At 73.9% G+C, this 57,671-nt stretch carries 34 protein-coding genes and 1 pseudogene (1 of these 35 only partly in view); 10 read left to right on the forward strand and 25 right to left on the reverse strand.

Annotated features, from left to right (window positions below):
- Positions 1 to 333: 333 nt before the first annotated feature.
- Positions 334 to 879 carry a hypothetical protein gene (locus ACIGNX_RS01405; RefSeq protein WP_396535065.1) on the forward strand — a complete coding sequence of 182 codons (546 nt, stop codon included), beginning with the start codon at positions 334 to 336 and terminating at the stop codon, positions 877 to 879.
- 553 nt (positions 880 to 1,432) lie between these two features.
- On the opposite strand, the gene ACIGNX_RS01410 is transcribed toward ACIGNX_RS01405, so the two are convergent.
- Together ACIGNX_RS01410 and ACIGNX_RS01415 are read right to left on the reverse strand one after the other, a co-directional pair.
- Complete coding sequence (locus tag ACIGNX_RS01410; protein WP_396535067.1) at positions 1,433 to 1,588, reverse strand: hypothetical protein; 156 nt, start codon at positions 1,586 to 1,588, stop codon at positions 1,433 to 1,435.
- 531 nt (positions 1,589 to 2,119) lie between these two features.
- Positions 2,120 to 3,979, reverse strand: a complete 1,860-nt coding sequence (locus ACIGNX_RS01415; RefSeq protein WP_396535644.1) for a glycoside hydrolase family 44 protein — start codon at positions 3,977 to 3,979, stop codon at positions 2,120 to 2,122.
- An 825-nt stretch (positions 3,980 to 4,804) separates the two neighbouring features.
- Between ACIGNX_RS01415 and ACIGNX_RS01420 the strand changes: the two genes are divergently transcribed.
- Entirely contained in the window at positions 4,805 to 5,176 is a 372-nt protein-coding gene (locus ACIGNX_RS01420) for a hypothetical protein (RefSeq protein WP_396535069.1), read from the forward strand.
- A gap of 131 nt (positions 5,177 to 5,307) precedes the next feature.
- On the opposite strand, the gene ACIGNX_RS01425 is transcribed toward ACIGNX_RS01420, so the two are convergent.
- From ACIGNX_RS01425 to ACIGNX_RS01455, 7 genes are all read right to left on the reverse strand, one after another.
- Positions 5,308 to 6,363, reverse strand: coding sequence for a MupA/Atu3671 family FMN-dependent luciferase-like monooxygenase (locus ACIGNX_RS01425; RefSeq protein WP_396535071.1), 1,056 nt, complete (start codon positions 6,361 to 6,363; stop codon positions 5,308 to 5,310).
- Positions 6,364 to 6,372: 9 nt separating this feature from the next.
- The gene (locus ACIGNX_RS01430) at positions 6,373 to 7,590 is read right to left on the reverse strand and encodes an MFS transporter (RefSeq protein ID WP_396535073.1); all 1,218 of its coding nucleotides are present in this window, start codon (positions 7,588 to 7,590) and stop codon (positions 6,373 to 6,375) included.
- The gene (locus ACIGNX_RS01435) at positions 7,587 to 9,074 is read right to left on the reverse strand and encodes an amino acid adenylation domain-containing protein (RefSeq protein WP_396535075.1); all 1,488 of its coding nucleotides are present in this window, start codon (positions 9,072 to 9,074) and stop codon (positions 7,587 to 7,589) included. Before ACIGNX_RS01435 ends, ACIGNX_RS01430 begins: the two co-directional genes overlap by 4 nt.
- Positions 9,075 to 9,162: 88 nt before the next feature.
- Complete coding sequence (locus ACIGNX_RS01440) at positions 9,163 to 12,525, reverse strand: thioester reductase domain-containing protein (RefSeq protein ID WP_396535076.1); 3,363 nt, start codon at positions 12,523 to 12,525, stop codon at positions 9,163 to 9,165.
- On the reverse strand, positions 12,522 to 12,839 hold the full coding sequence (locus ACIGNX_RS01445) for a phosphopantetheine-binding protein (protein ID WP_396535078.1): 318 nt from the start codon (positions 12,837 to 12,839) through the stop codon (positions 12,522 to 12,524). The genes ACIGNX_RS01440 and ACIGNX_RS01445 overlap by 4 nt, the downstream gene beginning before the upstream one ends.
- Positions 12,832 to 15,903 carry a condensation domain-containing protein gene (locus tag ACIGNX_RS01450; protein ID WP_396535080.1) on the reverse strand — a complete coding sequence of 1,024 codons (3,072 nt, stop codon included), beginning with the start codon at positions 15,901 to 15,903 and terminating at the stop codon, positions 12,832 to 12,834. The genes ACIGNX_RS01445 and ACIGNX_RS01450 overlap by 8 nt, the downstream gene beginning before the upstream one ends.
- Complete coding sequence (locus ACIGNX_RS01455; protein WP_396535082.1) at positions 15,900 to 17,642, reverse strand: amino acid adenylation domain-containing protein; 1,743 nt, start codon at positions 17,640 to 17,642, stop codon at positions 15,900 to 15,902. Before ACIGNX_RS01455 ends, ACIGNX_RS01450 begins: the two co-directional genes overlap by 4 nt.
- A gap of 404 nt (positions 17,643 to 18,046) precedes the next feature.
- Between ACIGNX_RS01455 and ACIGNX_RS01460 the strand changes: the two genes are divergently transcribed.
- On the forward strand, positions 18,047 to 18,814 hold the full coding sequence (locus ACIGNX_RS01460; RefSeq protein ID WP_396535084.1) for a hypothetical protein: 768 nt from the start codon (positions 18,047 to 18,049) through the stop codon (positions 18,812 to 18,814).
- A 228-nt stretch (positions 18,815 to 19,042) separates the two neighbouring features.
- On the opposite strand, the pseudogene ACIGNX_RS01465 reads toward ACIGNX_RS01460, so the two are convergent.
- The 3 genes and pseudogenes from ACIGNX_RS01465 to ACIGNX_RS01475 all read right to left on the reverse strand — a co-directional run.
- Positions 19,043 to 19,282 (reverse strand): annotated as a pseudogene (locus tag ACIGNX_RS01465) (transposase family protein); the annotation flags it as partial.
- A gap of 6 nt (positions 19,283 to 19,288) precedes the next feature.
- Positions 19,289 to 19,558: a hypothetical protein gene (locus ACIGNX_RS01470; protein WP_396535086.1), complete on the reverse strand. Its 270-nt coding sequence runs from the start codon at positions 19,556 to 19,558 to the stop codon at positions 19,289 to 19,291.
- A 120-nt stretch (positions 19,559 to 19,678) separates the two neighbouring features.
- Positions 19,679 to 20,068, reverse strand: coding sequence for a winged helix-turn-helix transcriptional regulator (locus ACIGNX_RS01475; protein ID WP_396535088.1), 390 nt, complete (start codon positions 20,066 to 20,068; stop codon positions 19,679 to 19,681).
- Between the two features lie 151 nt (positions 20,069 to 20,219).
- On the opposite strand from ACIGNX_RS01475, the gene ACIGNX_RS01480 reads away from it, so the two are divergent.
- From ACIGNX_RS01480 to ACIGNX_RS01500, 5 genes are all read left to right on the forward strand, one after another.
- The gene (locus ACIGNX_RS01480; RefSeq protein WP_396535090.1) at positions 20,220 to 20,897 is read left to right on the forward strand and encodes an alpha/beta fold hydrolase; all 678 of its coding nucleotides are present in this window, start codon (positions 20,220 to 20,222) and stop codon (positions 20,895 to 20,897) included.
- 257 nt (positions 20,898 to 21,154) lie between these two features.
- Positions 21,155 to 21,523 carry an STAS domain-containing protein gene (locus ACIGNX_RS01485; RefSeq protein ID WP_396535092.1) on the forward strand — a complete coding sequence of 123 codons (369 nt, stop codon included), beginning with the start codon at positions 21,155 to 21,157 and terminating at the stop codon, positions 21,521 to 21,523.
- A gap of 117 nt (positions 21,524 to 21,640) precedes the next feature.
- Positions 21,641 to 22,165 carry a hypothetical protein gene (locus ACIGNX_RS01490; protein WP_396535094.1) on the forward strand — a complete coding sequence of 175 codons (525 nt, stop codon included), beginning with the start codon at positions 21,641 to 21,643 and terminating at the stop codon, positions 22,163 to 22,165.
- Positions 22,166 to 22,372: 207 nt separating this feature from the next.
- Positions 22,373 to 23,638, forward strand: coding sequence for a glycosyltransferase (locus tag ACIGNX_RS01495; RefSeq protein WP_396535096.1), 1,266 nt, complete (start codon positions 22,373 to 22,375; stop codon positions 23,636 to 23,638).
- Positions 23,635 to 24,906 (forward strand): glycosyltransferase 87 family protein, encoded by a 1,272-nt coding sequence (locus ACIGNX_RS01500; protein ID WP_396535098.1) that lies wholly within the window; start codon positions 23,635 to 23,637, stop codon positions 24,904 to 24,906. The genes ACIGNX_RS01495 and ACIGNX_RS01500 overlap by 4 nt, the downstream gene beginning before the upstream one ends.
- A gap of 10 nt (positions 24,907 to 24,916) precedes the next feature.
- Here ACIGNX_RS01500 and ACIGNX_RS01505 read toward each other — a convergent pair whose 3' ends face one another.
- Positions 24,917 to 25,774: a DUF4082 domain-containing protein gene (locus ACIGNX_RS01505; RefSeq protein WP_396535100.1), complete on the reverse strand. Its 858-nt coding sequence runs from the start codon at positions 25,772 to 25,774 to the stop codon at positions 24,917 to 24,919.
- A gap of 319 nt (positions 25,775 to 26,093) precedes the next feature.
- Here ACIGNX_RS01505 and ACIGNX_RS01510 point away from each other — a divergent pair, with 319 nt between their 5' ends.
- A complete protein-coding gene (locus ACIGNX_RS01510) occupies positions 26,094 to 27,773 on the forward strand; it encodes a diguanylate cyclase domain-containing protein (protein WP_396535102.1) in 1,680 nt (559 codons plus the stop codon).
- Positions 27,774 to 27,784: 11 nt separating this feature from the next.
- Here ACIGNX_RS01510 and ACIGNX_RS01515 read toward each other — a convergent pair whose 3' ends face one another.
- From ACIGNX_RS01515 to eccD, 12 genes are all read right to left on the reverse strand, one after another.
- A complete protein-coding gene (locus ACIGNX_RS01515; RefSeq protein ID WP_396535104.1) occupies positions 27,785 to 28,882 on the reverse strand; it encodes a hypothetical protein in 1,098 nt (365 codons plus the stop codon).
- Complete coding sequence (locus ACIGNX_RS01520) at positions 28,879 to 30,846, reverse strand: hypothetical protein (RefSeq protein ID WP_396535106.1); 1,968 nt, start codon at positions 30,844 to 30,846, stop codon at positions 28,879 to 28,881. The genes ACIGNX_RS01515 and ACIGNX_RS01520 overlap by 4 nt, the downstream gene beginning before the upstream one ends.
- Complete coding sequence (locus ACIGNX_RS01525; RefSeq protein WP_396535108.1) at positions 30,843 to 31,427, reverse strand: type VII secretion system-associated protein; 585 nt, start codon at positions 31,425 to 31,427, stop codon at positions 30,843 to 30,845. The genes ACIGNX_RS01520 and ACIGNX_RS01525 overlap by 4 nt, the downstream gene beginning before the upstream one ends.
- Before the next feature lie 127 nt (positions 31,428 to 31,554).
- Entirely contained in the window at positions 31,555 to 48,471 is a 16,917-nt protein-coding gene (locus ACIGNX_RS01530) for a hypothetical protein (protein ID WP_396535110.1), read from the reverse strand.
- Positions 48,472 to 48,483: 12 nt separating this feature from the next.
- Entirely contained in the window at positions 48,484 to 48,795 is a 312-nt protein-coding gene (locus tag ACIGNX_RS01535; RefSeq protein WP_396535112.1) for a hypothetical protein, read from the reverse strand.
- Positions 48,788 to 49,213: a YbaB/EbfC family nucleoid-associated protein gene (locus ACIGNX_RS01540; protein WP_396535114.1), complete on the reverse strand. Its 426-nt coding sequence runs from the start codon at positions 49,211 to 49,213 to the stop codon at positions 48,788 to 48,790. The genes ACIGNX_RS01535 and ACIGNX_RS01540 overlap by 8 nt, the downstream gene beginning before the upstream one ends.
- Positions 49,214 to 49,232: 19 nt before the next feature.
- The gene (locus ACIGNX_RS01545; RefSeq protein WP_396535116.1) at positions 49,233 to 51,833 is read right to left on the reverse strand and encodes a hypothetical protein; all 2,601 of its coding nucleotides are present in this window, start codon (positions 51,831 to 51,833) and stop codon (positions 49,233 to 49,235) included.
- Between the two features lie 29 nt (positions 51,834 to 51,862).
- Complete coding sequence (locus ACIGNX_RS01550; RefSeq protein ID WP_396535118.1) at positions 51,863 to 52,273, reverse strand: hypothetical protein; 411 nt, start codon at positions 52,271 to 52,273, stop codon at positions 51,863 to 51,865.
- A 14-nt stretch (positions 52,274 to 52,287) separates the two neighbouring features.
- On the reverse strand, positions 52,288 to 52,581 hold the full coding sequence (locus ACIGNX_RS01555; protein WP_396535120.1) for a WXG100 family type VII secretion target: 294 nt from the start codon (positions 52,579 to 52,581) through the stop codon (positions 52,288 to 52,290).
- A gap of 19 nt (positions 52,582 to 52,600) precedes the next feature.
- Positions 52,601 to 52,924 carry a hypothetical protein gene (locus ACIGNX_RS01560; protein WP_396535122.1) on the reverse strand — a complete coding sequence of 108 codons (324 nt, stop codon included), beginning with the start codon at positions 52,922 to 52,924 and terminating at the stop codon, positions 52,601 to 52,603.
- A 97-nt stretch (positions 52,925 to 53,021) separates the two neighbouring features.
- Positions 53,022 to 54,467, reverse strand: a complete 1,446-nt coding sequence (gene eccB, locus ACIGNX_RS01565; RefSeq protein WP_396535124.1) for a type VII secretion protein EccB — start codon at positions 54,465 to 54,467, stop codon at positions 53,022 to 53,024.
- A 19-nt stretch (positions 54,468 to 54,486) separates the two neighbouring features.
- Complete coding sequence (gene eccD, locus ACIGNX_RS01570; protein WP_396535126.1) at positions 54,487 to 55,842, reverse strand: type VII secretion integral membrane protein EccD; 1,356 nt, start codon at positions 55,840 to 55,842, stop codon at positions 54,487 to 54,489.
- A gap of 182 nt (positions 55,843 to 56,024) precedes the next feature.
- On the opposite strand from eccD, the gene eccCa reads away from it, so the two are divergent.
- Positions 56,025 to 57,671, forward strand: the start of a protein-coding gene (eccCa, locus tag ACIGNX_RS01575) for a type VII secretion protein EccCa (RefSeq protein ID WP_396535128.1). 2,307 nt of this gene lie beyond the right edge of the window; only the first 1,647 of its 3,954 coding nucleotides appear in the window; the start codon lies at positions 56,025 to 56,027; its stop codon lies beyond the right edge, outside the window.

Here is a 57,671-nt window from a genome sequence, read left to right on the forward strand (position 1 = left end):
ATGCCCCGTCGGGCGACGTCGCCGCGCGCCTCGACCGCACACCCGCGAGTCCTTCGAGCGCCTGCCCCGCGCATGCCTCCGACCCGCGCGATCGCGGTTCCCGCAGGCACAGGACCGAACTCGGCCCACTGCCGCCCCATCCCCTGACGACTACCGGCGCACCTCCCGACAGACCCATGTACATGCCCGCAACCCCAGGGCAGAGTAAGCGTCCCGAGGACCGGTCCAGCCCGCGCGGCCCGGACCGCACCGCGGTCATCACCCCGAGCGGTCACCCCGCTCCAGCGGGCACGATCCGCCGTCGCACGCCCACGTCCTGGTGGAAGGACCCCCATGTCACGCACGCGCACAGCAGGTTCCCTCGCCCTCGCCGCGGCCGGTCTCGCCGCGGCGGTCGCGCTTCCAGCGGGGTCGGCCCAGGCCGCGCCGACGGAGGCGGCAGCCACCGTGGTCTGCACCGGCGGGCAGGACCAGCGCTACTCGCCTCCGCTCGGTCCGCTGCCGCAGACCACCACCGTGCACGTGGCGGAGGAGCTGACCTGCCTGGGAGGACCGTTCCTCACCGGAACCGCCACCGCCTCCTTCACGCAGCAGGCCAGTTGCCTGATCCCACCGCCCGCGGGCACGATCCCGCCGCCCAACGTCATCACCTACCACTGGAGCAACGGCCAGACCAGCACCATCACCTACACCCTCACCACCGTCGCCCGGGTCGGCAACCAGAACATCGTGACCACGGCCGGCACCGTCACCTCCGGGTACGCGCAGGGCTCGGTGGCCCAACGCGAAGTGGTGACCCTCGACCTCGACGTCCTGGGCTGCCTCGCCTCGAACATCGACCAGCAGCGCGGCAGCGAGACCCTCACCATCCTCCTGTGATCCCGGGACGAGCACCCGCAGGCGACACCTGGCGGCCGTCGGTGGCACGTCGACCCCTCGGCGTTCCGCCGGCGAGTGCGGCCACGGATCAACTCACCGTGCCGCGCGGTCGGGTGCCGCGACCTCTTCCGGGGTGCGACCCTGTCGTGCTGCGGCGAGGAGGGTTGCCGCGAGCACGGCGGCGGCTCGGGCGATTCGGAATGTCGTCGGCGAGGTGACCGCGTAGCCGCGTTCGACCCCGAGCACGGCCTTGAAGGCCGCCCTCGCCACGCCCCGGTCCGAAGGCAGGTCGGCGAGCCCCACAGGACCAGGGGGCCACCATCGGGTTCGCGGTGACGACCCGTAGCAGGCCGCGGCCCAGCATTTCCAGCGGCCACACCACCAGCAGCGCGACCAGCACCGCCAAGCGGAGGCACAGGCAGGCGAGCATCAGGAAGGGGAACAGCGAGAGGAGGACGTTCCTCTCGGGGGCCAGGCCGCCCGCGGTGATCACCGGCAGCACGGTGACCGTCACGGCGGCGGGCAGGAACCAGATGAACAGCGGCTTCGGGTGTCAGTCCTGAACGAGCGCGGCCGCGCCCCTGGCACGCACGAAGATCGCCGTCACGATGATCAGAACACCGGAGGTGCCGAACATCTCGCCCGTGTGCTCGCAGTCTCCGAACTGCCCGAACGTGGCAGCGGTGCAGGTCGAGCACGCCTGCGCCATCCCGTACCGCCGCACCTCCCGCCTGCGGGGACCGCCCGGCGTTCGGCGAGCGAGCGACCTGCGGGCGGACCGACCACCGCAGCCGCGCCGAACACAACGCCACGATCGCCGCCTATGTCCGCCGACGCGACAGCGACACCCGCCCCGGGACCGGCTTCACGGCCGACTCACCCGTGCGCACCTGGTTGCACCACCCACCAAGACACCCACATCATCCCGACCGGACAATCGACAGCCCGAACCGCGGGCCGTGGCATTCCTGCCGCGTTCGACACCGTCAGGGGCGCCCGTCGCGGCCTTCCGGCGAAGTCGGGGAGGAAGATCGGATCTTCGCTCCGACGTACCGGCCGGCCAGATGCCCACACACGCGCTCGTCCGCGGGCTGCCACCTCGGGCCACGTCACCACCGACCTCCGTGATCGACGCCCTCGGCGCCCACCACGTAGCTCGGCACCACCGTCGTTGTCCGACGTGTCACGCGAGGTGGCGCCCTGGGGGCTGTGCCGACCCGACGCCACCGCGCCGGCTCGCTCAGGTGGGGCGGCAGGTCAGTGTCGGCGCGGTGCCCCCACCGGTGGCCAGGAATCCGAAGGTGGTGGTGTTGCCGGCTCGGAGCGAGCCGTTCCACCCGACGTTCGTGGCGGTCACCTCGGTGGCGTGCTGCTCCAGGGTGGTGTTCCACGAGGTGACGACCTGCCGGTCGGTGGGCCACGTCCAGTTGACCCGCCACCCGGTGATGGGCGTGCGGCGGTCGTTGGTGACCGTCACGGTGGCGACGTGCCCGGTGCCCCAGTCGCCGTTGACCTGCAGGCGCGCCGTGCACCCGGCCGCCGGGAGCACCAGCACCGTGATCGAGTTCGCCGGGTACGTCGCGTCGACCCGACCTTCGGTCACCGGGAGGTCGTCGCCGCGCGCGATGGCACCCAGGTCGGCCGGGCCGTAGGTGAACCGCTGCGCCGCACCGGTGCCGTCGAACCCGGCCACCGACAGCGGTGACGCCAGGTCCTCGGCGGTCTTGTTCACGACCACGACGGTCAGCGCCCTGTCGGAGGAGCGCTCCGCCGCGTAGACCGCCAGCCGGCCCTGGTCGCCGGAGGTGGCGGACACGCTGACGTCGCCGAACCGGCCACCCGCGCCGTCGTAGTCGCGGTACACCCGGAACGCGTAGGCGCCCGGATCGGTCGGCTTCGGCTCACCCCACATCGTGGCGAGGTCCAGCCCTTCGCGCCCGAAGATGCCCAGGACGTCGGCCTGGGTCAGCGCGCCGTTGATGTCGTCCAGCGCACCCCAGTTGTACTCGGTGATGGCCGTCTTGGTGCCCGGGTAGTACTGGTCGACCCACGACTTCATGGTGCGGATGAACTGCAACGGCGGCGCGTTGACCCCGCCGGGGCCGATCCACGACTCCTCGACGTACGTCGGGTCCCACAACGACCGGGTGGACCGCAGCCGCAGGGCGTTGGCCTCCGGGTCCTTGCCGCCCGGGATCTGGGGGTAGAAGTGCTGGTCGAAGTAGTCGAGGTAGCGCGTGCCGCCGTGGGCGTCGCCGTAGTCCTTCATGTTCTTCAGGTACCACTGGGAGAGGTTGAGCCCGCCGTGCGCGGCCGAGTCGGCACCCGGCGCGCAACCGTCCACACCGGACGCGACCCACTCGCAGTACCCCCAGCCGGAGGGGCCGAGGGTCTTCGCGCTCGGGTCCGCGGCCTTGATCGCCGCCGCGGTCGCGGTGCCCTTGCCGCCCAGCTCGTCCATCGAGACCGGTTCGGGGTGCACGTCCCGGTGCGTGCTCGACCACAGCACCGGCTCGTTGTCGAGCTCGTAGATCGGGACACCGCCCTGGGCGGCCGTGCCGAACCGGTCCACCAGGTGCGCCACCATCTCGCCGGCGAACCCGGGGCCCGCGGGGATCGAGCTGTCGGTGGGCACGCCGGTGAGATCCTGCCCGTTCAGCCGGCCGTTGCCGCAGTTGGCGTCCCAGACGTCGAACCCGTCCTGTTGCGGGAACCGCGTCGCCGGGAAACCGCAGTTGAAGGGGTGCTGCGCCGGCGAGTCCTTGGCCACCCAGCCGACCATGGGCACGGCCACGACCGGCTTGATCCCGCGGTCGAGGTTGGATTCGACCATTCCTTCGACGGAGTGCTGCTCGTCGGCGACGATGTTCTCGAAGTACCAGTCGCTACCGGTGTTGTAGGTGTGGTTCTTGAAGTTGTAGCGGCTGGTGGCGTTGCCGCCCCACCGCGCCACCGACTGGCCGATCTCGGCGTTGAACGCCGGGTCGCCGCCGTTCAAGCCGTAGATGTCGGGGCTGATGGCGTGCCGGGCGGCGGACACGTCCACCGACAGGGCGGGTCCGGAGGTCGCCGCTTCGGCGCTGCCGGCCGTCTGCGCCATGACCGTCACCGGGACCAGGGTCACCGCCAACGCCGCGGCCGTGAGCGATCGCGATCCTCGCTGTCGTCGGTTGCTCGGCACAGCTTCCTCCACCCGTTCGGTCAGGACGTGGCGATGGTCCGGGGTTCGTCGGTGCCCGTTCGGCTCGTCGGCCACCCGGAACGTGCCCGGCCGCGACAACCCGTCGATGACGGTGGCGAGGACATGCCGGTACTCCTCCCAGTGGGCGACGCTGCGCGCCGGGATGGTGCTGACACCTGCCTACCACTCCGGGAGCGTTCCCAGAAGAGCTGTGGCGCGCGGTGGCTCGGGAAGCGGGAGCGGTGGTTCGTGCACGGCGCGTCGAAGCGGTTCGACTGCCCGTGGACCATACGGGACCTGCGACGGGCGGCGCAACGACGAAGTCCTCGTGACGGGACCGGACGGGTGGTCGAGGAGGCGTACCGCGCGAACTCGGGCTGCGGCGGACGGACGGCGCGGAGGCTGGCACCTGCCCGTCCTCACCTCCTCGCCCGGTGCCGGTCGCCGGCCCGTGGTCGTTAGTGGAAGGCACGTCTGGGTGGCCGACAGCCGAGTGCTGCCGATGTCCTCCGGCGGGCGGTGGCGGTTGATCGACGGTTTGGTGGAAGGACGATATTCCCCAAGTGGGCGGAACCGCCTTCTCGATGACCGACGCTCTCGAACTTCTGCGAAGGGTGCCAAACCTCCGGAGGAGCCCCCGCCTCCCGGCGCGAGTGCGGTGGAACTGGCCAGGCTGGAAAACCGGCTCGGATTTTCCATCCCCACGCCAACTGGCGGACTGGCTGTCCGTGTGCAACGGCTCCTATGCGGGTCCGGGGGGTCTACGGCATCGGCGTCGCCAGTTCGGACCTCGACATCCTGTGGAACCTCGATCAGAACCCGCAGTGGCTTGAGAATCGTTGGGTGCCAGTGGCCGGAGACGGTCTGGGCGACCAGTGCTTGGTCGTCTGTGGTGACTCGCACTTGCCCGGCGGGGCGATCATCTTCATCGATGTCGCCGAAGATCCAAATGCAGCTTCCTACCTTGTGGCGTCGAATCTCCTCCGCTTCCTCCGTTTCTTGTTCGAGAAGGAGCTCGGCGTCAAGGGATGGCCGTTCGACGAAGGGTTCGTGATCTCCGCGGACCCCGAGATCGGCGAGATGGGCGACCGGAGTCTGCTGCCTTGGAACAGGTGATGCAGGACGGCGTCGCGCAGCCCGACGTACCGGGTGCCCGTGAAGCCGCGGCGCACCAGGTCGGCGTGATGTGTCGCTACCGGACCCGGTAGCGACACATCATCGACCCCATCGGAGCCGGAGCGGCCCGGTCATCGCTCCGCGTGGCCGGTCGGCGCGAGGCTGACCGAGCGCCGCAGGACGTCGAGCGCGGGCAGCGCGTCGAGCACGGCGTCGGTGGGCAGCCCGAAATCGATCAGGCAGGCGACTTCGTCGACGTCCGCGTCGCGGATGGCCTCCACCACCTCGGCGCACTTGGCGATCCCACCGAGCAGCGCTCCGCCGTCGTAGTAGCGCTCGAACGCCCGCTCCACCAGGAAGTCCAGGTCGCCGGCCGGCAGGGCGGCCGGGTCGACGCGACGAGCGCCGGACACCCCCGATCCCAGCAGCAGCCCCAGGGAGCTGCGGATGTAGGACGACAGCGGCCCGCGCACCGCATCGCGGACCCGGTCGTCGTCCTCGCCGAGGAAGGTGTGCACCATCAGCACGACGTGGCCGCGGCCATCGGGTCGGGCCGCGCGGTACTGCGCGATCTTCTCCCGCAACTGGGCGAGGTCCTGGCCGATCAGGTGGGTCAGCAGCCCGCAGCCCGCGGCGCCGGCCGCGCGGAAGGTCTCGGCACTGCCCGCGCTGGTCAGCCACACGGGCAGTTCGGGTTGCACCGGAGGCGGGTACACCGCCAGTTCCCGCGGTTGTCCCGTGCCGTCGGGGAACGTCAGCCGTTCGCCCCGCCACAGCCGGCGCACCGCGTCGACGGCGTCCAGCGTCGCACGTCGCCGATCGGCGTAGTTCTCCGGGCGCAGCGCGAAGTCGGCGGCGTGCCAGCCGGAGGCGAAGGACAGGCCGACCCGTCCACCGGAGAGGTTGTCCACCACCGACCACTCCTCGGCGATGCGGGCGGGGTGGTGCAGCGGGGCGACGACGCTGCCGGCCCGGACGCCGACGCGCGACGTCACGGCCGCCACGGCCGCTCCGGTCACGGACGGGTTGGGGTACAGCCCCCCGAAGGGGTGGAAGTGCCGCTCGGGGGTCCACACGGCGGTGAACCCGTTCTCGTCGGCGAACCGCGCGCCGTCCAGCAGCAGCCGGTAGCGGTCCCGCTCGGTGGCGCCGCTGTCGTTGGCGAAGTAGAACAGGCTGAAGTCCACGGCGTCTCCTTACGCGGCAACCGGACGTCTGGTGCGCTCGGCCCACCGCGCGACCCCGGGTGCGGCCAGTCCCGCGCCGGCCAGTACCGCGCCGAACGCCAACCACCCCCACCAGCCGCCGGCCAGGACCAGGGTGGTGGCCACCACGGGGGTGACGACCTGGCCGAGCTGTCCCGACATGCCGAACAGCCCCTGGTACTGACCCTGGGCGTGCCGCGGGGCCAAGCCGAAGGACAGCGACCAGGACCCCGCGCTGTAGAACAGCTCGCCGATGACGTGCACCAGTGCGCCGACCAGCAGCACCGCCACGGCCACCCACGTCGGTCCGCCCCGCGCCAGGGCGAACACCGCGCAGCACGCCGCCAGCGCCAGGCCGGACCGGCGGAACGCCCGCGCGCCACCGGGGACGTCCTCGGCGGTGCGTCCCACGCGCACCTGGAGCAGCACCACGACCACCGTGTTGACCAGGAGCACGACCGAGTAGACCCACGTGGGCGCCCCGGTGCGCTCGGCGATCCACACCGGGAGCGCCACGGTGAGGATGCCGGTGTTCATCACCAGCACCGCGTTGAGCACCGACACCACCGCGAAGGGGCGGTCCCGCAGCACCTCCCAGCGCGGTCCGTCCTCCGGGCGCTGCGCGGGTGGCACGTGCGGCAGCGTCAGGTAGGCGATGCCCGCGACCACCAGCAGCAGGCCCGCGCCGACGAGCAGGCCGACGTAGACCGGGCGGGAGTCGAAGTGCAGTGCCACCCCTCCGGCCACCGCGCCGAGCGACACGCCGATGTTGGCCATCACCCGGAGATAGGACCAGGCCGTGACCCGCTCACCCGGTGGGACGACACCGGCGATCAGCGCGCCGCGCGCCGCGTCGGTCGCCGCTTCGGCGGCGAGGACGAGGCTCGCCGCGACGACGAGTCCGGCGAACCCGGTGACGAAGGCGTACCCGCAGATCAGCAGCCCTTGCAGGACCATGAACGCCACCGTGGTCAGCCGCGGTCCGAGCAGGTCGGCGGCGTGGCCTGCGGGTACGCCGACGACCATGCCGACGGCCGCGCCGATGGTCAACGCCACCCCGACCTGCCCGGCGGGCACCTGCACCGCGCGGATGAAGTACAGCACGCCGACCGACAGCAGCACACCGTTGCCGATCGTCTTGGCCAGGTTGCTCAGGCACAGCACCCGCACCACCCCGGGAGGGGGGACGACGTTCGCCCACAGGCTCACCGCGCGCTCCTCACCGCATCGCCCGCGAGCGCCCGCAGGGCAGCGCGGTCGACCTTGCCGTTGTCGTTGAGCGGCAGGGACTCCAGGTGGCGCAGGCGACGCGGCACCATGTGCACCGGCAGTTCGCGGCGCAACCACCGGGCGAAGTCCCGTTCGGGCCGGGGGGTGCCGGTGTAGAAACCGACCAGCTGGGCGTCCGCACCCTCGTCGTCGGTGACCACGACCGCGTGGTCGACGTCGTCGTGGCGTCGCATCGCCGCCTCCACCTCGCCCGGCTCGACCCGGTACCCGCGCAGTTTGACCTGGTCGTCCAACCGGCCCAGGTGCACCAGTCCGGTCGGTTCCCGGCGCACCCGGTCACCGGTGCGGTAGTAGTGCGCCGGGGTGATCGGGCCCGCGGGACCGGCGAACCGGCCGGCGTTGTCGGCGGGGTCGAGGTAGCCGTCGAACCGCTGCGACCCGCGCACGCACAGCTCGCCCTCGGAGGCCGGTTCGCCGTGCTCGTCGAGCACGACGTGGTCGAGGAACGGGTAGACCGGTCCGATGGGGACCGTGCCGTTGGTCGTCTCGGGCCAGTCGGCCGGGTCGACGGGCAACGTGTAGTCCGTGCAGGCGATGGTCAGCTCCGTCGGCCCGTACACGTTGTGCAGCAACGAGTCCGGTGCCGTCGCCCGCCAGGCGAGCGCCTGGTCGCGAGTCAGCTGCTCGCCGATGAAGACGCTGTGCCGCACGGTTCGCGCTCGCCCCACGGGGAGGTTGCCCAGCTGGGCGGCGACGGAGACCACGGAGGGCACCGAGAACCAGTGGGTGATGCCGCGGTCCACCAGGTAGTCCACCGGTGTCAGCAGCTCCGCGCGCTGGGGCACGACCAGGGTCGCCCCTGCCGACCAGGTGGCGAACAGGTCGAACACCGACGGGTCGAAGGTCAGGTCGAAGGTGTGGGAGGTGCGGCAGCCCGGCCCGAGCTGGAAGCGGGCCACGTTGTGCTCCAGGTAGGGCAGCACGTTGCGGTGGCGGATCGGCACGCCTTTGGGGCGACCGGTGGAACCGGAGGTGAACAGGATGTAGGCGACGTCGTCGTCCACGGCCGCGTGCGGCGGAGGAGAACCTTGTGGCAGCTCGAAGAGCTGCTCGTCGCTGAGCAGCAGGTGCTCGACCCCTTCGACCGGGCCGCCGACCACGATGTCCACTTCGGACAGTTCGCACATGGCGCGGTTGCGGGCGGCGGGGTAGGCGTGGTGCAGCGGGACCACGGCCGCGCCGGTTCGCAGCGCCGCGAGGTACCCGGCGAACGACAGCAGGTCCCGGGTGGCGAACAGCCCGACGCGGACCGGTGGCCGGCCCAGGTGCGCCACCAGCCGCCCCGCGACCGCGTCGGCCAGCTCGGCCAACCGCCGGTAGGACACGTGCCTGCCCCCGACTTCGACCGCCACCGCGTGGGGGTTCCTCCGCGCGGTGGCGGCGAACAGCTCGTAGAGCGTCACCTCGCACCTCCTTCGGGGCGACCGCCCGCGCCGCGACGGCGTCGAGCACGGGGTGGTCCGGCCGTGGTCCGGTCAACCGCCTTCTCCGTCAGGACCACGACCCGACCCCCTCGCTGATCCGGTCGGCGACCAGTTCGCCGACCGGTGTCCGCTTGCGCACCAGGTGGGCCAGCGCGGCGCGCAACGCGTCGCCGCTGGGCAGGGCCGACCCGCCTCGCTCACGCAGCCACGGCAGCCAGCCGGAGACCTCCAGGTCCCCCTGCTCGACCTGGTGGCCCTCCAGTTCGTAGAGCGCGGTGCTGGCCAGCACCGCGTGACCGGTCTCCAGCGCCCGCTGGGACAGCGCGGCGTGCCACTGCCGGGGCGTGGTCGGTTCCGTCGGCGTGCCGGCCTGTCCCAGCAGCGCGAACAGTCCGCGCAGGCTGATCACCGTCGGGTCGAACAGGTGGTAGGCGCGTCCGACGGAGCCCGGTGCCCGGAACAGGTCGACGATCGCGGCGGCGACCAGGTCGACCGGCGCCACCGGCAGGCCGCGGTCATCCGCGGGGTGGAGGCCGAGTGCGACACCTCCGGCGAGCAGGTGCCAGATCACGTCCCGGTCGTTGCACGCGCCCGTGCCGGTGGCGGCCAGCACGTACCCGGGTCGGAACACCCGGACCCGCATGCCGTCGCGCTCGGCGCGTTCCAGCAGGCGTTCACCGACCCACTTGCCGACGCCGTAACCGCCTTGGAGCGGGTCGAGCGGTTGCGAGCGGGTCTCGGCCACCCTGCCGCCTGCGCCCGCCGCCTGGCCGGTCGCGGCGATCGTCGACACGAAGGTGAGGTCGGGGACGCCGGTGGCGCGCATCCAGGCGACGAGGTCGCGCAGCGGCAGGACGTTGTCCTCGCGCAACACCCGGTACGGTTCGGTGAACACCACCCGGGCCGCGCAGTGCAGCACGTGCCCGACCCGGTCGGCCAAGCCGTGCCGGTCGGCCACCTCGGCGATGTCGCGCAGGTCGCCGGGGACCACGCGCACCCGGGCCGGGTCGGGCGCGGGCAGCTCGTACCGGTCGGCCGCCGCGCGGATCCTGTGCCAGGCGGCCGCTTCGTCCTCGGCGCGGACCAGGCAGTGCACCGCGGAATCGGTCGCGTCGAGCAGCGCGCGCAGGAGGAACGCGCCCAGGAAGCCGGTGGCGCCGGTGAGCAGCACGTCGTCGCCGGGCGCGTGCCGCCCCGACAACGGCCCCAGCGGCAGCTCCAGGTCGGCGTCGACCAGTGCCCCGTCGGTCGGCGCCCCACCGGCCCGCCCGCCGCGCGCGCCGGCGTTGCTTCCTGGCTGTCCGCCCAGCCCGTCGCGCACGATGGCGGCGAGCCCGCGCACCGTGGTGCGGCTGCCGCCGACGCGGTCGACGTTGATCGTGACGTCGAACCGGCGCTCGACCTCCAGGGCCATCTGCACCGACAGCAGCGAGTCGCCGCCCAGCTCGCCGAACTCGTCGTCCAACCCGATCGAGGGCAGCCCGAACAGCTCGCGCCACAGCGCGGTCAGGCTTTCCTCGATGCTGTCGCCCAGCGGCTCGGGCACGGCCGGTGGTGCCGCGGGCGCCCGCACGGGGTCGGGACGCAGCGCCTGGTCGTCCAACGCCCAGTAGGCGTGGCGGGTGAACGGGTAGGTGGGCAACGCGGCGCGGCGGTCGGACCCGTCGGCCAGCCGGTTCCAGTCGACCGGCACGCCGTGCGACCACGCCTCGGCGGCCAGCCGCTCCACGTCCGCCGACCCCACCACGACCGGGTGCCGGTCGCCGGGGGAGCCGGTGGTGGTCACCGCGCCGGGTAGCGCGGCCAGCAGTCGGCGCACCGGTTCCGGATCGGTGTCCCCGGTGACGATGATCGCGGCCTGCCGGGTCGCGGCACCCCTGTTCGTGACGGCGTCCGGCGGGTGGGGCAGCCGCAGCGCCGCCGACCACTGATCGGGCGCGACGGTCACCACGCGCCGTTCGTCGAACCCGGCCCGGCCGACCTTGAGCGTGTGCGCCAGGTCGCGGGGCTCCACCCCGCCCGCGTCGATCGCGTCGGCCAGCCGCAGGCACAGCGCGTCCAGCTCGGCGCGGGTGCGCGCGGACACCACGAGCACCGGCCGGGGGTTGGCGGCGCCCGCTCGTGCGGGGAGGGCCGGTGGTGCGGCCAGCACGGCGGCCGCGTTCGTGCCCCCGACACCCATGGAGTTCACCAGCACGTGCCGGTCGGGGTCGGCGGTCCGGGACGCTTCGACCGGCACGTGCAGCGGGCCCTCGGCCAGCATGCCCGGGTCCCGGGCCGCGGAGAACATCGGGTGCGGCGGCAGCGATCCGGTCCGCGCCACGTGCACGGCCTTGATGAACCCGGCGATCCCGGCGGTGGGGCCGGTGTGACCGATGTTGACCTTCACCGAGCCGAGGGCGCAGGGCTCGTGCCCGCGCGCGGAGGGGCGCAGGCCGTCCAGCAGGCCGCGCAGCTCGACGTGGTCGCCCAGGGGCGTGCCGGACCCGTGCGCTTCGACGTAGCGCAGCTGGTCGCCCCCCACCCCGGCGACCCGCAGCGCGCCGGCGACCACGGCGGCCACCCCGGTCGGGCTCGGCGCGGTGTACCCGGTCCGGCCCGCGCCGTCGTTGCCCACGGCCGTGCCGCGCACGACCGCCAGCACCGGGTCGCGGTCGGCCAGCGCGTCGTCCAGCCTGCGCAGGGCCACGACGCCGACCCCGGAACCGAACGAGGTGCCCGAGGAACCGGCGTCGAACGAGCGGCAGTACCCGTCGGCGGACAGCAGGCCACCGGGCCGGTACCGGTACCCGCCCAGCGGTTCCAGCACGGTCGCGCCTCCCGCCAGCGCGATGTCGCACTCGCCCGACAGCAGGCTCAGGACGGCGTAGTGCACCGCGTACAGCGACGAGGAGCAGGCCGTCTGCACGCCCACGGCGGGTCCGGTGAGCCCGAGCTTGTGGGCGACCCGCGAGGGCGTGAAGTCCGGCTGCCCGCCCATGGTCAGGTCCAGGTCGTCGATCGCGGCGGCCAACCCCTCGCGACGGACCTTGGCGGCCAGCAACGCCGCGGAGTACGTGCCGGCGGCGGTGCCGGCGAACACGCCGACCACCGGGCCGGCGGGTGAGGGCGGGTGGCCCGCGGACTCCAGGGCCTCCCAGGACGCTTCGAGGAAGATCCGCTGCTGGGGGTCCATCACCTCGGCGTCGCGCGGTGAGTACCCGAAGAACTCGGCGGCGAAGTCGGCCACGCCGGGGAGGGTCGTGGCGACGGGGACGAAGTCCGGGGCGCGCAACTGCTCCCCGGTCACGCCGGCCGCGGCCAGCCGCTCCGGTGGCAGGTCGCGCATCGACACCGCGCCAGCGTCGATGTTGCGCCAGAACTCCGCCGGTGTCCAGGCGTCGGGGAACCGCAGGCCGACGCCGACGACCGCGATGTCGGTGGAGCTCACGACACCACCTCGTCGCGTCTGGTCCGACCCAGCAGGGCACTGCGGCGGTCCGCGCCCGCGACGGGGACCTCCGCGTCCCCGGTGGAGGACAGCAGCGCCGCCTGGGCGCGGATGGTGCCGTGCGCGAACAGGTCCGACACCCGCAACTCGCGGGTGGTGAGGACGTCAAGCTCCTCCCACAGCATGACCAGCAGCAGCGAGTTTCCCCCCGCGGCCAGGAAATCGACGTCCAGGCCGACGTCGTCGACGTCGAGGACGTCCCGCCACGCCTGCCGGACCTGCTCCAGCAGGTCGGCCTCGTCGTGATCACTCACTGCTTTCCCCTCCCAGTGGTGGTGCGGCCGGATCGGCGGCCAGGTCCGCGGCGCACGCGGCGAGGTCGGCTGCCAGCCGTCCCGCCGCGACCCGGTCGAGCGCGGCGAGCGCGTGGCCCACCACCAGTTCCCACTCGAGCCCGTGGTCGACCGCGGTGACCTCCAGTTCGAACTTCACGTGGTCCGGCACCGGCGGCACCCACGCCGCGGGCACCCCCAGGTCCGGTGGCGCGTCGGTGCCGACTTGCGCGCTCAGGTACACCGGTGTGACCGGCGGCCGGCTCAGGTCGCGGGTCGGGGCCAGGGCGGCGACGAGTTCGTCGAAGGGCACGTCGGCGTGCCGGTAGGCCGACGCGCCCGCGGCGCGCACCCGTGCCAGCAGTTCCCACCAGTCCGCCGCGTTCCGCAGGTCCACCCGCAGCAGCAGGGTGTTGACGAACATGCCCACCACGTCGGCGGCGTCGAGGTCGTCGCGGCCCAACCACGGGAACGCGAACAGGAACTCCCGCTGCGACCCGCGCCGGGCCAGCGCGACTCCCAGCAGGGCGGCCGTGACCAGGAACGGGGAGCAGCCGGCCCGTGCGCCCACCTCACGCACCGCCTCGGTGGTCCGCGGCGACAGGCGGACCGCGGTGTGGTCGGCCTCGGTGCGCTGGACCTGCCCGCGCGGGCGTCGGCCGGGCAGTTCGACGTCGGTGGGCGCGTCCCGCAGCAGCGCCACCACCGGCGCGGCGTCGGCGCGGCGCTCGGGCAGGGATGCCGGGTGCACCGCCGGCGGCAGCGGATCGCCCCGGTAGGCGGCGGCCAGTTGCTCCAGCAGGACCCGGCGCGACCACCCGTCGCACACGGCGTGGTGGACGACCAGCACGTACCTGGTCCGGTCGGGCAGCACGGCGACGTGCGCGCGGACCGGGGCATCGGAGGCCAGGTCGAAAGGGGTCCCGCACAGCTCGGGGACGACGTCGGCCGAGGTGCCCGTCGTGGTGGTGGCGGCGGGGCCGTCCGTGCGGCACCGCACCTGCCGGGCCTTGCGGTCCAGGACGAACCTGGTGCGCAGCGCCGGGTGCCGCGCCAGCACCGCGTCGGAGGCCCGGCGCAGCCGGTCGGCGTCCACCGGTCCCAGGAAGTCCACCACGGTGGGCACGAGGTAGGCCGACCGCAGCGTCGGCACGCGGTCCAGGAACCAGAACCGCTGCTGCACCGACGACGCGGGGTGCTCCACCACCGGCCCCGCGGGGGGATCGGACGCAGCGGTCGGATCGGACGCGGCGGTCGGATCAGGCGCGGCGGGGGGATCGGACGCGGCGGGCGCGGCCACCGGAGCCGGTGCCAGCCGCCGGGCGAGTCCCGCGACCGTGGGGTCGCCCAGGAAGTCGCGCGGTGCGACGGAGACGCCGTGGCGCCGTCGCGCTTCGGCCAACATCGTCACCGCCAACAGGGAGTGGCCGCCGACGGCGAAGAAGTCGGTGTGCGGTGTCAACTCGCGCACCCGCGGCAGAACGGCGCCGAACAGCGCCGCGGCCCGCGCCTCGGCCTCGGTCAGCGCGTCGCCCGCCGTCGCCGGGAGCACCTGTTCGGGCGCACCGGGCGCGCGGGCGACCCGCACCTCCACCGGCAGCGCCGTGACCGGCAGCGCCCGGCGCAACGGCGCCAGCAGTTCGTCCCGGGCGCGGACGCGGTCGTCGGCGACCAGCCGGGCCACCACACCGCCGGGTGTCCGTTCGACCGAGGCGGCAGCGACACCGGGGTGGCCCAGCAGCGCGTCCCGCACGACGTCGAGGTCCGTCACCGGCGCGGCGTCCCCGACCAGCTCGCCCACCGGCACGTCCGGGTCGGCCGTGACCACGGCCAGCACGCCCAGCAGCCGGTCGGCCAACCGGGAGGCCAACCCGGCGGGGTAGCGGTCCGTGGCGACCTCGACGGTTCCGAGCGGTCCGCCGCCCCCGTAGCGACCGTCCTCGACGGTCAGCAGCAGGTCGAACTTCGCCGCGCCGGTGTGCGGGAACCTCAACGACCGCCAGGGCGCGTCACCCGCGGGGGCCGGCGCGTTCTGGAAGGCGAAGGCGGTCGTCGGCAACCGGTCGCGGTCCACCAGCAGGTCCACCGGGATGCGCTGGTTGGTCAGCGTGCCGAACACCTCCCGGCGGCCGTGCGCCACCAGGTCGCCGAAGGTCCACGCGGGGTCCACCTCGGACAGCAGCGGCACGGTGTTGACGAAGAAACCGACCAGCGGTTCGAGGTCCGCGGCGGGCCGGTTGGCGACCACCGCGGCCACGGTGAACCGCCTCGCGGCCGACCACGCGGCCAGCACCGACTGGTAGCAGGCGAGGAAGATGCCGAACGGCGTCGTGCGCAGCTTGCGGGCCAGCACGGCCACGTCGTGCCACAGCGCCTCGGGGATGTCGAAGACGTGCTCCGCCGCGGGGCGGATCGGCTCCGGCGCGACCGCGCGCCGGTCGGGCAGCACCAGGTCGGCGGTCGCCCCGGCGAGGATCCCGGCGCGGGCGGACACGACCTCGGCGGGCGGAGCGACCTCCCGCTCGGCGAAGTCGGCGTAGGTGGGCACCGGCGGCGGCGCGAGCGGGCGCGAGCCGGTGTAGTGCGCGGCGAGGTCGTCCAACAGCACCGCCGCGGACCAGCCGTCCACCGCTATGTGGTGCACCACGAGCAGGACGGTGTCGCCGTCCCGCGCACCCCGCCACACCGCGCAACGCAGCACCGGTCCGGTTTCCAGGTCGAACGGCGCACGGGCGTACGCCTCCACCTCGTCGGCCCGCTGTCGCTCCTCGCCGGGACCGCCTCGCCCGTCGACGACGTCGACGGGCACGACGTGAGCCGGTCCGACGACCTGCTCGGGCGCGTCGCCGCTCCACCGGTAGGTGGTGCGCAACGCCTCGTGCCGGGCGACCACCGCGGCGAGCGCGTCGGCCAGGCGGTCCGGGTCGACGTGACCGCGCCAGCGCAGCAGCATCGGCACGTTGTAGGTCGGCGCTCCTGGCGCGGCCTGGTCGATCAGCCACAGCCGCCGCTGCGCCGCCGACAGCGGCGCCACGCGGCCGCTCACCGGGATTCCCGCCGGCGGACGTGCGCCACCAGGTCGGTCAACGAGTCGGCCAGCAGCACGTCCCCCGGCTCCAGGGGCACGTCCAGCCGGTCGTGCACCCGCGCGGCGACCTGGACGGCCAGGATGGAGTTCCCGCCGCGTTCCAGGAAGTTGTCCGAGCCCGACACCGACGCCACTCCCAGCACGTCCCGCCAGATGGCGCTCACCGCGTCGGCCGTCCCGTCGGCCGCCTCGGGGGAGTCGTGCTCGTCGAGCAGTGACAGCAGCCGCGTCCGATCCGCTTTCCCCGTGAGCCCCAACGGCACGGAGTCCAGCACGACCCAGCGCGACGGCACCATGTAGGAGGGCAGGACCGGGGTCAGGCGGGTGCGCAGCACGGCCGGGTCCGCGGCGCGGTCGGCCGGACCGGGCAGCACGAACGCCACCAGCGCCGCCGCGGGACCGTCTCCCACCTTCTCCACGAACGCGGCGTCGACCAACCCGGTCGCCAGCACGGCCCGCTCGACCTCCTCCAGTTCGATCCGGAACCCGCGCACCTTGACCTGCCGGTCCCGCCTGCCCACCATCTCCAGCGCGCCGCCGGCGATCTCGCGCACGAGGTCGCCGGTGCGGTACTCGACGCCGTGCGGTCCCCGGACGAAGCGCTCGGCGGTCAACCCGGGCAGCCCCACGTAGCCGAGCGCGACACCCGGTCCGCCCACGAGCAGCTCGCCGACCTGCCCCGCGGGCACGTCCCGCAACCCGTCGTCCACCACCCGCACCGCCGTTGCCTGCAACGGGAAGCCGATCGGCACCTGGTCCACGTCGGCGAGGGAGCGCGGGTCGCAGTCGAAGTAGGTGGCGAACGTCGTGGTCTCCGTCGGGCCGTAACCGTTGACCAGCCGACCCGGCGGGCCGGCGGCCAGCACCGACCTGGTGGTGGCCAGGTCCATCTGCTCCCCGCCCACCACCAGGGTTCGCAGATCCCGGAACGCCGAGGGCCGCTCGCGCGCGACCGCGTGGAAGAGCGATGTGGTCAGGAACGCCGTGGTGACGCCCTCCTCGCGCAGCGTCGCGACCCAGTCGGGCACGGCCACCTCGGCGGCACCGGGCACGACGACCAGCGCGGCGCCCGCCACGAGGGTGTTCCACACCTCGAACGTCGTGGCGTCGAAGGCGGGATTGGCCATCAGGGCGACGCGGTCGTGCCGGTCGATCGCGCAGAAGCGGGGGTTGACCGCCAATCGCACCACCGCCCGGTGCGGGACCAGGACGCCCTTGGGGCGCCCGGTGGAACCAGAGGTGTAGCAGGCGTAAACCGGGTCGTCGCCACCCGCGGGGACGTCGGCCGCGCCCGGGGAGTCCACTTCCGACATCCCGATGCGGGACGCGCCGACGTCCGGCCCGTCGCCCAGCACCCACCGCGCGCCCGCGTCCCGCACCACGCCGGCCAGCCTGTCCGGCGGGGAGAGCCGGTCCAGCGCCAGGTAGGCCGCGCCCGCGCGCACCACACCGACCAGGGCCACCACCAGGTCCGGCGACCGCGGCAGGTCCACGCCGACGAGTTCGCCGCGCCCGACTCCGCGGGACAGCAGCCCCGCGGCCACCCGCCCGGCACGTTCCCACAGCCGTCGGTAGCTCAACTCCACGCCGGCCGCGCGGTCGCGCACCGCCAGGGCGTCCGGGAATTCGGCCACCCGCCGCGCGAGCAGGTCCCCGAGACCGGCGGAATTCGATTCCGCCGTGTGTGCAGCACTCATCCCTCGGTACTTCCCCCCCGGCAGAAATACGAATTGAATGCAGGTGCCCGACCCGGCATGAACGGCGAACACGTCGTCTTGGTGCTGTTTCCGGCGCACCTGGCAGTGGCGACCCGACGTGCGGTCAGGGCGCACCGAGTGTAGGCAGAGCGCGACGGAGGAAAACATCGGCCGATCGGCGCAATGGTTGTCCCGCCGGGAAGGGCGCATTACCGGCTATTCTTAACCGCAGCGAATATTGCACCAATCAGCCGAGTGTCCCAAAATGTGGTCGGCACCCCGTCGGATGTTTCCTCGTGTACGGTGTGCATTCGACTGCGTTCGAAGGGTGCTTCCGAGTGAACATGCCGCGCCTGTCCTCACCGTTGTTCCGCTCGGCCGTACGACAACTGCTGGTACCGGGTATGGGCACCGAGGAGGCGGGTCCGCTGCTGGCTGCCCTGATCCGGTTCGCCCGTCCGCAACGGGTGTTGGAAGTCGGCATGGGGTACACCACGCCGCTGCTGGCCGCCGCGCTGGCCGATGTGCGCGACGAAGCGGCGGAGGAAGCGTCCGCGTTGGTGCGCAAGACGCGCAGCCACCTGGCGGACGGGTCCCTGGACGAGGCCTGGTTGCTGGCCGACCCGCCGCTGGTCGACCCCGCCTACCACCTCGTCGAGCGGGTCCCGCACCTGGTGGCGGTGGACGACCTGTCGATCGCGGAGTCCTCCGCCGACCGGGTCGCCGCCGTGCTGCGCGAATGGGGCCTGGACGAGCTGGTGACCGTGGTCGACTCCGACGTGCGGAGGGCTCGGGAGCGGTTGCCCGTCGGCTTCGCCCCGATCGACCTCGCGTGGGTCGACGCCTGGGAATGCCTGTACTTCTTCGACCACTTCTGGGACTTGATCAACCCGGCCGGCGGACTGGTGGTGTTCCACTACCTGGTGGGCTACCCCGAGGGGGAGGCGGTTCTGCGCTACTTGAAGCGCTGGCAGCAGACCCACCACGACACCGTCGAGGTGATGAACCTGGTCGAACCGCACAAAATGGCGCAGAACAGCCTCACCGTGCTGCGCCGCACCACCGGAACCGCAGGCGGCGAACGCACCCACGAGGGTGGTGAAGTGGTCTTCACTGAATCGCTACATGCTGCGGCGCGTTCCCTGCGGGACCGGCTCCCGATCGCGGACTGAACCACCGCAGGCCCGTCGGTTCGACGAAGTTCGGCGGTGACACCGGTTCCGCGGGGGGCTTCGTCCAGTGGGGCGAGCTGTTGCGTGGAATTCCGACTGGACGGGAATACTGGTCTCAATGGGTCATTGACCTTTTTATCGCGTCGGGGGCGGTTCATGGCGACATGAATCCCTATGCGCAGGGGCAGATCCTCCGGTGGTTCTGCTTCCACCGAGTCTTTTCCAACCTCATCCGGCGTTGAGGTGGAGTGTGAGGACGGCTCTGGTCGGGTCGGTGATGCGGGTGGTGGAGCAGCGGAGTCTGCGCAGTAGCCGCCAGTTCTTGAGGGTGGAGACGGCGCGTTCGCCCGGGGCGCGGATGCGGGCGTGGGAGCGGTTGACCGCCTGCTGCCCTGGTGACGAGTTGTGCCACTTGCCTCGGTAGGGGACGCGGACCGGGCCGGTCGAACGAGTTCCGCTCCCGGTCCACCGCGGTCACTCCCGATCCGTTGGCCGTCCCTCGCGGGCAGGCTCTTCCAACACCGACTTCAGCGCGCTCGGCCCGCGGGCGGACTGGGATTGCACCGTTCCCTCGCTGATCCGCGGTACCGCAGCCGTTTCGGCCACCGCGGGACCGCCGTAGTACCGCAGATCCAGGACCGAACACCTCGCCCGGCGGTCACGGCGCTCGGCTTCGTCGATCGCCAACCGCGTCAGCACCTTCCTCGCACACGCGTCGACCCCGTCGGCGTCGATGCGGTGCACTCGCCTGCCCTTGACCCTCACCGCTGTGCACAGCCGTCGCCGGGCACCGGTTGCACGGCACGGCGACGACGTCGCCCGGACCACCCCATCAGACCGCCGGGTGCAGGTGCCGCGAACCGCTCAGGTCGGGTTGCGGTCCGGTCGTGAGTCGTACTCCGCGCGGGCTTGGTCGATCAGGGCGAGGTGTTCGGTGCTCCACTCCAGGAGGGGCAGGGTGGCCGCGCGCAGGGTTGTGCCCATGAGGGTGAGTTCGTAGCTCACGTGGGGCGGCATGACGTTGCGCACGGTCCTGGTCAGGATGCCGTCGCGTTCCAGGCCGCGCAGGGTGACGGTGAGCATGCGCTGGCTGATGCCGTCGATGTCGCGCTTGAGCTCGGTGAAGCGGCGCGGCCCTTGGCTCAGGTGGCGCACGACCAGCAGCGACCACTTGTCGCCGACGAGATCGAGCACCTCGCGGGTCCGGCACGCGTCGGCCGGGGTCTGCGGCGGCTCGTTCGCTGCGGCGGTCATCGTTACCTCCAGGGAACCGGCGCACCGAAATGTGCCTTGTTGCCCGACCCTCACCTCGCGCACCAGAATCAATTCCGGTTCTCAAACGATACCAAGGCACGAAAGGTAACCGCCAGGGCGGGCGTGCCGTCGTGCCCGGAGGGGGAAGATCATGTCGACGTTCCTGCTGGTGCACGGCGCTTGGCACAGCGGCAGGTGCTGGGACCGGGTGGTGCCGCTGCTGGAGGCGGCGGGCCATCGCGTGTTCGCTCCGTCCTTGACCGGCTACGGCGACAAGGCGCACCTGCTCGGCCCGGAGGTGGGGCTGGACACGCACGTGGAGGACGTCGTCGGGCTGATCGACGCCGAGGCGCTCACCGACGTGGTTCTCGTCGGGCACAGCTACGCGGGGCTGGTCGTCTCCGGGGTGGCCAACCGGGTGCCGGAGCGGGTGGCGCACCTGGTCTACCTCGACGCGATGGTCCCCGAGCACGACGAGACCGCGATCGACGTCCAGCCGGTGACCCGCTCCCTGATCGACCTCGCGGCGGCGTCGGGCGTCGCCTGGCGCATCCCCCCGCTGCCGGAGCAGCCGCCACCCCTGGGCCTGTTCGGCGTCACCGACCCGACCGACAAGGCGTGGCTGCGCACGATCCTGTCCGACCACCCCGTGCGCTGCCTGCAACAACCCGTCCACCTGGACAACCCGGCCACCGCCGCGATCCCGCGCACGCACATCCACTGCGTCGCCGCCACGCCCGCGGGCATCACCCGACGCCCCGTCCCGCCACCCAGCCGAACGGCTCCCCGTCCCGGGTGCGGGAACTGCCCACCGGCCACGACTGCATGATCACCACGCCCGCCGACCTCGGCGACCTGCTGCTCGAACTCGACCGGTAGCCGAGGGTCGCCCGGGGACGCCGGCCGGTGCGCCCGCCGCGGGGAGATCCGCCGGGCGTGTGGTGGGTCACCCGGCGGTGACGGCAGGAATTCCCGGACGTGACGGCCGGTTGACGCCAATGCGCTCGTACCGGGTTGAACAGCCAGCCCATCGCCATTGGACCGGGTCGTTCGGGAAGGTTGTCGGTGGGTCGGGACGGATCGGCTGTGGACGCGTCGGTGTCCGCCGACGTGTGGGGTGGCGTGCCGGTGCTGCACGTCGCGGGTGAGATCGACATGACGACGGCGCCCGGTGTGCGCGACGAACTGCTCAGGTGGCTGGAAACCGCCGTGCCGGCGGCCGTGCTGGACCTGACCGGGGTGGTGTTCCTGGCGTCCAACGGCCTGGCGTTGTTGGCCGAGGCCGCGCAGCACGCCGACGAGCGCGGTGTGGCGCTCGCCATCGCCGCGGGTCAACGCGCCGTGCTCATGCCGTTGGACATCACCGGGATGCACGAGGTGTTCACGGTGCGCCCCGACGTCGACCACGCCGTGCGGGCGCTGCGCGGCCTTTCCCCGGGTCCGATCGGCGGGTAGCTCTCCGGTGACCGACCGGGCAGGCAACGCGTCCCGGCCGGGCACAAGCGGGCCGAGCGCCTCCCCAGGGGCTTGACCGCGTGGTCAGCTTGGGAGGCCCTTCCCGAGGAGGTCCACGTGGTTACCCCAGCACACCGAGCCGCACCGACGGCCCCGGTCCGCCCGCTGCCACGAGGAGCGGCCGAGGTCGCCGCGTGGTACCGCAACCACCTCGGGTGGACGGTTCACGTCGTCGACGCGGGCGTCCACCTGGTGCTGACCGCCGGGCTGGTCGCGTTCGAGGTGCCCGCCCACCAAGCCCCGGCCGTCCTGGCGCGGTTGACCGGACTCGGCGCCGCCGGACCCGCCCTGCGCACCGGCACCGACCGCGTGGCCTTCCTCTGCGACGTCAACGACGCCGTGTTCACCCAGGCCGACATGCCCGTCGGGATCAGGCACCTGCGGGCGCCGACGTCGTTGCCCCTGCCCTCGCCGAGGCCGTCGTACGCCTGGTTCGTCGCACCCGATCCCGACCACCGGTGGTTGCCCTCCGCGACCGCCGTCCTGCACGCCGTGCGCGGCGCGGTGGCGGCGGCCGCTCGCGCGGTGGCGCACCAGGAGGTTCCCGTCCACCGCCTCTGGCAGGTCCGCGCGCGGAAGTAGTCGGGGCGACCGGCGAGATGACACCGATCGGCGGTGAGGCGTCCGCGGAGGCGCACGGCCGATCGCCTCCACGCCGTCGATCGGGAATTCCCGGTACCGCCGAAAACAGTATGATCTTACTGGGACCACCGCGCGTTCCGCATTCTCGAATAAATTTCATGCCGCACCCCGCGTTACCGTTGACGCCGGGGTTCGTGGAGGTGCGGGATGACGGATGGCGTCGTGGACAAGTCGACGCCGCTCGCGTCGATGACCGTGGACATCGCAATTCCGGTTTTCAACGAGGAGCGCGCGTTGCCGAGTTGCGTCGCGGCGCTGCACCACTTCCTCTCCGAGCGGATGCCGTTCGACTGGACCATCACGATCGTGGACAACGCCAGCACCGACGGCACCCTGCTGGTCGCCACCGAGCTGGCCGAGCGGTGGTCCCGGGTCCGGGTCATGTACCTGGCCCAACGGGGCAAGGGCCACGCGGTGCGCGCGGCCTGGTCGAGCAGCGACGCGGACGTGGTCGCCTACATGGACGTCGACCTGTCCACCGGGCTCGACGCGGCGGTGCCGCTGGTCGCCGCACTGGCCATCGGCCATTCGGACATCGCCATCGGGTCGCGGTTGGCGCCCGGCGCGCGGGCCGTTCGGGGCGTCAAGCGGGAACTGGTGTCGCGCGGCTACAACGTGCTCCTGCGGCTCACCCACGGAGCGCGGTTCCGCGACGCGCAATGCGGTTTCAAGGCGGCCCGGGCCGACGTGGTGCGCCCGTTGCTCCAGAGGGTCGAGGACAACTCCTGGTTCTTCGACACCGAACTGCTCCTCTTAGCCGAGCACAACGGCCTCAGGGTGCTGGAAATACCGGTCGACTGGGTGGAGGACCTCGACAGCCGCGTCAACGTCACCGGCACCGCCGCGACGAACGTGCGCGGCTTGATCAGAATGGCCCGGACGCGGTTGTCCGGCGGCGCGGAAATAGCCGGGCTGCCGATCCGGTCGGAGCCCAGACCCGTCCACCCCGACGCGGCGCTGCCGGGCCGGGGCGCGGTGCGGCTGCGCAACCTGGTGCTGTTCTCGACCATCGGCTTCATGGCCACCATGACCACGCTGGTGCTCTACACCGTCTTCCGCACCTGGTGGCCGCCTCTGGTCGCGAACCCGGTCGCCATGACGTTGAGCCTGCTGTTCAACACCGAGGCCAACCGGCGGCTGACGTTCCGCGACCGACCCCGGCGCTCGCCCGCGCTGGTCCACGTGCAGTCCCTGCTGGTGTTCCTGCTGTACTGCGGGTTCACCTCCGGCGCGCTGCTCGTCCTCGACGTCGCCGTCGACCACCCGTCGAGGCTGGCCGAACTCGTGGTGCTGCTCGCCTCGTCGGCCCTCGGCACGCTCGGCCGGTTCGCCCTGCTCAACACGTGGGTCTTCCGGGCGCACCCGGCGGTCCACCTGCCCGTGCCCCGCTCTCCGGAGGAGTGGACGACGTGACCCACCCAGGATTGCCCGTCCGCTCCGCACCGGCGCCGGCGCACCGCCCGCCGCCCCGGGTGGTCGTCGCGGCGGTCGCCCTCGCCGCGCTCGTGACGGCCGCCCTCGCCGCGACCATCCCGATCGGCGGCTCGATCTGGATGCTGGAGGTCGACTTCAAGGTCTACGACCTCACCGGGTCGGCCGTGCTGCACGGCGTGTCGCCCTACGACATCGCGGCCGACAACGGGTTCCAGTTCATCTACCCGCCGTTCGCGGCGCTGCTGCTGATCCCGCTCGCGCTGACCGGCGTGCACGTCGGGTTCGTCCTCTGGACGTTCCTGTCGGTGCTCGCGCTCGAAGCGGCGGCCTGGCTGGCGATGGGGCTGGTCGAGGAGTCGCCGGACCGCCGGGCGAAGTACGCGCTCCTGGCCACCGCCGTCGCGCTGCCGTCGGGTGCGCTGGTGATGCACCTCAACGTCGGCCAGATCACGGTGTTCCTGATGCTGCTGGTCCTGTTCGACCTGACCCGCCGGCCGGGGCGCGCGCAGGGCGTCGCCATCGGGATCGCGGCCGGCATCAAGCTGACCCCGCTCATCTTCATCGCCTACCTCCTGCTCACCCGGCGGTTCCGCGCCGCCGCCGTGGCCACCGCGTCGTTCCTCGCCACCGTGCTCATCGGCTTCCTGGTGATGCCGGGAGCGTCGGTGGCGTGGTGGGGCGGGCTCGTGCTGGACACCGACCGGATGAAGGCCACGGGCGCGGCCGCGCCGTTCAACCAGTCGCTGCACGGCGTGCTCGACCAACTGCCCGGACCGCTGTCCGCGCAGGGGCTGTGGGTGGCGCTGGCCCTCCTGGTGGGCGTCGCCGGGCTGGCGGTCGCGGCGTGGGCCCACCGGCGCGGCCTGGAGGCGGCGGGGGTGCTGGCGTGCGCGGTGACCGGGCTGCTGATCTCGCCGCTGTCCTGGCCGCAGCACTGGGTGTGGCTGGTCCCGGGGTTCGCGCTGTGGATGTGGTGGGCGAGGCGTCGGCGCAGCGCGGCGCACGCGGCGGGGGTGGTGTCGCTGTGGTTGGTCACGGCCGCCGCGGGCGTGCTGACCTACGTCGTCGTGGTCGCCGCGCCGGACCTGGCCGTGGCGTTCGACTCCGTGCCGGGCAGCAAGGCGGCCATCGTGCTGCTGCACGCCCTGCAACTGCTGGCCGGCCTCGCCTTCCTCGGCGTGCTGGCCGCCGTCCTGCGGCGGGCCGACCGGCCGGCCGGACCGCGGCTGACCGCGCGGTCCGGCTGACGCCGCCGGTTCAGCCGCTGAAGACCGGGGTGATGCCGTAACTGCTGTCGTGCCACGAGTCCGTCGGGAAGCCGCCGTCATAGTTGTACACACCGGCCGCCACCGGCAGGCGGAACGGGGCCGAGACGACCTCCCCGCTGAACTGCCACTGCGCCGAGCGGTACGGCAGCCCGGCCGTCCAGTACGAGACGACGTAGCGCTCACCGGGCACCACCCGGGCGTCCTGGGGCAGCGAGACCTCCCGGCCGAACGCCGGCACGCTCGTCACGTCGGCCAGCACGGCACCGGTCGAGGTCCACAGGCGCACCCGCACCGGGGTCGCCGGCGCGCCGGGTCGCTGGACCTCCACCCGGGAGATGCGGCCGGGGAGGTCCACTTCGAAGGTCAGGCCCAGCTCCACCGGCTGCGGGTCGTCGTCCGCGGTCGCGTACACGTTGGCGATGAACGGTTTGCAGCCCGTCGTGCACAGCAGCGGCCGCGCGGTCGACGGGCCGCCGACGTGGACGACCGTCGTCATCGGCGGGCCGGTGTCGTCGCCCAGGTGCGCCCGCGTGGTGATCGAGAGGTCGCCCTCCACGGTCGGGGTGTAGGTGTACTGCCAGTTCAGCGAGGGCCGCGGCAGGTCCACGTAGTCCCACGTCGCGCCGCCGTCGAAGGAGATCTCCGCCCACTCCGAGTAGCCCGTCTCCCCGTACTGCGAGCTGCCGCTGATCAGCAGCGGGACGCCGACCTGCACGTGCGCTCCGGGCGTGGGCGTGAAGAGGTTGACGAGAGGGGTGTACGGGCCGGCCGCGGCGGTGCCGGCCGAGCCGACCACGCTCCCCGCGACGAGTGACGCGGCGACCAGGGCACGGGCTAATCGGGGCATCGGGGTTCCCTCCGGGAAGTAGGCGCCAAGCACGTGATCGCCCGCCACGACCACTCCGCTACGCGTTCCGCGCGCGATTGCTGCGGTCGCCGGGATCGCCGGTCCCCGCGGCCCACGGGCGCGCGGTCCGTTCGGACGCGGAGCGGCACGGCCCGAGCGGGCCTCGTGTCGTGCCGAACGCCGGATTGAGATGAACGCCGGATTGAGACGAACGGGTGAACTTGCTTTCACCACCGCGGCTTCACGGCACTCGTTGTGCAGGAGCCGGGGCACGGTCCTAATTTCGAATCCTGGTGATCATCGAGGCGGATTGAGGCCCATGCTCGACAACACCCGCTTATCCGGAGCGGCCGGTTCCGGAGCGGTCGGTTCCGGCGCCGCGGACGGCGCAGGCCCGGTAACCCCCGTCCAGGAGTACTTCGACCGCTCGTCCCTGGGCTTCGCGGTCTTCGACGACGCGGGCGTCGTCCGCCACGCGAACGCGGCCCTGTGCGCGCTGCTCGGCCGGCCCGCCGGGGCGGTGACCGGCACCCGGCTGGGGGAGCTGTTCACCACCACCGCCGACCTGGGCGCGGACCACCTGCGCGTCGACGCCCGCGCGGTCCGGGCGGGAGGCGACGAGGTCGAGGTGGTGCTGGACGTGGCACCGGTGGGCGGAGGTCTGCGGGCGGCGGTCGTGGTGGACGTCGGCGAGGTCGTGGCGCTGCGCGGGGCGTTGATCCGGCAGAGCCTCAGCGACCTCGTGACGGGGCTGCCCAACCGGGTCCAGTTCCTGCGGTGGCTGGAACGCTGCACGGGCGAGGTGGGGTTGGTGCACCTCGACGTCGACGGCTTCCACGTGGTGAACGACGCGCTCGGCCACGACGCGGGCGACCGGTTGCTCAAGTCGGTGGCCGGGCGGCTGCTGGACACCTGTTCCGCGCGCGGCCGGGTCGCCCGCACCGGGCCCGACGAGTTCACCGTCCTGGTGACCGACCCGACCGGCGCCGCCGAGCTGGTGGGCGTCGTCGAGGAGTTGGACGCGTCGCTGGCCGAACCGCTCTACCTCGGGGACACGGGTGTCGGCGTGACGGTCAGCGCGGGCGTCAGCGTGCAGCGCTGCGCCGGCCGCACGGCCGCGGACCTCATGCGCACCGCGGAGGTGGCGGCCCGCTGGAGCAAGCAGGACGGCCGCGCCCGCTGGACGCTCTACGACCCGCGGCGCGACGCCGACGAACGGCGGCGCTTCGCCTTGGCCGCCGCGGTCGCCGGCGCGCTGGAGGACGGCGAGATCGACGTCCGGTTCGCCCCGGTGTTCTCCCTGCCGGACCACGAGGTGATCGCGCTCCAGGCGTCGCTGCACTGGGAGCGCCCGGGGTTCGAGGGCTTCGACCAGGGGTGGTTCCCGGAGCTGTCGGAGACGACCGGCAGCGCGGCCCGCCTCGGGCACGAGGTGCTGGCCGGCGCCTGCGCGCACGCGAGCCGGTGGCGGGCGGAGTTCGGCGACCGCACGCCCCCGGTCGCCGTGCGGCTGTCCGCGGGCCAGTGCCGCCGCCCCGAGCTGTTCGCCGCCGTCCGCGACGTCCTGGCCGGGACCGGGCTGCCCGCCGACCGGCTGTGGCTGGTGGTGGCGGACGACGTGCTGCTGTCGCTGGACGCCGACCAGGTGGAGGAGCTGGACATCCTCACGTCGGCGGGCGTGTCGGTCCTGCGCGAGCAGCGGGGAGGCGGCCGCTTCGACGCCTTCGGGAGCACCGGCGTGCCCACCAGCGGCCTCAAGGTCGACGGCAGCGTCGTGCGCGGGCTGGACGACACGGCCGAACCGGTCGTCCGCTCCGCCGTCGTCGGCATGCTCTCCTGGGCGGTGCGCAACCTCGACAGCGACCTGTTCGCCGACGACGTGCGCACCGAGTCCGAGGCCCGCGGGCTGGCCGGCCTGGGCGTCACCGCGGCGCAGGGGCCCTACTTCGGCGACCCGCTGCACCCCGACGACGTGAGCGCCCTGCTCCGCCGCGCTTGAGCGGGCGGCGGTCAGGTGCAGTACAGCTTGGTCAGCGCCGCCACGTGCATGGCTCCCGCCGCGCCCCGACCGCGGTCGTGCAGGACGACCTTCAGGGTGCCGCCGGACACCGGGTAGCCGCCGACGGACACCCACTTGCCCAGGAACTTCGCCTGGACGAACTGCGGCTGGCCGACCTGCCTCGTGCCGTCGTGGATCGTGTAGAGGGTGGCCTCGTCACCGTTGCCCACGTGCGACTTGTCGTTGGGGATCAGGACGTAGACGTCGCAGCGCTTGACGCCCGTGCCCACGTCGAAGGACCAGCTCGCGCCGTGGCTGCCGTCCCGGCCCGGGTCGCCGGACTTGCCCAGCCACAGCGAGCGCCCGCACCCCTCGCCCGACGCCTGGTAGCCGGCCGCCTCGAACCTGGTGTACGCCGGGGCGTTGCCGCACGCCGGGCCGGTCCACACCTCGCCGGTCGGGCGGGGTGGCGCGGCCTGTTGCTGAGCCTGTTGCTGAGCCTGCTGGTCGGCCGCCGGGGGCGCCGGCGCGGGGACCGCCGCCGCGTTGCCGTTCGGCGCGGGTTGTTGCCCCGCGGGCTGCCCCGCCGCGGGGTCCCGCGGTGCGGGCTGGTCGGCCGGGGCCTGCGGGGTCGGGGCGTCGGGCTGGGGGACCGCCGCCACGGCGCTCGTGGGGATCTCGGGCAGGGTCTCGTCCGCCTGGGGCACCATGCCCGGCTGGTTGGTGGGGCCGTCGTGCACGGCCGGGGTGCCGTCCAGCGTCAGGGGTTCCGGGTCGCCGCCCTTGGACAGCAGGGGGATCGCCACGGCCGCCAGCACGAGGACGAGGCCGACCATCGCCGCGGCCGCCGCCATGGGGCGGGACACGCGGTTCCGCGGTTCCGCTTCCGCTTCCGGCTCGGTGGCCGGGACGGGGACGGCGGGGGCGGCGGTGACGGCGGTGACGGGTTCCGCCTCCACCGGTCGCTCGGGCGCGCCGATCACCCCGTTCTCGCCGACGTGCCGCTCGGTGCGCACGGTCGGCTCCTGCGGCTCCACGTCGCCGATCACCGGCTGGACGACGACCCACTCGGCCTGCTGCGTCGCCGCTTTGCCGACGGCTCCGGTCACTGCTCCTCCTCCGCGTCCGGGCCGATCCCACCCCGGCACCAGGTGGGCCACGGTCGGTTGGATCGGGGGGCGATGTGTTTGGTCAGGGCGGCCCGCAGGCGCTCCGCCTCGGCCTCGCCGGGCGGCACGGGGTCCGCGCCCGAGTCGGTCGGCGGGAGTTCCGCCAGCAGCACGGCCGGGACGTCGGCGGTGGTGTCCACGTCCAGGACCGCGAACCGGCCGCCCGGCGGGAACACGACGCGACCCGGGTCGTCCACCAGGGCACCCACGTCGCGGGCGGTGCTCGACCAGATCAGGTACTCGGCCGGCGCGCCCGCGCCCGGCCGGGTGGTCGCGCTGACCGGGGCCGGCTCGACCAGGACGTCACCGGGCCGGTGCCGGGTCGGGGCCGACGCGGGCGCGGCCCGGTGCACGGGGCCGTGGTGGGACGGGAGCCGCCGCAGCGCGGACGCCGCGCCCACGGCGAGGGGCAGCAGCGTGCCGGGGTCGCCGCGCAGGGCCCGGTCGAGGTCCGCGGTCCGCTCCGTCAGGTACGCGTGCAGGGCGGCCAGGTCCGTCCGGGCCGGACCGGGCTCCGCCAGCGGGCCGACCGCGTCCACGTGGGCCTCGTACCGGTCGCCCAGGACGGCGGAAAGGCGTTCGTCGGCCGTGCCGTGGTACGGGGAGGCGACCGCTTCGGGCAGGCGCAGGGGGACGCGGCGGTGCGCGGCCAGTTGCGCGGCGGCACCTCGGCCGGCCGCCGTGGGCGTGCCCAGGACCGACAGCCGCGTGCGGCGCAGGACGGCGGGTTCCAACTGGTCCAGCAGTGCGGGCAGGACGGTCCACACCCCGTCCGGCAGGGTTTCGCCCGGCTCGCCGACGGCGAAGGTCATCTCGCTCGGGTCGACCGGCGCGCCCAGCGGCAGGGGCCGGCCGCGGGCGGACTCCTGCCGCAGCCACAGGCCACCGCGGGTCATGGTCAGCAGCCAGTCGTCGCCCACCCGGAACGCGCCGGGGGCCTCGTCGGGCACCAGGTCGGGGATCGGGGCCCGCCAGCGGTGGGGGACGCCCGCCGCGCCGCCCGCCATGCCGCACCGGATCTCCAGCAGGTACGGCGACCACGACGGCGCGCCCGCGTCGTCCAGGAGCACGACCTCGGGCTTCTCGTCGCGCACCAGCGGAACGCCGTTGACCACCGTCACGTCCCGGCCCAGCGCGTCGGCGACCACCAGGCCCAGCGCCACCGCGTCCTGCGCGGACGCGCAGACCAGCCGCGCCGAGGCGCGCACCGGCGCGGGCAGCGTGACGAGGTAGGCGGCCACCTCCTCGCCGCGCACCACCGGCCCGCCGGGCGTGCCGACGAACACCGTGGGGCGGTCCGGGTCCGGTGGCGTGCCCAACCACGAGGGGTCGGGCGGGGCGGCGGCCGACCGCAGCACCACGCCCGCCGGCACCGGCTGCGTCACCAGCGACCCGTGCACCGAGGGCCCGTCGTCACCGGGCAGCGGCTGCCAGGCCGGGGCCGGGTGGCGGGGGCCCAGCGCGCGGGGCGGGCCGCCGGGCGCGCACCGCCACCACGTGCCGGCGACACCGGGGCCGGCTCCCCGCGCGAACAGGGTCGTCCCGGCGACCACCACGCCGCCCGACGGCACCAGCAGCTCCACGCCGGTGCGCTCCGTGAGGTCCTGCCACCACGACGACGACGCGACCGGGAACACCTCGTGCGGCACCACGCGCACCACCCGCGTGCCGCGCCGGGCCAGGTCGACCACCAGTTCGGCGACCCGGCCGAGCACCTCCCCGCCCGCCGCGCCGGCAGCGTCGACCACGATCGACACCGGGTCGGCGGGCAGCGCGACGGCCAGCCGGTTGGCCGCGACGCCCCGGTGGCGCTCGGCGCGCACCAGGTACGCCGCGGCGACGCGGTCCACCACGACGGCGTGCTCGGCGCGCGACCGCCTGAGCGGGCGCAGGGACATGGTCATGCCGCCTCCGTTCGGACCGGCGTCCGGCGCAGGTCGTCGACCGGCACCAGGACGACGGCCGGGCCGGTGGGGTTGAGGTAGAGGTCGTGGCCCTCGGGCAGCCGGGGCAGCAGCTCCACGACCGGGATCACCTCGTGGCGCAGCGGACCCGCGGCGTCGAGGTGGACCGCAGAGCTGTAGACCGGGACCACGGCGGCACCGTCCGGGGTGGACGCCGTCACGATCCGGTCGTCGGCGGTCAGCAGCACCGCGACGACCGCCTCCGCCAGCTCCCGGTACAGGGTCGCCGCGTCGCCGTAGCCGGTGGCGGCGAGCTGCGCGGCCTCGTCCACCGCGTCGGTCGGCTCGGCCCAGCCGCGGGCCGCGGGGGAGGGGCGGTAGTCGTCGTTGTCGCGCCAGTCCGCGACCTCGCCGCCCTCGTCGGACCACCAGTGCCCGACCAGCGCCCACTCGGGGGGCGCGCCCGGACCCGACCACGCCGGGTCCACCAGGCCCAGCCACTGCCCGGGTGCGCGGCTCGCCGCCTCGCGGACCTCCTCGGGCACGGGTGACCGCAGTCGGATGGCCGTGTCGTCGCTCATGCGCTCCTCCTCGGGGACCACGGCAGCCATTGACGTGTCGATCGGGTCGGTGCCGACGCTATTGGCGCGGCGCGGTCCACCGCGGACGGCCAAACGATCGCTGCCCCTGAAGCGCGTCAGATGTGCCCTAACTTGCCGACGACCCGCCGCCCAGGGCCAGCTCCACCTGCTCGGCCAGGCTGAGCGCGGCCCGCGGTGGGGCGCCGCCGGTCGGGCTGCCGACCGCGGGCACCGGCACGCCGGACCTGGTCCACCGGTTGCCGGGCCTGGTGATCACCGCGTTCTCGGTGCCGTCGCCGGACGCCAGGATGGTGACCACGGTCGTCGCCGCGTACAGCGGGTTGCGGTAGCCGTGGGCGAGCAGGCCGTTGTGCAGGCTGGACGCGGTGGTGCCGTAGTGGTGCAGGCCGTTGCGCTCCACGAAGTCCCGGACGGCCGGGTCGGGCCGGTTCGACTCGCAGGCCAGCAGCACCAGCGGCCGTTCGGGGTGCTCGGCCATCAGCGCGCGGAACACCGGGTTGGCGTGCAGGAGCTTGGCGAGGTGCGCTCCGCCGGTCTGGACGGTGCGGCCGTTGTCGAGGTGCAGGTCGACGGTGTCGTTGCCGGCGTGGATGACGACGTAGAGCGGCGGTTCCGGTTCGTCGGCCCAGGGTGCGCGGTGGGAGGCCAGCTCGCCCCGGCGCCAGGCGTCCACGACCGGCGTCCCCGGGTCGGTCAGCTCCAGGACCGTCCGGTCGGCGGTGCCGTCGGCGACCTCCGCCCAGTCCGTCACCAGTTGCTGCTCGCGCTCGGGGATGAAGCTGAGCACGTCGGTGGCCGCGCCGCGACCGCGCTCGAACACCTCGTGCTCCACGTCGGACGCGCGCACCGCGACGGTCCGGTTGCCGCGGGTGGCCTCGATCACGCCGGGGGTGCTCGGGTCCGGGCCGGCGCCGAAGCCCATGCGCCGCAGCAGGGAGCCGGGCAGGGACAGCGATGTCGGGTCGCGCCGCTCGTCGGGGTGGGACCGCCGGGCCTCCTGCTGGGCGATCACGTGGTCCAGGTCGGCGAGCACCTCCGTGAAGCGGTCGGTGGTGCGCGGCGCGGGGTCGGGGTTTTCCCGCATGCCCCCGACGCCGTGCGGGCGCTCCTTGAACGACTGCTCGAAAGCCTCTCGCAGGGCCTGCTCGACGCGGTCGGGGTCGTTGCCCCACGCCCGCAGGTCCGCGCGGGCCTGGTTCAGGTCGAGTTCGGCGCGCGTCAGGTCCAGGCGCGCCCGTTCCAGCTGGTCGGGGGCGTTCGACGAGCCCTCGCCGCGCACGCGGGCCTCGGCGCGGTTCACCGCGCCGGTCGCGGAGTGGAACTCGTGCCGGGCCTTGAGGTAGTCGCCCCACGCGGCGGTCCTGGTGCCGGGGAAGCCCTCGCGCTGCTTGTCCGGGTTGGGGGTGGGGTGGTCGCCGGCGTCGGCGCGCAGGATCTCGTCGGTGCGGTCGTGGCCCAGGACCAGCCGCTCGGGCGAAGCGTGCTCGCCGTCCACGCGGGCCTGCGCGCGGGCGACCCGGTCGAGGGCGTTGTCGGCCTCGACGTCCAGCCTGGCCAGTGCCCCGGGGTCCTCCACCTGGGCGGTGAAGCGGGCCTCGACCGCGCGGTCGAAGGCGTGGCGGGCGTCGTCCAGTTCGCGCTCGGCGGTGGAGCGGAGGTCGGCGTCCGAATCGGTGTCGGTCTCGTCGTCGGACTCGTAGTCGGGGACGTCCTCGCGCTTGGGGCGCTCGGGGAACACCACGTCGGAGGTCAGGTCGAGGTCCTGGCCGCGGTGCAGGGCGGTGGCGATCTGGTCCAGCGAGAAACCACCCTGGAACAGCTCGGCCATCTCCGGCAGCACCACGGGTTGGAAGCCCTGCTCCAGCAGCAGCCGGGGCAGCAGCAGGTGCACGTTGAGCCTGCGGTTGCCGTCCTGGAACGCGTGGATGATGTGCGAGGCGCGCACCACCCGGGCGATGGCGCGCAGCCGCTCGTGGTCGGTTCGCGCGTCCGCGGTGTCGCGGTAGTAGGTGTCCAGCACGGTGTCGATGAGCGCCGGCGCCTCGCCCGCGGTGTAGTTGGTCATGATGACCTTGTTGCGGGTGGAGGTCGGGTCCAGGTACGCCACCGGTTTCGACTGCGGGCCCTGCCTGTTCGCGGCGTCGGCGAAGTAGCGCTTGGGGTCCACCAGCAGCGGGCGCTCGCCCACGGTGTCGGCGAGCACGTCCGGGTGCGGCTCCTCGGCGCGCAGCGGGAAACCGGTCTGCTTGAGCAGGCCGCTGGAGCCGGTCGTGCCGGACCAGTCGAACCGCTTGTTCAAGTTCGCGGTCACCAGCTCGTGCATCCGCTTGTAGCTGGCGGAGTCCAGGCGGGCGACCGACATGTCCGGCGGGTTGAGGACCTCCTCGTACGCCTGGACCATGCTCGCCTGGAAACCGGGCGAGACCTGGGTGTCGTACAGGTGGCCGGGGTCGTCGGGGAGCTTGCGCCGCGCCTCGGCGTGGTGGTTGGGGTCGAGGTAGAGCCGCCACCACTGGTCGCGCGGCAGCACTTCCTCGAGCCTGCGCGGTCGGGGGTTCGGGGTCGGGTCGGCTCCCTGCGCGAGGACTCCCGGTGACCGGGGCTCCGGTGACCGGGCCTCCTGTGACCAGGGCTCTTGGGGCTGGGGCTCTTGGGGCTGGGCCTCCTGTGACTGGGGCTCCTGTGACTGGGCCTCCTGGGGCTGGGGCTCCCGTGACCGGGCCTCCCGGGGCTGGGTGTCCGGGGGCTGGGTGTCCTGCGGTGGGGCTTCACGGGTCTGTGGCCACGGGGATCGCGGCTCCCGCGGTGAGGGCTCCGGAGGCCGGGTCTCCTGGGGTCGGGTCTCCTGGGGCCGCGCTTCCTGGGTGCTCGGTGCGGACGGGCCGCCCAGCCTGGTCCAGCGCCCGCCCTTGACCGCGCCGACGTAGTTGTCCTCCCGGGCCAGCAGGTGGGCGGCCACCGGGGTGGTCGCCGAGTACACCGGGTTGCGGCCGCCGAGCGCGAGCAGGCCGTTGTGCAGGCTCGCCGCGGCGGTGCCGTAGTGCTCCAGGCCGTGCTGCTCGACCAACCCCTGGTCGGCGGAGCGCGGTCGGTTCAGCTCGCACGCGACGAGCACCAGCGGCCGGTCCGGCTGGGCTCGGGCGATCCGGCGGAACGGTTCGGTGGCCAGCAGCAGCTTGGCGAAGGACGCGCCGTCGAGGTCCACCGAGCCGCCGTCGCGCAGCGGCACCCGCACCCCCTTGCGGTCGGCGTGGGCCATGACGAACAGCGGCGGGTGCGGCTCGTCGGCCCACGGCGCGCGTTCGACGCGCAGCGCTCCCGCCTTGATCGCCTTCTCGGGCGTCCCGTGCTTCTCCGGCATCGCCAGGACCTGGTGGTCGGCGGTGCGGTGGGAGGCCGCGGCCCACGGCGTCACCACCGAGCCCTGCTCCTTGTCGGACACGAACGACAGCACGTCGGTACCCGCGCCGTTGCCGCGCTCCAGGAAGTGCGCCGGCACGTCGCCCGCGCGCACCCGCACGGGCCGTCCCAGCGGGGTGGCGCCCTCCAGCACGTCGCGGTCGCGCGGGTCGAGCTGGTGCGAGCCGGGATCGTTCCCGAGGAGAGAGGTGCTCCTGGGGAAGGTCTGCCCCCTCGACCGGGACGCCCGCGACTCCGGGACGGGGGTGCCGGGCGGTTCCGGGTTGGCGGGGCGCGGCGGCGGATCGGGCCTCCGGCCGGGGCGCACCATCTCGGCGGTGAGGGGGTAGGTGCCGTCGGACGCGCGGCTCGGTCGCGAGGGGGTCGGCCGGCCGGTCGGGTGCGGGTCGGTGTGCTGCGCGGACCGGGGTGTCCCGGTGGTCGGGTGGCCGGGTGGCCGGTGCGTCGGCGCGGTGGTGGTGAGCGGAGGTCGGGCCGGCCCGGTGATGGGCGGACGGGTGTTGTCGGAGGGGTGGCCGGGTGGTTGGTGCGCGGGCAGGTCGATCCGGGCGGGGAGCGTGTGCTCCGGTCGGGCCGTCCCGCCGGTCGACGGGCGGGTGTCGCGGGAGGGGTGGCCGGGTGGCGTGGGACCGGTGTGGCCCGGTCGGGGCGTCCCGGTGAGCGGCGGGTGGGTGCTGTCGGAGGGGTGGCCGGGCAGGGGGGACGTCGGCCCGTTGGTCGCGGGGGAGCCCGTCGCGCGGACCGGTCGGACCAGGTCCGCGGTCAACGGGTAGGTGCCGTCGGACGAGCGGCCCGGGCGGGGGGAGACCGGGTGGCCGGCCAGCGCGGCCGGGTCCACGTGGCGGTCGCGGGCGGTGCGGTAGAGGTCCTTGGGGTCGTCCAAGCCCATCTCGCGGGCCAGGTCCAGGGTGTCGGTCGGGACGCGGCCGATGTCCTCGGCCAACCGCACCAGGTTGGCGGGGTTGTGCACGCCGAGCTGCCGGGCGGTGTCGAGCAGGGCGTTCGGGTCGAACCAGTCCTGGCCGCTCAGCCGGTTCACCTTCGCGGGCGACACGCCCAGCCGCCAGGCCGCCTCCTTGACCTCCCGGCCGTTCGTCGGGGGCCAGGCCAGCGAGGCCGGCCTGCCGAACGGTCCCTGGTGGTCCACCAGCGGCCCGGTGTGCAGGTCGACGCCGGTGGCCGCGTTGACCAGGCCGCGCACGAAGCTGACGCAGTTGTACGCCGACAGCACGTAGCTGCGCCGCCGGTTGTCCTCCAGGTAGTCCAGCGCCCGGGACAGCTCGTCGGCGTTGATCCGGTAGCCGAACGAGCCCGCGTCCTGCGTCGGCCCGTGGGGTTCGCCCCACTTGGGCGTCGACTCGAAGTCCTCGGCCAGCACCCGGCCCGGCGCGAGGAAGTAGCCGACCCTCGGCTTGCCCGCCACCGGCCAGAAGCCCAGGCCGAGCACCTCGTCGCTGCCGGGCGGCTTGAGCCCGACCCAGGCGTGGCCGACCTCGCCGCCCAGGACCAGCTTCACCGGGTCCCGGGAGCGTTCGTGCCAGAAGACGGTCAACTCGGTGTCGCGGGCGGCGCGGTCGTCGGCGTGCCGGGCGTGGTCGGTGACCGGCTTGAGGTAGTCCTCCATCGACTGGCCGGGCTCGCGCAGCCGGAACCGCACTGCACCCTTGTCGGTGGGCACCTCCACCACGCGCGGCCGGGGATCGGGGGTGGTGCCCGGTTCGGAATCCGCGTCGGACCGGGGAGCGGTGTCGGGTTCGGGGCTCGAATCCGATGTGGACGGTGGTGGCGAGGGGGCGTGGTCCGGTTCCGCCGTGCCGTCCAGGCGCACCCACCTGCCGCCGTCGGTCACGGCCAGGTACGCCTCGGGCACCCCGCGCTCATTGGGGTAGGTGTGGAACACCACGTCCCTGGTCGCCACGTACAGCGGGTTGGTGTGGCCCAGGCCGGCCAGGCCGTTGCGCAGGCTGCTCGCGGCCGAGCCGTAGTGGGCCAGCCCCAGCTCCTCGACCTCCCCCTCGCTGATCCGCACCGGGTGGTGGGTGTCGCAGGAGATGAGCACGATCGGCCGGGTGGTGTCCTCCCCGAGGGCGCGCCGGAAGTCCGGGTCGTTGTGCAGCAGCTTGGCCAGGTGCGCCCCGCTGACCTTGATCTCCGTGCCGTTGCGCAGGGTCAGCTCGAACGCGCCGTAGCTGCCGTGCACCGTGACGAACAGCGGTTCCTTGGAGTGCTGCGCCCACCCGGCCCTCGTCCCGTCCAGGGCCCGCGGTCCGAACCGCTCCTTGGTGTGGTCCAGGCGCTCGAACCCGGGCGGGAGCGTGCGCGCCCGGTCGTGGCCGGTCGGGGCGTCCAGCCAGTGCTCCATGCTCTTGACCAGGTCGGGCGCGAGCACCACGGCGTGCGGCTTGCCGTAGTCGAACAGGGCGTTGGAGACGACCTGGTCGGTCTTCACCCGGACCGGCAGGTTCTCCAGCGGCCCCTCCAGGACCTTGCCCTCCAGCACGTCGCCGGCACGCGGGTCGAGGCTGCTGAAGACGTGGGGCAGCGCCTTCCAGGACGACGGTCCGCCCAGGAGCGCCGCGCGCTGCTCCGCGCCGTCCAGCCGGGGGCGCACCGCCTCCGCCACGTCCCGGTGGTCCGAACCCCGGTCGAGCAGGGCGAAGTCGTCGCGGAAGTCCGTCAGCCGCGCGGGGTCCACGCCCAGGTCGCGGGCGACCCGGTAGAGGTCCTTCGGGTCGTGCAGGCCCAGCTCCTGCGCGAAGGACGGCAGGGACTTGGGCAGGTGGTCGATCCGCTTGGCGAGCTTGAGCAGGTTCGCCGGGTTGCGCACGCCCAGCTCGTTGGCCAGTGACAGCACCTCGTTGGGGTCGAACCGGTCCAGGGTGTCGGCCAGGTCCTTGCGGGTGGGCTGCCACACGTTGAGCGCCCACGCGGTGCGCAGGCGGTCCAGCGCCGAGCCGCCGGTCCACTTCAGCCGCCGGTCCGGCGCGTCGCGCCAGTTGAGCGTGCGGTCCAGCGAGTCCGGGCGGTCGATCACGCCGCCGTCGAGGTCCCGGCCGGTGGCGGCGCGCACGAAGCCGCGGGCGAAGCTGACGCAGTTGTAGTCGAGCAGCCGGTAGTCGGCGTCGGTCTTGCTCAGCGCGTACTCGTAGGCGCGGTCCAGCTCTTTGGCGCTGATGTGGAAGGTGCGCATGCGCACGGCCTTGCCCTCCGGCCCCAGCGGCGGCTCGGGCAGCAGGGCCCCGGGCTGCTTGGCGAACGCCGACAGCGGGCCGACGTCCCCGTCGGGCCAGAACCCGAAGCCGATCACCTCGTCGTGGTGGGGCAGCTTCACGCCGACCCAGGCGTGGCCGACGCCGCCCGCCAGGTAGCTCACCGGGTTGGCCGACCCGGGGTACCAGTTCACGAACAGCTGGACGTCGCGCTTCGGGTCGCCCGTGTACAGCGCGGTGTGCTCGCGGATGGGCTTGGTGTGGGCGAAGAACCCCTTGGGTTGGCCGGCCGAGGACCCCACGGTCACCTCGGACGGGATCGACGTGCCGTCGACCGACTCCGACGACCCGCCGACCGACTCCGGTCGCGCGTCGGGGCCCACCTCCTCCAGGGAGCCTCGGTGCTGCGCCACTTCCGAGGCGGGGACGCGCTGCATCTCCGTGGGCGGCGCGGACGTCAGCCGCGGCGGGGCGGGCCTGGTGGCCGGGGTCGTGGTCCCCGTGGCGGTCCCCGCGAGGGGCGGGCCGATGCGGCTGGACGTCATGACGTCGCGCAGTTCCAGCGCGATCGGGGTGAACGCCTTGGCGTTGTCCTCGGCGGAGCCGCTCAACAGGTCCTCGTACCGGACCTCGCGGATCGTGCCCTGGCTGTGGATCACGTGGTCGAGGGCCCACACGTCCCGGGGCAGCAGCCGGGGGTCCTCCTTCGAGCGCAGGCCCATGCCCATGATGCCGATGTCGTCGTGCGGGAGGGCGGTGGCGGACTTCCCGGGGGCCAGCAGCACGCGGCCGGGGTCGGGGAACCGGTCGCCCAGGCCGGTGTAGTGGAAGGTCTCGTGGAGGGCTTCCCTCAGCTCCGCGGACTCCGCCGGGTCGGCCTCCGGCGGCGGCACCTTCCAGTGGGTCTGGTCGACGCCGTGCGGGTGGTCGTGGGGCAGCACGGTGATCGACTCGTCGCCGACGCCCAGTTCCGGCGGGTACATCTTCTCGTGCGTGTCCACGAAGTCGGCCCACACGTAGAGCTGGTGGCCGTTGGACGGCAGGCGCAGTCCCTGGTCGTTGACCGTCTGGTCCAGCTTCGCGGTGTAGTCGGCTTTGAACCGCTCGAACTGCTGCGGCGAGACCTGCGGGTGGCGCACCAGGTGCAGGGGCACGCGGACCACGTCCACGGCCCGGTCCCCGACCAGGACGGTGGCGACGTCGTTGCGCACCAGGCCCTTGACGTACCGCAGGGTGATCTTCGGCCGGTCCGGCCACGGGTGCGGCTTCGCGACCGGCGGCTCCTCGGTGGTCGACGCCTCCTTCGGTTGCGGGAAGGCGATCTTCCCGACCAGGTCGTGCAGCACCTCGACCGGGACGGGGTCGTCCTCGCGCGTGTACCAGGGCGCGGTGCGCTCCGGGTTGTTCCGCCACCGCTCGTCGTCGGCCGGGTTGTACTTCGGCCGCGGCGACTCCGACTCGGCTCCCGACTCCGCAGCCGGGGCGTGCGGCCGGCCGGGGTGCTGCCGCGGGACCTGCCCGGGCGGCTCCGGGAGCCGGTCGCCCGAGGGCGGCGCGGGGCGGACCCGGGGGAGCGGCGTGGCGGGAGGCGGGCCGGTCAGGGTGGCCTGCGGGTCGGCCAGGTAGGCGTCGAAGGCGTCCTGCGCGGTCTCCAGCCTGGTGACCCACTCGTCGCGGGCGACGTCGACGGCCTGGCCCTTGGTCGTCGCGTCGGCGCGGGCGGTGGCGACCTCGCCCTGCAACCGGGTGTACTCGGCGTGCGCGGCGGCGTGCCGGGTGCGCGCGTCCTGCAGCGCCTGGTGGACGGTGTCGACCCGGGCCTGCGCCTGCGCCGCCTCGTTCTCGCGGTCGCGCTGCTGCTGCTCGGCGTCGTGCACGCGCTGCTGCTGGGCGGTCAGGGCCTGCTGCGCGGCGGTGCGGTCGTTCTCCGCGGCCGTGAGCCGCTGCTCGGCGGTCGCGCGCTGGTTGGTCAGGGTGGCGACGCGGGAGACGGTGGCGCGGCGCTGCGCGTCGGCACCCTGGACGCCGCGGGCCGCGTGCTGCTCGGCGATGTTGCGCGCGGCGGTGGCCGGGACGAGCTGCTGGTCGATCCGGTTCAGCTGCTGCCGCGCGCTGTCGACCCGCTGGTCTGCCCGGTCCAGGTCGGCCTGGCGGTTGGCCAGCTCGGCGCGCTCCCGCCCGGTGACCGCCGCGGCGTCCCGGGCCACCTGGTCGGCGGCGGCGTGCCGCGCCACCTCGTGGTTCCACGCCTGGTGGTCGGCGTTGACCTGCTGCTGCTCGTCGTCGGCCCGGTCCAGCGCCCGCTGCTCCTCGGCCAGCAGGTCGTCGAGCAGGTAGCGGGCCTGTTCCGCCTCGGTGGTGGCGGTGTGCCACTGCTCGGCGGCGGTGTTCAGCTCGTCGTAGCGCTGGTGGACGTCGGCGGGCACGGGCGCGCCGAGCAGGTCGCCCACCTCCTGCGCGGTCAGCCGCAGGGTGGTGGAGCCGGGCAGGTCCACGTCGACCACGCCGGTGCCGATCACCTTGCCCTTGTCGTCGGTCAGCGTGGCCACGTGGCGCAGTTGCAGGTCGAACTCCACCGGCGCGGTGCGGGTGCCGACCTTGGCCGTGCGCGCGGTCGAGGTGCCGGCCGCCAGGTCGACCGACTCGCTCTGCTCCAGGTCGACCGGCGGGTTGAGGTCACCGCCGACGCCGCCGGACGCACCGGGTGCCTTCTTGTGGCCGCCGCTGACGGACGGCGCGGTGCCGCTGAGGTCGGTGACCTCGGTGCGGGTCACCGACGTGGCGGCGGTGCGCGAGGTGGAGTTGCCGAGGTCCATCTCGACGCCGTCGGTCAGCGTCGAGGGCCGCGGACCGCTCAGCTTGGCGTAGGTGCGCAGGTCGACGTGCTCGTTGCGGTGGGCGAGCAGCGTCATCCGGTCCAGGCCCACGCCGGGGCGCTTGCCGGTGAGCATGGTGTTCAGGTGGGCGCGGATCATCTCGTTGCTGCCCGCGGCCTGCGCCGACAGCCACGTCGCCGACCCGGTGACGACGTCCTCGCCGGCGCCGGCGTCCCGCAGCGCCCGCTCCAGGCCCGCCCGCACCTCGCCCGAGCCGCGGAACGCCTCGACGTGCGAGGCGCCCTTCGGCACGACCCCGCCCTGCCGCCACTGGTCGACCCGCGCGGGTTCGGCCTCCCGCGCGGGCCGGGACGTGGAGGAACCGGGCACCCACCGGTTGGGCTGCGGCTTGACCCGCAGGTCGCCCGCGTGGGTGGCGAACTCCAGCTCGCGGGGCGCGCCGGCGTCGCCCACCCCGACCCGGGCCAGCTCCTGCGTGCCGCGCCGCACCACCAGCTCGACCCGCGCCCCGGTCTTCACCAGCGCGGTGGGGCCGACCGTGCCGGTGGTCGAGGACCACTCGGTGGTGCGGCTGTCGGCGGTGGTCAGGGACTTGGTGGCGGTGGTCGTGCCGCCCACGCCCGCGCCGACGCCCACCTGCTGCTCGTCCGGGTGCGGCATCGGCACCAGGCCGGAACCCGTGCCGCCGACGCCGATGGCCGCGGAGGTGCTCCTGGTTCCCGACGAGGTGTCCTTGACCGAGCCGGACAGCCCGCTCTCCGCCCCGGACCCGTCGTGCCGCAGGTCGACCACGCGGGCCGGCACGACGTTGGTGGCCTCGATGGTGACCTGGTAGGCGTCCTTGGTGAAGACGCCGGTGTCGTAGAGCAGGAGCGGCACGCCGCCGTCGTAGAGGCTGTCGACCAGCTTGGCGACGCCCTCCTCGTCCAGCTCGCCCATCCGGTCCAGGTTGGCCATCGCGTCCTCGAGCAGCTGCTCGGGCAGCACCCGCGACCCCAGCTCGCCCAGCGCCGTGCGCGCCCGGGGCACCAGGTCCAGCACCGAGTAGGCGTCGCGCACCGCGGCCAGGCCCAGCGCCGACGGCAGGCCGCGGGCGACGGTCGGGGGCGGGGCGGGCAGCTTCGGCGGCGGGGCGGGAACGTGCGGGGGAGCGGGCAGCAGGCCCATCGCGCGGGCCTGCGCCTCGTCGACCTGGACGAACACCCCGCCGTCCAGGTGCAGCACGGCCCCGGCCACGCCGACACCGGTGTCCGGCCCGGCCACGGCGTCCACCAGCGCGTTGCGGTTGCGCGACTCGGCGACCAGCGTGACGTCGGCGTCGTACTGCACCAGGTACTGCCGGCTGGTGTCGGAGGCGAGCAGGACGCGTTCGGAGGTCGCGGACTGGGTGGACTCCCGCGTGTTCGACCAGCCCTTGCCGAACAGCTTGCCCGCGAGTGACGGCGTGCCGGTGGCCTTCGGGTGGTCCGTGGCGCGCGCGGGCGTCGACAGGCCGCCGGTCACGTCCACGCCGCCGCCGGTGGTGCGGGAGGAGGCGGACTTGTAGGTGGCCGCGCCACCGCTGTGCACGGCGCTGCCGGGCAGCGGGCCCACCAGGCGCGGCCGGCTCAGCTCGACGGTCGTGGCGATGCCGCCGACCCGGTCGGCCAGGCGTCGGTCGTGGGTCAACCCGTCGAGCCAGTCCCCGCGCGAGGCGGCCTTGCCCAGTCGGGCCAGCAGCCCCTCGCCGGTGAAGTGGTGGTCGATGCGCTGCCGGGACCTCGAACCCTCCAGCACCAGCGCCGGGTCACCGCCCGAGGCCCGTTGCAGCACGTCCAGGGCCGCCTGGTGCACCTCCTTGGTGTGCGCGAACGCCACCGGGTAGCGCCACTTCGGCGGGTTGCGGGGCTGGTCGAGCAGCTCCTTGGCGCGCGGCGGGTGGTCCAGCCACACCGGCGGGGACGCCGGGCCGGGCCGGAAGGCGTCCAGGCTGGTGGTGCTCGCCGCGCCCTCGGGGACCAGCGCGGTGAACGTGGCGTCGATCGGCTCCAGGATGCCGGGGCCGGGGTGCTCGCCCGGGCGCGCGGTCCGCGCCACCTCCTGCGCCTGCGGCAGCCCCGGCGTGCCGAACGGGGACGCCTTGCGCGCCCAGTGCCGCACCCGCTCCAGGTGGGTGATGCGCACGTCGAAGGTGGACGGGTGGGTGAACGCCTGCGAGTCCGGCGGGCCCTCGAACTCGGACGCGCCGCTCAGCGCCGCACCGCCGGTGTTCCTGACGCCCCACCTGCGGGTGTACTTCACCGCCCCGGTCACGGTGGGCGCGACCGTGTGGTCGTTGACCGGCTTGGGCACGCCCACCCGGCCCTCGACACCGAGGGTGAACGACTGCTGGGCCGCGCTGGAGCCGACCAGGCTGGCAGAGCCGCCCGCGCCGGCGCGCACGCCCATGCCGGGCGCGTCCCCGCTGTGCGTGCCGGTCCGGAAGGGCGCGCGGACCAGCACCCGCACGTACTCCTTGGTCAGCGCGCCGCTCTTGGTCAGCACGACCGGGATGCCCGGTCCGGCCAGCGTGGTGCGGCTGTTGTCGATGCGCTCGCGGCTCAGCTCGGTGCGCAGCCTGCGGTGGTTGTCCAGCACGTCCTTCAGCTCGCGGCTGCCCATCGACTTCAGCTTCGGGTCGTCCAGCGCGGGCAGGAAGCCCTCCAGGCCGGGCTGGGTGCGCAGCGCGCCCTCGATCTGCTCGACCAACCGGTCGGCTTCGACGAACGTGCCGACCTGCGAGGTGCCCGTGGCGTGGCCCGAGGACAGGTAGGGCGGCTCGTGCCAGGTCTTCGGCGTCCGCGGCGTCGCGGTGTGCGGCGGGGCGTCCAGGCCGAGCGCCGCGGCCTCCTCGGCGTTCAGCCAGGCGTGGACGGTGGCGGGCACGACCGTGGTGGCGGACTCGCCCGCGACCCGGTAGGTGATGTCGGCCTCGATCTCGTACAGCCCGGCCTTGCCCTTGACCTCCAGCCCGAGCTTGGTGGAGGTGGAACCGCCGGAGGGCGCGCTGTCGGAGGTGCGCGCGGAGTAGCCGCCGACGCCCATGACCGAGCCGCCGACCGGGAGGGCGTTGGTGCCGTAGCCCGCGCCGCCGCCCACGTCGAAGCCGGTGGTGCTGGTGGAGATGGTCTCGGTGCCGGTGCTGCTCTTGCCGGACAGCTTCAGCTTCATCGACTCGTCGCTGCCGCCGCCGACCAGCTTCGCGCCGCGCACGGTGGCCTGCTTGGTCAGCGCGCCCAGCCGCCCGCCCGAGGCGTCGGTCAGGTCGTCGGACGGCACCGGGCCGTGCAGCATCGACTTGAAGGTGGCGCGGTGGTGCTCGGCGCCGGTGAACTCCTTGAGCACCGCCCGGCCCGGCGCGCCCACCTTGGTCACCGACGGGTGGAACCGCGCGCGCAACTCGCGCTCCGCGTTGCGGGTGGGCACGACGGCCTCGGGCACCAGGGTGCGCGCCGTGCGGGCCCAGCCGTCGGGGGGTCGCTTGGTGGTGTTGACCGGGTTCGGCGTCTCGGTCAGGGTGTCGGGGACGCGCAGGACCAGGTCGCCCTGGACGTGCTGGGGCGTGCCCACCGGGTGCTCGCCCTCGTCCACGGCGGTGATGACGAACCGCATCGGCAGGTCCCACTCCTGGCTGTCCGAGCCGCTGCGCACGGTCCGCTGGGTCTGCGTCCCGAACTCCTGGATGTGCTTGCGGGCCGGGGTGGCGAACGCGAGGCGGCCGTTGAGCTGGAACTGCGGGCCGACCAGGGCACCGATCGGGCCGGTGAAGCCCACCGCGCCGGGGCGGGTGTCGGTGTGGGAGGTGTCCGCGGAGCGGGGGTCGGCGGTGGTCAGCTCCGTGCGGACGGACGTGCCGTCCGGGTCGGCGCGCAGGACGTCGGTGGTGGAGGCGGGGTGCAGTGGCTCCAGGCGGACGGTGAACTCGTGGACCTGCTTGGCGAACGGGTTGTGGCCGGGGCGGCGGGTGGTGACCGGGTAGGACTTGCCGGGGCCGAGGAACGCCTCGGGGTTGGTCCGGGCCTCCTCCACGACCTGGCTCCAGATCGGGGCCGCGCTCGCGCCGGGGACCAGGCGGTCGGCGGCTCCGGGGATGTGCTCGGCGTTGGTGACGCCGACCGGGCGGGCGCTGCCGAGGGCCTTGCCCTGCTCGATGTAGGAGGGCAGGTGCCGGCCGGTGGCGTCGAGGTTGCCCAGCGGGGTCACCGGCAGGCGCGGGGGTGCCGGGCGGGTGGTGGGCTGCCAGTCGGTGTCGTCGGTCGCGGTGTGGTCGGTGGTGTGATCGGTGGCGGTGCTGGTGGTGGTGTTGTCGCCGGTGGTGTCGGTTGCGGAGTGGTCGGTGGTGTCGGCAGTGGTGTCGTCGGCGGTGGTGCGATCGGTGATGGTGTGGTCGGCGGGAGTGGTGCGGTTGGCGGTGGTGTGGTCGGTGATGGTGCGGTCGCCGGTGTGGTCGGCGGGAGTGGTGTGGTCGGTGGTGCCGTGGTCGGCAGGGGTGTGGTCGGCGTGCTGGTCCGCGGGTCGGGTCGGGGGCTGCTCGTTCGAGAGGTCGCTCTCGGCGCTCTCGGTCCTGGGACGCGGGGGCGGCAGGTCGTCGGACGACGTTCCGGTGGCGGGTGGGTGGTCCACCGGCGCGGGGGTGTCCTCGCCGCTCCCGGTGCGGCGCGGCGGGAACAGGGCGTCCAGGTCGTCGGTCCGGGGTGGGGGTTCCGGGCGGTCGGTGGTGTCGTCGCCAGGCGGTCGGGGGCGGGTCGCTCGCCCCGGTGCCACCTCGTCGGCCAGGCGGCGGAGCTGGTCGGCGCGCAGTTGGCCGATCCGGCCGAGCAGCTCGTCGGTGCGCACCGGGTCGTGGTCGGCGTCGAACAGGTCCGCCGACAGCCGCCAGTAGTCGGTCTCGCTGATGCCCAGCTCCTCGGCCGTGGCGTTGCGCCACGCCTCCAACCCGGCCGCCCGCTGCTCCTCGGCGAGGGTCGTGAAGTGCTCTTCGAGCGCCTGCGCGGACTCGGTGGGTGTCGTGGCCGCCGCCAGCAGGGCGTCGGTGTCGGCGACCTCCTCCTCGGTCATGCCCGCCCGGCGCTGCACGTCGTGCCGCAGCTCCGCGGCCCGCCCGAACAGGTCCTCGTCGGTGGGACCGGTCAGGCGCTCGACCCGCCGCTGCGCGGCCTCGCCGGCGCCGGTGTCGGCCGGGTCGGCGAAACGCCGCTGCCAGTGGTCCAGCTCGGGCCTGGTCGCGCCGCCGGCGGCGAGCTGCTCCAGCAGCTCGGGGGTGTCGTCGGCGGGCCGGTCGAGCAGGTCGGACATGTCGGCGACGGTGCGGGGGCCCTGCGGGCTCGTGCCCGTCCACTCCTCGTGGACGTCCAGGAGCCTGCCGACCCCGGCGGTGTCCCCGGCCAGGTGGGCGGCCTCCACCGCGGCGGCGTGCTCCAGCCAGGTCACCTCGTCGACGCCCGGCGGCGCGCCCCGGTCGTACCCGGCGTCGACGTGGGCGCGGTACTCGGCCAGCCGATCGTCCAGGCCCAGCTCGTCGATGCGCTCGCGGTAGTCGCGCAGGTGGTCCGCGGCCTGGCCGGGGTCGCCCCGGTCCAGGGACCCGGCGACCGCGTCGGACAGGGCGCGCCGCTCCGCGCTCGGCATCCCGACCGACCTGGCGTCCCGGTCCAGCCGCGCCAGGTGCTGCCGCACGTCGGACGGGGTGACGTGGGTCGGGGCGGCGGTGGGCACCGCCGGGTACGGGCTCGGTCCGCCGTCCAGCAGGCCCACCGGCAACTGCGCCAGGCCGTCGTCGGCGGAGGTGGTGGGCGTGCGGGACGGGCCGGGCGAGGGGTGGTCGGCACGGGCGCGGACCAGCTCCTCGTTCAGCCGGTCCAGCCGCTCCTGGGCGACCCGCGCCTCCTCGGGCGACAGCAGCGGGTTCCGCGGCGTCGGCGGTGCGTCGGCGAGCAGCCGGTCCACCACGTCCGGGCTGGTGTCGAACGGCGTGTCCGGCGGGGTGGCGGTGTCCGGCCGGTCGCCGACCAGGTCGCGGTAGCGGTCGAACAGCTCGGCGTCCTCCAGCGAGGACTTCGGCACCGACGGCCAGTCCGGGGAATCCGGGTCGCCGCCGGGGAAGTCCATCTTGGACGACCCGAGGTTGTGCAGCTTCACGCTCAGCGGGTGGGCGATGAAGTGGTGGCCCGCGCCGCTGAGCGCGCCGATCGCCACGCCCGAGCCGAAGGTCAGCAGGCCGTCCTTGATGTGGAACGTGTGCTCGGGCGCGAAGATGAGGTTGTAGAAGCCCTCGGTCAGCACCTGCTGCGTGCCCGACAGCACCGACGCGGCCACGATGGTGCCGATCTTGTAGCCCAGCGTCGTCTCCAGGCCGTTGCGCATGTTCTTCGTGATCAGGTCCGGCACGTCGTGGGCGAGGGCGTTCACCCCGCCCCGCCCCAGCACCTTCTTGTGCGGGGCGAGCGCGTTGGCCAGCGCTTCCCGCACCCCCGGGAGGTCCTTCCTGCCCCAGTTCTCCGCGAACGCCTTGCCGTACTCGACGCCCAGCTTCCGGGCGGCGTCCTTGCCCATCGTCGGCCCGAGGTGCTTGGCGAACAGGTTGCCGACGTCCTTGGCGAAGAACGGCACGAAGTCGTCCGCGTTCTTGCCGGTCCCCTTGCCGACGAGCCCGACCAGCCAGTTGCCGCCCGCGCCGTCGCCCTTGCCGAACCCCCGGGTCAGCTGGGTGGACCACTGCTCCAGCAGCTGCCCGAACTCCTTGCCGAGCACCTCGCCCTTGACGGGCAGCCTCTTCGGCAGGGTCTTGGTCAGCACGTTGCCGACGTCCTTGCCGACGAAGTGGCCGAAGTCCTTGCCGAACAGCTTGCCCAGGCCGCGGCTCAACCCCTGCCCGAGCGGGCTGAACAGCCCGCCCAGCACGCCGCCGATCGCGCCGAACGCGGCGGCCTGCTTGGTCAGCTCGGGGTCCTTCTCCTTGCGGTTGCCCTGGTTGATCTGGATCTGCTGGATGGTCTGGTCCATCACCAGGCTGACGGTGAGGTTGATCAGGGTGTGCACCAGCAGTTGCCGCAGCAGGAACTTCAGCAGCGCGATGATGCCCTGGCGGGTCAGCAGGTAGGCCAGGCTGAGCACCTCCAGCGACCCGCCGAAGGTGAACGGGGCCAGCGCGATGGCGACGGCGATCTCCACGGCCAGCTGGATCAGCTGGGCGATGATCATCCACTTGATGTACTCGACGTTGTTGGCCGTCTCGCGGGCGTAGTCGCCCAGCTCCTTCGCCGAGTCCGCCGCCAGCCCGAGGAAGTTGCCGTCCTCGCCGCTGCCGCTGAAGTACCTCGACACCGACTCCACGAACGCGTCGGCGGCCTCGCCCTCGAACTGCTCGCGGACGCCCTTGACGACCTCCTCGAACAGCGTGGCGAGCCGCCTGAAGTCCTCGACGCTGGTGTCGTACAGGCCGCCGATGGCGCGCAGGCGGTCCTCGTCGGCCTGTGGCCACTCCATGCCGGTGAGGCCCTTGAACAGGGCCATCAGCTGGGGGCCGGGCATCATGGCCACGGGCGTGCTCCGTCAGGCGCCGTGGGCGGTGTCGGTGGCGTTGTCCTCGGCGACGTCGAAGTAGGTGGACGTGGTGACGCCCTTGTCCCCGTACAGCCAGAAGTTCTGCTGGATCTGGGAGACGAACTCGCTGAGGTTGTTCGCGGGGCCGTCGACCTGCTTGTGGTAGGTCTTGGCCACCTCGTCGTCGGTGCCGGCGGCGGTGCGGTTCTCCTCGTGGATGTGGTCCAGCCGCAGCCGCAGCCGCTGGGTGATGGAGGAGATCTCGTGGAACTGGGTGAACCGCCGCTTGAGGTCCGGCAGCGACGTGTACCGCTCAGCCATCGGCCCACTCCCCGTCGTCGCGGCCCGTCGCACCCGGCATCCGCAGGGCGTCCAGCGGGGCCAGGAACTCGTCCAGCTCGGTGCCGCCGGTCATCGACCGGCGCAGGAACTCCGCCCCGCCGGTCAGCGGGCCGAACGCGTCGGCGACCCTCCCGGCCATCTCGGCCCGCGCCCGGCCCGCCAGCTCCACCACCGTGGCGGCCAGTTGCGCCGGTGGCAGCTCGCGGTAGCCGGTGCCGTTGAAGCGCACGTCGCGCAGCTCGCCCTGCGCACCGACCACCACGGTGACCAGGCGGTCGCGCGAGGTGGCGGTGGCGGTCGCCGCCCGCATCTCGTCGCGGGCCCGGCGCAGCGCCGCCCGCTGGTCGCGCACCATGGCCATGGCCTGGTCGATCTGCTCCTGGAACGGGTTGCTCATCGCGTCCTCTCCCGTCGGCTCACCGGCCGATCACCCCCGGCGGGGCCGACGACTCGGTGCCCCACACGTCCTCGTCCTCCACCAGCCACGTGCTGGGTTGCTTCGGCGACGACCCGCCGCCCATGGGTCCGCCGCCGCCCATCGGCGGCACCATCGGCATCCCGGACTGCGACTGCCCGGCCCGCGCGGCCAGCGCCGCCTCCTCGGCGGCCACGCCCGCGCCGGCGGCGTTGTACCGGCGGGAGGTCGCCGGGACCTCGACGCCCTCGCCGACCACCCGGCCGTCGCTGCCGATCACGGCCCGGGTCCGCACGCCGGTGCCGCGGGCCGCCAGGCCCAGCCCGTCCTCCGCGGCGGCGACCGTGCCGGTGCGGATCGGGTCGCGCGGGAGCAGCGGGCCGCCCGGTTCGACGGCCGTGAAGGACGTGCCGCGCCGGATCATCGGCAGCGGCTCGACGGCGTCGGCGGTGAACTGGCGGGCCGGTGCCGCGGTCAGTTGGCGGGGCATCAGCAGCGGCTGCCCGTTGGGGCCCAGCAGGGTGCCGTTGGGGCCGATGGTGGACCCCTTGGGCACGGTCAGCGGGTGGCCCGTGGCGTCCAGCAGCGGGTCGCCGTCCTCGTCGAGCAGGGTGCCGTCGGCCGCGATGCGCGTGCCGGTCGGCACGGTGAGCTGCGTGCCGCCCCCGACGGAACCCACGGCGTCGGTCAGCGTCCGGACGTGCGCGGGGGACTCCGAGCCCAGGCTCGACCCCTTGGGCACGGTCAGCGGCTTGCCGTCCGGGCCCGGCACCGGTTTGCCGTCCGGGCCGAGCACCGCCCCGTCGGCGGTGATCTTCGAGCCCTCCGGCACGGTGAGCGCCGTGCCCTTGGGCGCGCGCAGCGGGTCGCCGTCGGGGCCCAGCACGGTGCCGTCCGGGCCCACGGTCGACCCCTTGGGCACCGTCAGCGGCTTGCCGTCGGTGGCCGTGACCGGTTTGCCGTCGGGCCCGGTGATGGTGCCGTCGGCGTTGACGTGCGAACCCTGCGGCACGCGCAGCGGCATGTCCTCCGGCGTCGGGAGGGGGTTGCCGTCCGGGCCGAGCACCGTGCCGTTGGCGTCGACCCGGGACCCGGCGGGGACGGTGAGCGGCTTGCCGTTCGGGCCCTTGACCAGGTTCCCGTCGGGACCGGTGACGGTGCCGTCGGGGTTGACCTTCGACCCCTTGGGCACGGTCAGCGGCGCGTTGCCGGTGGTCAGCGGCCGCCCGTCCGGGCCGAGCACGCTGTCACCGAGCTTGGACCCCTTGGGCACGACGATCGGCTTGCCGTCCGCGCCCAGCACCGGTTTGCCGTCGGGGCCCAGCACCACCCCGTGCGGGGTGACGACCGAGCCCTCCGGCACGGTCAGCGGCTTGCCGTCGGCGCCGAGCACGGGCTTGCCGTCCGGCCCGAGGACCGGTTCGCCGCTGCCCCCGTTGGGGGTGGTGATGCCGTTCGGGCCGCCCACCGGGCCGATGCCGGTGACCGCCGGGTTCGGCACGGGGACGTCGGCCGGCCCGTCCGGGCCGCCGACCGCCGAGACGTCGGCGGGGCCGTCGAGGTTGGGGCCGTCCAGGTGGGGACCGTCGACGTCGGTCGGCCCGGTGACGTCGGTGGGGCCCTTGATGTCGTTCGGCCCGCCGATGGTGGTGGGCCCGGTGATGTTGCCCGTCCCGTTGCCGCCGCCCGAGTGCGTCGGGGGCAGCCGCAGCGGCGGCGGGGTCAGCTCCGTGTTGTGGAAGGCCGCGGCGGTGGCCCGGTAGGTGTTCTCCATCCGCCCGATGACGCCGTTCGCCGTCGGGTCCAGGGCGTTCTGGACCGAGGTCCGCCACGCCTCGGCGGCCTCCTGGCTGATCTTGGTCCAGAAGTCCTCGTGCTCGGGGTTGCCGTAGTTGTCGAAGGTGATCGTCGCCCGGTTGTCGCGCACCTCGACGTGCGCGCTGTTCAGCTTCTTCATCACGTTCTCGACCGCGGCGCCGGGGGAGAGCACCGACTTGCCCTCGTTCCACGCCGTGAGCAACTGGCTGCGGCCGTCGGACATCACGAAGTGGCAGCCGAACAGGTAGAACCCCAGCGTGCCGGAATCCAGTTGCAGGTTGATGTTCTCGATCTGCCCGGCGAACCCGTTCATCAGGGCCTTGAACACGCCGGCGGCGTTGCCCTGCCAGTCGCTGTCGGCGCCGTCCACGTCGGAGGCCCACTTGCGGGCGTTGCCCGTCCAGGTGGTCAACCAGCCGCCCATGTCGAACAGCAGGGAGGAGGCGTTGATGAAGCTGTCCGGGTTGGCGTTGTCGCTGCCGCCGGCCGCCAGGATCGTCGGCACCTGCTTGGTGAACTCCTCCCACGCCTTGGTCAACCGCTCGGTCAGCTTCACGCCCACGGTCGTGACGTAGTCGTCGTTCGACGTCGTCCCGCCCTCGTAGTTGGTGTAGCCGGTCCAGCTGACGTCGACCCAGTAGGTGTAGTCCTTGTGGTCGGGCACGACGTAGTTGGTGCTCACGCGGCCCTCGATCCAGCTGCCCGTGGCCACGTCCGACCGGGTGGTCACCTTCTGGTCGCTGCCGGAGTAGATCAGCAGCGCGTCTTCCCAGGTGTAGGGCATGGTCCTCCCTGATCAGCGCGGCCCGGGTCTCACTTCGAGGTGGTGGGGGTGGTGGTGCTGGAGGGCCTGAAGACGTCCTGGAGGGCGGTCATCAGCTCCTCCGCCGTGAGGTTGGCGTCGTCCTCGCCGTTCTGCGTGACGGTGTTGATCTGGAGCAGGTCGATCCGGGTCCGGCTCATCGTGGAGCGGAACTCGCCGACCCTGGTGTGCAGCCGGGTCAGCAGGCCGGTGAACTCCTTGCGCAGCTCGGTCACCACGGGGAAGTTCTTGGCGTTGCCGGGCAACAGCTCGTGCTCGGGACCCCGGTTGCCGCCCGACTCGTAGTCGATCAGCTTGAGGATCACCGGGTCGGTGTTCGTCGCGTTGAGGAACTTGGGGATCTCGTCGTTGGCGAACGTGATCAGGGTGTCCTCGTCGACCTGGTACTTGCCGGGGGCCACGGTCGTCCGCCCGGTCAGCCGGCGGCGAAGGTGTTGGCACCCTGGCGGTCGGCCGTGCGGTGCGTGTCGTGCATGTTCTGCAACGCGATGATCGCCTGGCGCAGGTTCTCCCGCATCTCGCCCTGCGCGGTGGACACCGCCTGCTCGAACGCGTCGAACTCGACGCGGCCGTCACCCTGGAACGTCTCGCGCAGCGGGAGGAGCCCGCCGGCGAGGTTGTCCATGTGGGTGACGACGTTGTTCGCCTCCTGCTGGAGGTCGAAGATGGCGGATTCGAGGGAGGCGTGGTGGATGCTGACGTCGGCCATGTCCGCTGCTCCTGTTCGGTCAGACGTTGAGCGCTGCGGTGACCTGCACGCTCAGCGCGGTGGTGTGGGTCTCGTCCTCGGCCTCGTCGATGATCCGGTCCACGGTGGACGAGTTGTCGCGCAGCGCCTCGAACTTGCGCATCACGTTGTTGTAGTTCTCGATCCACTCGTGCATCTTGTGCCGGTAGACGGTGCTGGAGCCCGCCACGTAGGCGGTCGCGATCTCGTCGGAGATGGCGACGACGTTGTTCGCGGAGGTGATCATCGCCGCGACGTGGTCCTCCAGAGCGGCGATGCCGCTCTGCATCCCCTGACTGCTCTTGCTGTAATCGGGAGTGCTCATGATCCGGACGCTAGTGGGGCTCGCCGGGCGGGTGGAGGTCCCGCGTGCGGCCGGTGACCTTCCGCCGTCGCAACGTGCCCCATAGTCCACTCCCGGCTCACCCGCACGCCCCACCCGGTCCGGGCGGCACCACGCCGCGCGCCGCCAGCAGCGCGGCGTCGAGCGCCGGGCCGGTGGGCAGGGCGGCGGTCAGCGCCGCGGGCAGCCCGACCGCGGACGACAGGGCGTAGCCGAGCTGCGCGGCGGACCTGTCGTCGGGGACCGGGTACTTGCGACCGGTGTCGGTCACCAGGAACGCGGTGCCGCCCGGCCCGCCCGCGGCCGGCAGGGCCCGCACGAGCGCGCCACCACCCGGCCGCACCACCACCTCGTCCACCGGGACGCACGCGGGTCGCACGCCGGGTTCCGCGGTCGGCTCCGCGCCGCGCACCTCGCCGTCGCCCACGACGGTCACGGCCGTGACCGGGGAGTCCCCGCGTGGCCGCACCTCGGCGCACACGCCCTGCCGCGACCCGATCGGCACCGGCCGCGGCGCGGTGGTCGGCAGCCCGTCGCGCGCCGCCGACGCCTCCGCCGGGGCGCGGTGCGCGGCGAGGTCGTCCGGGCCGACCGGGCCGGGCACGACCGGGCCGCCCGCGTAACCGGCCTGCTGGGTGCGGGGGTCGCCGCGGACGAGGTCCCGTTGCAGCTCGGTCAGCGCCAGCAGCCCGTCGGCGCGCAGCAGGTACGGCTCGCCTCCCGGCCCGGTGAACAGCTGCCCGACGCGGGTGGGCCGGCCCGCCAGCACCGGCCCGTCACGACCGGCGCCGGGCACCGGCGGGGGAGCGAGGTCGGGACCGGCCGGCAGGGCGTCGAGCACGGCCGCCGACACCGGGAACGGCGTGACCGCGTCGTAGCCCAGCGCCGACACCGCGCCGTGCGCGGTGTCCAACCGCAGCCGCTGGCCGTGCCACAGCAGGCTCACCGACCCGTCGGGCGCGGACACCACCGCGCCCTCGCCCTCGGCCAGGCCGCGACCCCGGTGCCCGACCGCGACGCCCAGCGAGGTGCGCGCCGCCGCCTTCCCACCGGGACCGGTCGTCACCGTGCCGCACACCAACCACTCGGCACCATCCACAGTGGACGGTGCGGGCAGGGCGTCCGGTGCGCCGACGACGCCGATCGGCGCGCCTCGCGGCACGCCCTCCAGCGACCGCTCGTCCACCACGTCCACCACCAGCTCCTTGCCCGCCAGCAGGCGGGCCGAGCTCTGGTTGAGCACCGGGCGCAGCTCCCCGTCCAGGTACAGCATCCGGGAGCCGGTGCCGCGCACCACCACCAGCGTGCCCGGCTGCCGCCACCCGGTGGCCCCGCCGGGCACGATGAACCCGTACACGCCCACGCCCAGCGCCACCAGGAAGGCCACCACCAGGCCGATCACGACCCCGCGCGTGGTGCGGTTCACCGGCGGGTCGGGGTCCTCGGGGTCGTCGCGCAGCATCCCGGTGCGCAGCCTGCGCACCACGAACAGGTGCGCCTGGACCTGGTCGCGCCGTGACCGCACGGTGCTCCTCCCGCTCGTTTCAGCCGTTGAGGGCGCGCAGGGCGTCGAACACGCCCAGCACCAGCAGCAGCAACGGCACCACGGCCACCGCCGCGACGAGTTGGACCACCTCGGCGGCCCGGCCCCAGTACGGCAGCAACCGCCGACCGGGCGCGGTCCACGCGGCCACGGCCAGCGCCGCGGCGACCAGCAGCAGCGCCGCCAGCGCGAGCAGGGCGCCGTCCGAACCCCAGCGCAGCGCCAGCAGCGCCGCGCCCCACGTGCCCGGCACCAGCGCCGCCAGCCGGTGCCACACCCCGCCCATGCCGCGCGAGTGCACCAGCAGCAGCACGCTGATCGCGGCCACCAGCGCGGCCGGCCGCCACCCCGGCGTCGCGGCCGGCACGACCAGCGCGGCCGAGCACACCAGCCCGCACGCCAGGTGCATCCCGGTCAGCAGGTGGTCCGCCACCGCGGCGCGGTCCAGCACCAGCCCGCTCGGGTACGGCTCGATCTCGGTCTGCAACTCGTCGGCGTCACCGGGCAGCAGCGGCAGCCGCAGCCCCGACAGCCGGAACGCCAGCCCCGGCGCGAACGGCCCCAGCAGCACCGCGCCCACGGCCACCGCGGCGGCGGCACCGACCGGCGGCTGCCCCAGCAGCAGCGCGCCCGCGCCGACGGCCCCGAACCCCGCGACCAGCGCCGCGGCCAGGAACAACGGCGCCGACGCCCCGACGGCGGCCAGCGCCAGCACCGCGCCACCGGCCCCGGCGGCGCACCCGGCCAGCACCCGCGCGCCCGGCTCGCCGCCGTCGACCAGGTGCCACCCGGCCGACACCAGGTACGGCAGCGCCATCGCGCCCAGGGCGGTGCCGGCCGCACCGTCGCCGACCGCGCGCGACGCCGCCGCCGCGCCCATCAGCAGCAGCACCGCCACCACGCCCGCGACGACGACCCGCAGCGGCTGCGGCACCGACGAGTCGAGCAGCAGCACACCCAGACCGAGCGCCAGCACCACGCCGGCCAGCAGCGACCGGTACGTCCACTGCGGACGCCACGAGTCGGACCGGTCGCGCAGGGCCGTGGCCACGCCGTCCACCAGGTCGTCGAAGTGCACCTGCGGCAGGGTGTCGTGCGCCGGCCTCAGGTACACGGCCTCGCCGTCGCGCAACCCGAGCCCGCCCGGGGTCGCCTCCGGGTCCAGCGGGGCACCGCCCAGCCGTTGCAGCACCCAGCCGCCGTGCTCGACGGCCTCGCCGTCACCCGGACCGGCGTGGTCCACCAGGGCCGGCAGCAGGTCCGCCAGCGGCACGTCGGCGGGCACGGCCAGTTCGAACGACGACGACGGGCCGCGGACGCGCAGCCGGCACAGGCCGGCGACCGTGCTGTCACTCACGCGGATTCCTCAAACGGGGGGCGGTGGACGGAAGCGCACAGTAAGGCGCACGCGCGCGGGCATGCGGCCCGCCGGTGAGGACTGCCCGAAAGTACGGGGGCGGCGGGGAGCAAGGGGCAGGGTTGCGCCGCGCCGCCCGCGGCTGCGGTAGACCTCGCCGCCGAGGAGAGGATTCGTCGCACATGAGCGTGGTGCTGTTCCGCCGACCGCCGCGCCGCCCCGGCCCGGAACTGCCCGCGGGCGAGCTGCAGCTGCAGGAACCGCCGGTGCTGCCGGAGCGGCAGAGCGGGATGTCCGGCGTGCTGGGCTACCTGCCGATGGCGCTGGGCTCGATGGGCATGGTGCTGATCTTCCTCCAGCCCGGCGGCGGGCACCCGATGATGTACGTGGCCATCGGCCTGATGGCCGTGTCGGCCGTGGCGATGCTGGTCACCCAGCTCATCCGCAACGTCGGCGAGCGCCGGCGGCAGCTGCGCGGCGAGCGGCAGGACTACCTGCGCTACCTGGCCCGCACCCGCCGCCAGATCCGCAAGGCCGTGCGGCGGCAGCAGGAGGCCCTGGCCTGGCGCCACCCCGCGCCCGGCGCGCTGTGGACGGTGGTGGGCTCCTCGCGGCTGTGGGAGCGCCGCGCCACCCACGACGACTTCGCCGAGGTGCGCGTCGCGCTGGGCGAGCAGCGGCTCGGGTTGACCCTCGCGCCGCTGACCACCAAGCCGGTGGAGGACCTGGAACCGCTGTGCGCGCACGCGTTGCGCCGCTTCATCCGCGCCTACGCCAGCGTGCCCGACCAGCCGATCGCGCTGCACCTGCGCGCCTACGCCCGGGTGCTGCTGCACGGCGACACCGACCGCGCCCGGGCCACCGCGCGGGCGCTGCTGGCGCAGCTCGTCGCCTTCCACGCGCCGGAGGACCTGCGCGTGGCGGTGGTCGCCGCCCCGGAGGCCGCGCCGGGCTGGGAGTGGGCGAAGTGGCTGCCGCACGCCCAGCACCCGTCCGACGTGGACGGCGCGGGCCCGGTGCGCCTGCTGTGCCGCGGCGTGGGCGCGCTGGAACCGGTGCTGGGGGAGGAGTTCGCGGGCCGGCCGCCGTTCGACCCCGACGCCGCGCCCAGCCGCGACGAGCCCTACGTCGTCGTGGTGCTCGACGTGCCGGCCGTGCCGCCGGACAGCCGCCTGGACGGCCCCGGCTACCGCAACTGCGTCGTGCTGGACCTGCGGGGCGCGCTGACCTGGAAGCCGGGGCGGGCGGTGCTGCGGCTGCGGCTGGCCGGCGACGGGCTGGAGATGGTGCGCGACGACCGCAACGGCAAGGAGGTCGCCACCCGGCTCGGCGCGCCCGACGCCCTCGGCCCGGCCGCCTCCGCCGCGCTGGCCGCCCGGGTGGCGCCGATGCGGTTGGGCGTGTCCGTGGACACCACGGAACCGCTGGCCGCCGACGTGGAGCTGACCGCGATGCTGGGCGTGACCGACCTGCGCACGGTGGACGTGCCCGCGCTGTGGTCCGGCCGACCGGCCGCCGACCGGCTGAAGGTGCCGCTGGGCGTGGCCGCCGACGGCTCGCGGGTGGAGCTGGACATCAAGGAGTCCGCCCTGGGCGGCATGGGCCCGCACGGCATGCTGATCGGCGCGACCGGCTCGGGCAAGTCCGAGCTGCTGCGGACCCTCGTCCTGGCGCTCGCGCTGACCCACTCGTCGGAGGCGCTGAACTTCGTGCTGGTCGACTTCAAGGGCGGCGCGACGTTCCTCAACCTCGACCGGCTCCCGCACACCTCCGCCGTGATCACCAACCTCGCCGACGAGGCCGCGCTGGTCGACCGCATGAAGGACGCG

It is taken from the genome of Actinosynnema sp. NPDC053489 (genome assembly GCF_044544865.1).
Lineage (GTDB): Bacteria > Actinomycetota > Actinomycetes > Mycobacteriales > Pseudonocardiaceae > Actinosynnema.

What these genes read in the sequence shown, in the direction of transcription:
- ACIGNX_RS01405 (WP_396535065.1), top strand. Translation starts at nt 334, where the DNA reads ATGTCACGCACGCGCACAGCAGGTTCCCTCGCCCTCGCCGCGGCCGGT.
- ACIGNX_RS01410 (WP_396535067.1), bottom strand. Translation starts at nt 1,588, where the DNA reads ATGGCGCAGGCGTGCTCGACCTGCACCGCTGCCACGTTCGGGCAGTTC.
- ACIGNX_RS01415 (WP_396535644.1), bottom strand. Translation starts at nt 3,979, where the DNA reads ATGGCGCAGACGGCCGGCAGCGCCGAAGCGGCGACCTCCGGACCCGCC.
- ACIGNX_RS01420 (WP_396535069.1), top strand. Translation starts at nt 4,805, where the DNA reads ATGCGGGTCCGGGGGGTCTACGGCATCGGCGTCGCCAGTTCGGACCTC.
- ACIGNX_RS01455 (WP_396535082.1), bottom strand. Translation starts at nt 17,642, where the DNA reads ATGAGTGCTGCACACACGGCGGAATCGAATTCCGCCGGTCTCGGGGAC.
- ACIGNX_RS01460 (WP_396535084.1), top strand. Translation starts at nt 18,047, where the DNA reads ATGGGCACCGAGGAGGCGGGTCCGCTGCTGGCTGCCCTGATCCGGTTC.
- ACIGNX_RS01475 (WP_396535088.1), bottom strand. Translation starts at nt 20,068, where the DNA reads ATGACCGCCGCAGCGAACGAGCCGCCGCAGACCCCGGCCGACGCGTGC.
- ACIGNX_RS01480 (WP_396535090.1), top strand. Translation starts at nt 20,220, where the DNA reads ATGTCGACGTTCCTGCTGGTGCACGGCGCTTGGCACAGCGGCAGGTGC.
- ACIGNX_RS01495 (WP_396535096.1), top strand. Translation starts at nt 22,373, where the DNA reads ATGACGGATGGCGTCGTGGACAAGTCGACGCCGCTCGCGTCGATGACC.
- ACIGNX_RS01505 (WP_396535100.1), bottom strand. Translation starts at nt 25,774, where the DNA reads ATGCCCCGATTAGCCCGTGCCCTGGTCGCCGCGTCACTCGTCGCGGGG.
- ACIGNX_RS01510 (WP_396535102.1), top strand. Translation starts at nt 26,094, where the DNA reads ATGCTCGACAACACCCGCTTATCCGGAGCGGCCGGTTCCGGAGCGGTC.
- ACIGNX_RS01520 (WP_396535106.1), bottom strand. Translation starts at nt 30,846, where the DNA reads ATGACCATGTCCCTGCGCCCGCTCAGGCGGTCGCGCGCCGAGCACGCC.
- ACIGNX_RS01525 (WP_396535108.1), bottom strand. Translation starts at nt 31,427, where the DNA reads ATGAGCGACGACACGGCCATCCGACTGCGGTCACCCGTGCCCGAGGAG.
- ACIGNX_RS01535 (WP_396535112.1), bottom strand. Translation starts at nt 48,795, where the DNA reads ATGGCTGAGCGGTACACGTCGCTGCCGGACCTCAAGCGGCGGTTCACC.
- ACIGNX_RS01540 (WP_396535114.1), bottom strand. Translation starts at nt 49,213, where the DNA reads ATGAGCAACCCGTTCCAGGAGCAGATCGACCAGGCCATGGCCATGGTG.
- ACIGNX_RS01545 (WP_396535116.1), bottom strand. Translation starts at nt 51,833, where the DNA reads ATGCCCTACACCTGGGAAGACGCGCTGCTGATCTACTCCGGCAGCGAC.
- ACIGNX_RS01555 (WP_396535120.1), bottom strand. Translation starts at nt 52,581, where the DNA reads ATGGCCGACGTCAGCATCCACCACGCCTCCCTCGAATCCGCCATCTTC.
- ACIGNX_RS01560 (WP_396535122.1), bottom strand. Translation starts at nt 52,924, where the DNA reads ATGAGCACTCCCGATTACAGCAAGAGCAGTCAGGGGATGCAGAGCGGC.